Here is a 57,671-nt window from a genome sequence, read left to right on the forward strand (position 1 = left end):
CACCTCCCTGCGGCGGACGGCCGCCTGGGGCGGGGAGCGCCCCGAACCGCTACATGCTCCTCACCTCCCTGCGGCGGACGGCCGCCTGGGGCGGGGAGCGCCCCGAACCGCTACATGCTCCTCACCTCCCTGCGGCGGACGGCCGCCTGGGGCGGGGAAGCACCCGAGACGCTGCCTGCTTCGGTCGCTCAGCGACCCACGGCCGTCATGCGCCCACCGGCGGCGCGGCAGGTTGGCGGCTGCTGCGGCAGGCGCCCGTCACACGCCCATATCCACGGCAGCTTGCGGCCATCTGTCGCGCGTCCGCGCTCCAGACGGCCGTCAGGCAACGGGTAATGGGCGCGGGTGGCGCGGTCTGCTGCGCTCCCCGCCCCAGACGGCCGCCAGCCGCCGAGAAGGAGGAGCACGTAGCGATCGGCCGCGCCCACCAGCCCCAGGCGGCCGTCCGCCGCAGGGAAGTGAGAAGCGCATAGCGGTTTGGGGCGCCTATCAGCCCCAGGCGGCCGCCGGTCGCCGAGACGCGAGAAGCGCGTAGCGATCTGGGGCGCTCACCAGCCCTAGACGGGCGTCGGTCGCCGCAAAGAGAGGAGCGCGTAGCGATCTGGGGCGTTTGCGGGGGCTGGATGGGCTTCTCGTCAACATTTTCGGAAGGTTGGGCGCCCGTCGCCCCCGCGGGGCTCGGATACGGGCTTGGGGAGCTGCCTTTGGTGCCCGCGCGCCCGGCGGGGGCCGGGACCTGGCGGTCCCGACGTATGAGGGTGCTGCTCGGGCGGAGCCGGGGGTCGGCTGCTCTGGCGAGGGCCGCTTCTGCCTCTTGTGCCCCCTGGCCATCCTTCGGGGGCTTCCCGGCAGCTCTTTGGCGTTCCGGGGTGGGTCGGTCTGTCAGGGGTGGAGCGTAGCGACATCGCGAAGCGACGCGACGAAGGAGCGCCCTTGACGGGCCGGCCCGCACCGGAAGGACAATGGGCTGCCGGGAAGCCCCCGGATGCCGCCCCGACCCCGGGTGCGGGCATTCTGCCTCCTCCGCTCCTGGCCAGCCTCCTCCGGCCACCGCCCCGCCGCGCTCCCGCCACCACAGCCCCGCCGCATCGGCCACCACAGCCCCGCCGCGCTCCCGCCGCCGAAGTCCCATCCAGCCGCTCGGCACCCAGCCCGGGGGGCCCCGCCGCCCGTGCGTCCGGCTCACCTGCGGACCGAGTCCGTCAGCCACCGTGCCCCACCCTGCCCACCTGTTACCCCTGCCACCCCGCCAGCATCTTCATGTGCTCCGTGTCCGGCATCGGCTGCTGTGGCGCCTGCAGGCCCGGGAGGAGCCAGGGGTGGAACGGGGCCAGGACCGCGAGGGCCAGGAAGGCGGCGCCGACCGCGAGGGAGAACACCGGGCCGAGCCGCCACAGCTTCTCCACGAAGATGACCACGGACAGGGCCGCCATGGCCAGGACGTTCATCACGCCCAGCGGGATCAGGACGATCATCAGACCCCAGCAGCAGCCGACGCAGTACAGGCCGTGGTGGATCCCCACCCGCAGGTCGCGGGCCCAGGGGCGGAAGCCCGCGTACCGGACGAGGTGGGCCATGGGGCTGCGGCAGTGCCGCAGGCAGACGTCCTTCAGCGGGCCGAGCTGCTGGAGCCCGGCCAGCAGGAACGCACCCGCGCCGATCCAGCGCCCCGCGTCGGGGTGCTCCTGCACCGCGGAGCCGGTCAGGGCGAGGATGCCGTACGTGAGCAGCCCGAACGCCGTCCAGGCGACCAGGTAGCCGCCGGCGAACTCCGTCAGCCGTGCCGCGCGGGCCGCGCCGGCCGATCTGCGGCCGATGGACCGCGCCCAGGTCACCGCGACCGGTGCGACGGACGGGAACATCATGGCGATCATCATGATCACCCAGAGGAGGAGGAACAGCGGCAGGCCCAGGCCCATGGTGCCCGGCTCGACGCCCATGCCCCGGGCCTGGCCCAGCACCACGACCCAGGCGAGCAGGGCCAGCACCGCCATCAGGGACCAGGCGAGGGCGAGCTCCCGCGCCGGCAGGAGGTTCGCCGGTCTCAGCGGTGGTGTGAGGGCCCTGCGGTCGAGGCGACGCACACGTTCAGGACAGCACAGGGCCGGGCTCCCCGCGCGGCACCCGCCCCCGCACCGCCCCGCACCGCCCCGCACCGCCCCGGCCCGACACCGCCCCGCACCGCCCCGCCGCGGTGTCGTACGCGGCCGCTCGTGCGGCCCCGCCTTGCGGTGGAGGGGGAGAATGGGATGGAGGACGGTCTTCACGGTCACGAGGAGGCGGCGAGATGTCCGCGGAAACGGTGACGATTCCGAAGTGGCACGCGGTGGGTGACTGGTTCGACACGTGCCGCTGCCAGGTGCCCTGTCCGTGCACGTTCGCGCAGCCGCCCACGTACGGCGCCTGCGACGGCGTCCTGGCCTGGCACATCCGTGAGGGGCGGTACGGTGACGTGCCCCTGGACGGGCTCAACGTGCTGATGCTCGCTTCCTTCGTCGGCAATGTGTGGGCCGAGCACTCCGACGCCTTCGCGGCGGTCTTCTTCGACGAGCGCGCCGACGACGGCCAGCGTCAGGCACTCCAGATGATCTTCAGTGGTCAGGCCGGCGGGTGGCCCGCCCAGCTCGGGGAGACGCTCGGCGCGGAGATGCGGGGCATGGACTTCGCCCCCGTCGAGATGGAGGTCTCCGCGGACCTCAGTTCCTGGTCGGCGTCCGTCCCCGGCCTGGTCGAGGCCCGCGGCGAAGCGCTCACCGGGCCCACCACCCCCGAGGGGGCGCGGGTCCAGTCGACGAACATGCCGGGCTGCGAGACCGGGCCGGGGCAGGTCGTGACCTGGGGCCGGGCGACGGCCAACCGGGCCGGCGCCTTCGGCTTCGAGTGGAGCCGGCCCGGGCAGTCCAGCAAGTACATCCCGTTCGACTGGGCCGGACCCGACGAGGTGTGACCGCAGCAGCAGGAGCTCAGCCGCCGGCAAGGGCGGCGTACGTCACCGACGTGAGCTTCTCCGAGGCGGTCCACAAGCGCCGGGCCGAGTCGTCGTCCAGGGTCCACTTCGCCCGCCAGGAGCGGGCCGGCGCCCCGCGCCAGCCGAGCCGCGGCCCGATGAACTCGTCGGGCCGGACTCCGGGCGCGGTGGCCGCGTACAGCGTCGGGAGGGCGCCTGCTGCTGCGGGCTGGGCGATGACGGCGTTGCCCAGTTCCATCAGGCGGGCCATCAGCTGGGCCATCGGCCGGGCCATGAGCCGTGCACCCTCCCCGCCCCCGCTCCCGCTCCCGCCCCCGCTCCCGCTCCCGCTCCCGAGCCGTGTGGCGCCCGTGTGGAGGTTGGTGGCGGCGTAGCCGGGGTGGGCGCTCGCCGCGACGATGGTGGAGCCCGCGGCCGCCAGCCGCCGGGCCAGTTCGTGCGTGAAGAGCAGGTTGGCGGTCTTGGAGCGGCCGTAGGCGGTCCAGCGCCGGTAGTCGCGCTCGCTGCCCAGGTCGTCGTGGTCGATGTCGCCGAGCACGTGGAAGCCGCTGGACACGGTCACGATCCGGGCGCCGGGCGCCGCGTCGAGCAGCCGCGGCAGGAGCAGGCCGGTCAGGGCGAAGTGGCCGAGGTGGTTGACGCCGAACTGGGTCTCGAACCCGTCCGCGGTCCGCCCGAACGGCAGGGCCATCACGCCCGCGTTGTTCACCAGCAGGTCCAGGGCGGGGCGGCGGCGCGCGTAGCCGTCCGCGAACTCCCGTACGGAGTCCAGGTCGGCCAGGTCCAGCGGGACGAACTCCACCTCGGCGCCGGGGACTTCGGAGCGCAGCCGGATCGCGGCGGCGTGGCCGCGCGCCGCGCTGCGGCAGGCGAGGACGACCTCCGCCCCCGCCCGTGCGAGCTCGCGGGCGGCGGCGTAGCCGATCCCGCTGTTGGCGCCGGTGACGACGGCGGTGCGGCCGCTCTGGTCGGGGATGTTGCGGGCGTTCCAGGCGCTCAAGCCGGGCATGTCAGCTCCCTCGCTCTCCTCACGGCGGTGAGTTACCGAGGGTAGACCGGCCGCTGCCCGGGGGTGGACCCGGGGGCGGGCATGCCGGCCAGTAGGCTGCGGGTCCGTCCCCTGACCGGCGGGTCCGACTCCGCCGGCGGTCCGCCCGTCCCCTACGCCCCGAGGTACCGCGCAGTGAGCCCCGCACCGTCGCCCCCCATGCCCGTGTCGGTCGTCGGCCTCGGCGCCGACGGCTGGGCCGGGCTCACCGCCGCCGCGCGCTCCGCCCTGGTCTCGGCGGAGGTGCTGATCGGCGGGCCCCGGCAGCTGGACCTGCTGCCCGCCGCGGACTGCCGGGGTGAGCGCGTGGCCTGGCCGAGTCCGCTGCGGCCGGCGGTGCCGAAGCTGATGGCGGAGCACGCCGGGCGCCGGATCGCCGTGCTGGCGAGCGGCGACCCCATGTTCTACGGGATCGGGCGCGCCCTGTCGCAGGAGCTGGGGCCCGGGGGGCTGCTGGTCCACCCGCACCCGTCGTCGGTGTCGTACGCCTGCGCCCGGCTGGGCTGGCCGGTGGAGGAGACCGAGGTGGTGACGGTGGTCGGCCGCCCGGTGGCGCGGCTCGCGGCGGCCCTGTACGAGGGGCGGCGGGTGCTCGTGCTCAGTGCGGGAGCGGCGACCCCGAACGAGATCGCCGCTCTCCTTTGCGAGCAGGGCTTCGGCCCGAGCCGGATGCGGGTGCTGGAGCAGCTCGGCTCCGAGCGCGAGGACGCGTACGAGGGCCGGGCGGACACGTGGGACCACCCGCCCGGCGACCCGCTGAACGTGGTGGCCGTCGACTGCCGCCGGGACCCGGGGTCGGCCCGCCCGCGGCTCGGCGCGACGCCGGGGCTGCCGGACACCGCGTACGAGCACGACGGCCAGCTGACCAAGCGGCACGTCCGGGCTGCGACCCTGTGCGCCCTGGCTCCGGCCCCCGGCGAGCTGCTGTGGGACATCGGCGGCGGTTCGGGCTCCATCGGCATCGAGTGGATGCGGACGCACCCTTCCTGCCGGGCGGTGGCGGTGGAGCGCGTCCCGGATCGGGCGGCCCGCATCACGCGCAACGCGGCCGCGCTCGGCGTGCCGGGCCTGAAGGTGGTCACGGGTGCCGCCCCGGCGGCGCTGGCCGGACTCCCGGCCCCCGACGCGGTGTTCATCGGCGGCGGGCTGACCGCGCCCGGCCTGCTGGACGCGGTCTGGGAGGCCCTGGCGCCCGGCGGCCGGCTGGTGGTCAACACGGTCACCCTCGAATCGGAGGCGGTCCTGACCGAGCGGTACCGGCGGCACGGCGGCGACCTGGTGAAACTGGCCGTCGCGCACGCGGTGCCGGTCGGCGGCTTCACGGGCTGGCGGCAGGCGATGCCGGTCACCCAGTGGTCCGTCACCAAGCCTCGCGAAACCCGCTGACGACGCAGCCCACCCACGCAAACGACAAGGATCAAACATGACCGTGTACTTCATCGGTGCGGGCCCCGGTGCCGCCGACCTGATCACGGTGCGGGGTGCCCGGACGCTGGCCGCCGCCCCGGTCTGCCTGTACGCGGGCAGCCTCGTCCCGCGCGAGCTGCTGGCGGAGTGCCCGCCCGGCGCCCGCCTGGTCGACACCTCGCAGCTGAACCTCGACGAGATCGTCGCCGAGTACGTACGGGCCCACGAGGCGGGCCAGGACGTGGCGCGGCTCCACTCGGGTGACCCGTCGATCTTCAGCGCGGTCGCGGAGCAGATGCGGCGACTCGACGCGGCGGGCATCCCGTACGAGGTGGTGCCCGGCGTGCCCGCGTTCGCCGCGGCCGCGGCCTCGCTGAAGCGGGAGTTGACCGTCCCCACCGTCGGCCAGACCGTGATCCTGACCCGGATCGCCCAGCAGGCCACCCCGATGCCGCCCGGCGAGGACCTGGCCACCCTGGGCCGCAGCGGCGCGCTGCTGGTGCTGCACCTGGCCACCCGCTACGTGGACCGGGTCGTCGACGAACTGCTGCCGCACTACGGGGCCGACTGCCCGGTGGCGGTGGTAGCGATGGCGAGCCGCCCCGACGAGCTGGTCCTGCGGGGGACGCTCGCCGACATCGCCGGCCAGGTGAAGGAGGCGGGCCTGGTCCGCACGGCGGTCATCGTCGTGGGCCGCACGCTGGGCGCCGAACAGTTCCGCGACAGCCACCTGTACTCCCCCGAACGCGACCGGCATGTCTGCTGAGGGGCCGCACGTCCTCATCCTGGGCGGCACCACGGAGGCCCGCCGTCTAGCAGAGGCGCTGGCAGCCGAACCCGCCCCGCCCGTGCGCCCGTTCCGGGTGACCACCTCGCTGGCCGGACGGGTCTCCGCGCCCGTCCTCCCACCCGGCGGGATCCGCATCGGCGGTTTCGGGGGCCCGGAGGGCCTCGCGGCCTGGATCTCCGCCCACCGGGTCACCCACCTGGTGGACGCCACCCACCCGTTCGCCGAACGGATGAGCTTCAACGCGGCCCGCGCGGCGGCCCTGTCCGAGGTCCCCCTGCTGGCGCTGCGCCGCCCCGGCTGGACCCCGGCCCCCGGCGACGACTGGACCTTCGCGGCGGACCTCGACGAGGCGGCGGCCCTCCTCCCCGGGCTCGGAGCCGACCGGGTCTTCCTCACCACGGGCCGGACGGGCCTGCACACCTTCGCGTACCTGGCCGAACCATGGTTCCTGGTGCGCTCGGTGGACCCGCCGGCCGGCCCGGTACCGCCCCGCCTCGAAGTCCTCCTGGCCCGCGGCCCGTTCACCCTGGACGACGAACGAGAACTCCTGTCCCGGCACCGGATCGACCTCCTGGTCACCAAGGACAGCGGCGGCTCGGCCACCGCTCCCAAACTGACCGCGGCCCGCGAGGCCGGCGTCCCGGTCCTCGTCGTCCGCCGCCCCCCGATCCCCGAGGGCGTCCCGGAGGCCGGCACCGCGACGGTCGCGGCCGCCTGGCTGTACGAGCACGCCACGCGCTGTACGAGCACGCCATGACCCACCGACCCCCGCCAGCCGCCGATCAATGAGCAGCACGTAGCGATCCGACGCGCCGACCGCGGCTCACCACACACGGCCGCTCATCCGATCGGATCCGGAGGCACAGGCAACGGGGCACGGGACCACAGGCCGCCGCATCCAAGATGCCGCACCCCTGACACGAACCTCCCGGCCCGTTCCCCGGGGGCTTCCCGGCGGCTCTTTGGCATTCCGGGGTGGGTCGGCCGGTCAAGGGTGGCCGGAGGCCATCGCGCAGCGACGCGACGACGAAGGAGGAGCGCCCTTGACGGGCCGGCCCGCACCGGAAGGACAATGGGCGGCCGGGAAACCCCCGGACCCCCCACCGACCCCGCCCGAGCGGGACACGCCCGTACGGCGCGGGCCCGGGCAGAGCCCGGGCCCACCCACCCCTCAGGAGTAACGGCGTGGGGTCCACGTCACGGACGACCCGTCCGGGCGCTGCGTGACCTGCGTCTGCGAGGAACCGATCAGCAGGATCGTGCGCATGTCGACCTCGGACGGCTCCAGCGTCCCCAGCGTCACGATGCGCACGGACTGCTCCGGCCCGCCCACGTCCCGCGCGACGACCACCGGTGTCTGCGCGGAGCGCAGCTCCAGCAGCAGGTCGCGCGCCTTGGCGACCTGCCAGGTCCGGCTGCGCGAGCCCGGGTTGTACAGGGCGAGGACCAGGTCGGCGGCGGCAGCAGCGCGCAGCCGCTCCTCGATCACGTCCCACGGCTTGAGCCGGTCGGACAGCGAAACGGTGGCGTAGTCGTGGCCGAGCGGCGCCCCGGCCGCGGCGGCCGCCGCGTTGGCGGCGGTCACGCCCGGCAGGACCCGTACGGGGACGTCCTCGTACTCGGGCTGCGCGGCGACCTCCAGGACGGCGGTGGCCATGGCGAAGACGCCCGGGTCGCCGCCGGAGACCACGGCGACCCGCTTGCCGCGGCGGGCCAGGTCGAGGGCGAACTCGGCGCGCTCCGACTCGACCTTGTTGTCGGAGCCGTGCCGGACCTGTCCCGGCCGGGCGGGGACGCGGTCCAGGTAGGTGGTGTAGCCGATGAGGACCTCGGCGTCGGACAGCGCCCGGCGCGTCTCGGGGGTGAGCCACAGCGGCCCGGCCGGCCCGGTGCCGACGACGGCGACCTCGCCGGGCCCGGACGGCACGCTGCCGGGGTTGCCGACCCGGCTGGGTACGACGGCGACGGCGAAGTAGGGAACCGTGTCGGGATCGGTGTCCGCGAGGACGCCGGTCCGCTCCCCTTCCATGGTGGCGCGCTCGACGTAGCGGGCCTCGGCGAGACGGCCGCTGCCCTCCATGGCGCGGCGCACGGCCGGGAAGGTGCGGCCGAGCTTCATGACGACCGCGGAGTCGGTGGCGGCGAGGCGCGCGGTGAGCTCCTCCTCGGGCAGGGTGCCGGGGAGGATGGTGAGCACCTCCTCGCCCTCCACGAGGGGGGTGCCCAGGCGGGCGGCGGCGGCGCTGACCGAGGTGACGCCGGGGATGACCTCGGCCTCGTACCGGTCGGCGAGCCGCTTGTGCATGTGCATGTACGAGCCGTAGAACAGCGGGTCGCCCTCGGCGAGGACGGCGACGGTCCGGCCGGCGTCCAGGTGGGCGGCCAGGCGGGCGGCGGAGGCCTCGTAGAACTCCTCCATCGCGCCCTGGTAGCCGCCGGGGTGGTCGGTGGTCTCGGTGGTGACCGGGTAGACCAGCGGCTCCTCGATGTGGTCGGCGCGCAGGTGGCGGGCGGCGATGGAACGGGCGATGGAGCGGCCGTGGCGGGCGCTGTGGTACGCGACGACGTCGGCCTCGCCGATGACCTCGACGGCGCGCAGGGTCATGAGGGACGGGTCGCCGGGCCCGAGCCCCACCCCGTACAGACGGCCCTTGGCGCTGCTGGTACCAGCACTCGTGCTGTTGGTGGTCATTCTTCCTCGCTCGCGATCGCGTTGAGGGCGGCGGCCGCGATGGCGCTGCCGCCGCGGCGGCCGCGGACGACGAGGTGGTCGAGGCCCGAGGGGTGGGCTGCCAGGGCGTCCTTGGACTCGGCGGCGCCGATGAAGCCGACGGGCACGCCGATGACGGCGGCGGGGCGCGGCGCGCCCTCCTCGATCATTTCGAGCAGTCGGAAGAGGGCGGTCGGCGCGTTGCCGACGGCGATCACGGAGCCCTCCAACAGGCCGCGGTCGCGCCACACTTCGAGGGCGGCGGCGCTGCGGGTGGTGCCCATGCGCTGGGCGAGGGCGGGGACGGCCGGGTCGGAGAGGGTGCAGATCACCTCGTTGTCGGCGGGCAGGCGCTTGCGGGTGACACCGCTGGCGACCATCTGTACGTCGCAGAGGATGGGCGCCCCGGCGTGCAGGGCGGCGCGGGCGCGCAGGACGACGTCCGGGGTGTAGCCGAGGTCCCGGGGCAGGTCGGTCATTCCGCAGGCGTGAATCATGCGTACCGCGACCTGCGCGACGGAGGCGGGCAGCCCGGAGAGGTCCGCCTCTGCGCGGATCGTGGCAAAGGACTGGCGGTAGATCTCCGCGCCGTCCTTCTCGTACTCGAACACTGTGTACTCGCTCATTTCTTCGCTGCGTCGTCGTGGGAGGTGGTGCGGCGTGCGGACGCGAGGGCCGCGGCCAGCTGGTCGGAAGTCTTGAGGCCGCCGCCGTGGTGCGGGGGGCTGCCGGCGGGGGCGGAGAGGGCGTAGCCGTCGGGGGTGGCGACGAGGTCGACCCACGCGGTGCCGCGGGGGTGGCCGCAGCGGCGTTCGCAGCCGGACCAGTGCACGGGCAGCGGTCCGGTCGCGCGGGCCGCGACGGCCCGGGCGTCGGCGCGGACGTCGGCCAGGGACTTGGCGCAACCGGGCCGCCCGGTGCAGGCGGTGACGGAACGCCAGGGGTCGTCGGGTGCGGTGACGAGCCCGGCGTCGGCGAGGGCCGCCAGCGCCTCGGCGGCCCGGTCGGCCGCCAGACCGGGGACGACGATCCCCCGCCAGGGCGTGAGCCGCATCCGGCCGGTGAGCCGGGCCAGCAGCCGCCACTGGGCGGTGGTCAACCGGCCGAGCGGCGCGAGCACGCTGAGCGCGGCGGCCCCGCCGGGCCCGACGACGACCCCGGGCTCGGGCCCGGGCCCGTCCGTGAAAGCAACGCCGGCGGCGGGCAGGGGCACGGGCAGGGGCACGGGCACGGGCACGGGCACGGGCACGGGCACAACGGTGGCCGGAACGCCGACGGCCGCCAACCGAGCAGCCAACCCGGCCGCGCTCAGGGCGTGTTCGGGGGGCAGTTCGACGGCCCGCCAGGCACGGGTACCAGCCGCGCGGGCCGCATCGAGGAAGTACCGGGCGGCGACCACCGCGGCGCGCGGCGCATCGGCCGCGGCCACGAGCACCGCCGGCACCGCAACGCCCGCGGAACCGCGGGCCGTTCCGGATCCGACGCCGCCCCCGGGGCCGCCCGCCGCACCGACGCCGGACACCGGACCGGCGGACGCCGAACCGGACGACACCAAACCGGCAGACGCCGAACCGGCAGCCACCGAACCGCCGGACGCCGGACCGGCAGCCACTGCGCCCTGGGCAGCCGGGTCGGCGATCTGCGCGGTGGGCGTGGCGGCGACGAACACGTGGGCGTGTTCGTCGCCGCGGGCGATGACGGTGACGTCCGCGTCCAGCGACGCCACGTCACCGCGGCCGTCGTCGAGGGCGAACAGGAAGCGGCCGGACAGGGCGGCCGCGGCCGGGTCGGCGCACAGCAGTCGGTCCAGCTCGCCCACCCACGGGGCCACGTCCGGCAGCACCGGCAGCTCCAGGCCGGTCAGCGGTGAGGCGACGATGTTGCGGACCCGCTCGTGGGTGGGCGCGGGCAGCAGCCCGGCGCGGTCCAGCACCCCGGCCAGTTCGCCACCGCAGCTCGCACCGAGCCCGCGGAGCTGGGCGTTGCCGCGCGAGGTGAGGTCGATGTGCCCGTCGCCGAGCCGGTCGGCGGCGTCGGCGAGCAGCAGCGCCGCGTCCTCGCCGAGCATCCCGCCGGGGATCCGCACCCGGGCCAGGTACCCGTCGTCGGCCGCGTGGAGGCGCAGTGCGCCGGGGCAGGCGTCACCGCGCTCCCGTATGACGGGTTCGTCCCGTGCGGCGGGGGCGGAGGGGGGTGTGGGCATGGCGGCGAGCATACCCACGAATCCCGGCCCCCGACCTGTGGCCGTCACCACCTCCGACCTGCGGCCACCGGCAACCCGCAACCGGCAACCGGCACGGGTTCCGCGGGGCGGAGGCCGAACGGGCACGTGGTGGGAGCGAGGTCGCGGGGGCCGGGGGGCGGGGGGCGGGACGGGGCACGGCGGTCGTGGCGCGGGAGCACCGACGGGGCGGGCGTGGCCGGCCGGGCCGGGGCGTGCAGCCATCGCACGGCAGAAGTGCGCTCCCACCGCTCCCACCGCACCCCCAGCGCACCCCGTCGCCCCAGCGCACCCCGTCGCCCGCCGCACACCCCCATCGCACCCCCGCATGCCCCCCACACACCCACCCCCGCCCACCCCGCCCCCCACACCGCGAAGGCCCCCCGCGGGCCCGTCCCCACCCCTCCCCGCCCCTCCCCACCAGCGGTGTCCCGGCTCCGCGGCCCCGGCCGTCGCGGGCGGTGGGTGCGTGGTGACCCCCACTCCCGGCCAGGGGAAACGGCACCTAAGATGACCTTCGGCGTGCCATTCGGCCCGCTCATCGCCGAGGACGGCGACATGGGAGGAAGCCCGGTGCGATTCCGGCGCGGTCCCGCCACTGTGAACCCGGCAGAGCAGCCGCCGATCCGGGTGAGTCAGGAACTCCCGCCGTCCTCACTGCCCGGGGCGCGGAAACCCCGAGGAAGGCCTGCCGCCGCATGATCCTGCTGCTGTCGACGTCCGACACCGATCTGCTCAGCGCCCGAGCGGCCGCGGACGGCCCGGTGCCGTACCGGTTCGCGAACCCCTCCCGCCTTCCCCTCGACGACCTCTCCGGCCTCCTCGACGGCGTCGAGCTGGTCGTCGTACGCCTGCTCGGCGGCCTGCGGGCCTGGCAGGACGGCCTCGACCTGCTGCTGGCGTCCGAGCAGACCCGCCCCGTCGTCGTCCTGACCGGCGAACAGGCCCCGGACGCGCAGCTGATGGAGGCGTCGACGGTGCCGATCGGCATCGCTGCCGAGGCGCACGCCTACCTCGCGCACGGCGGCCCGGCCAACCTGGAGCAGCTGGCCCGCTTCCTGTCCGACACCGTCCTGCTCACCGGCCACGGCTTCGAGCCGCCGGCCGCCGCGCCCACCTGGGGCGCCCTGGAGCGCCCGAAGCCGTCGGCCCCCGGCACGCCCGCGCCGACGGCCGCACCCGCACCCACCTCCAGCCCCACCCCCACGCCCACCCCCGTCCCCCGCATCGCGGTGCTCTACTACCGTGCCCACCAGATGAGCGGCAACACGGGCTTCGTGCACACCCTGTGCGACGCGATCGAGGCGGCGGGGGGCTCCCCGATGCCGCTGTACGTGTCCTCCCTGCGCACCCCGGAGCCGGAGCTGCTGGCCACCCTGGAGGGGGCCGACGCGGTGATCACCACCGTGCTCGCGGCCGGCGGCACCCGCCCGGCGACCGCCTCCGCCGGCGGCGACGACGAGTCCTGGGACGCGGGCGCGCTCGCCGGCCTGGGCGTGCCGGTCCTGCAGGCGCTGTGCCTGACGGGTTCGCGCAGTGCGTGGGAGGAGAACGACGAGGGCCTGTCTCCGCTCGACGCCGCGACGCAGGTCGCCGTGCCCGAGTTCGACGGCCGTCTGATCACCGTCCCGTTCTCCTTCAAGGAGTTCGACGAGGACGGCCTGCCCGCGTACGTGGCGGACGCCGAGCGGGCCGCCCGGGTCGCGGGGATCGCCGTGCGCCACGCCCGGTTGCGGCACATCGCCCGCGCCGACAAGAAGATCGCGCTGGTCCTCTCCGCCTACCCGACGAAGCACTCGCGGATCGGCAACGCGGTCGGCCTCGACACCCCGGCCAGTGCGATGGTGCTGCTGCGCGCCCTCCTCGACGCCGGCTACGACTTCGGCCCGGCCGAGGAGATCCCCGGTCTGGTCTCCGGTGACGGCGACGAGATGATCCGCGCCCTGATCGAGGCCGGCGGCCACGACCAGGACTGGCTGACCGAGGAGCAGCTGGCCCGCAACCCGGTCCGCATTCCGGCCGCCGACTACCGGCGCTGGTTCGCGGAGCTGCCGGCGGAGCTGCGCGAGCAGGTCGAGGAGCACTGGGGTCCGGCGCCGGGCGAGATGTTCGTGGACCGCTCGCAGAACCCGGACGGTGACATCGTCCTGGCGGCGCTGCGCCGCGGGAACCTGCTGATCCTGATCCAGCCGCCGCGCGGGTTCGGCGAGAACCCGATCGCGATCTACCACGACCCGGACCTGCCGCCGTCGCACCACTACCTGGCCGCGTACCGGTGGATCCAGGCCGGCGCCGAGGACGGCGGTTTCGGCGCCGACGCGATGATCCACCTGGGCAAGCACGGCAACTTGGAGTGGCTGCCGGGCAAGAACGCCGGCCTGTCGGCGGCGTGCGCGCCCGACGCGGCGCTGGGCGACCTGCCGCTGGTCTACCCGTTCCTCGTCAACGACCCGGGCGAGGGCACGCAGGCCAAGCGCCGCGTGCACGCCACCCTGGTCGACCACCTGGTGCCGCCGATGGCGCGCGCGGAGTCGTACGGCGACATCGCGCGCCTGGAGCAGCACCTGGACGAGTACGCGCAGATCAGCTCGATGGACCCGGCGAAGCTGCCGGCGATCCGCGCGCAGATCTGGACGCTGATCCAGGCGGCGAAGCTCGACCACGACCTGGGTCTGGAGGAGCGTCCGGACGACGACGGCTTCGACGACTTCCTGCTGCACGTCGACGGCTGGCTGTGCGAGGTGAAGGACGCCCAGATCCGTGACGGTCTGCACGTGCTGGGCGGTGCCCCGGACGGCGAGGCCCGCGTCAACCTGGTCCTGGCGATCCTGCGGGCCCGCCAGATCTGGGGCGGTACGACCGCTCTGCCCGGCCTGCGCGAGGCGCTCGGCCTGGACGAGTCCGCGGCGACCCGTACGTCCGCCGACGAGGCGGAGGAGACGGCGCGGGCGCTGGTGCAGGCGATGGAGGACACAGGCTGGGACCCGGCCGCGGTGGCCGAGGTCGCGGCGGGCCGTTCGGCGGACGTGGCGGCCGTACTGGACTTCGCGGCCCGCGAGGTGGTGCCGCGGCTGGCCGGCACGACGGACGAGATCGCGCACGTGGTGGCGGCCCTCGACGGCCGCTTCGTGCCGGCGGGCCCCTCGGGCTCCCCGCTGCGCGGCCTGGTCAACGTCCTGCCGACGGGCCGGAACTTCTACTCGGTCGACCCGAAGGCCGTCCCGTCCCGCCTGGCGTGGGAGACGGGCCAGGCCCTCGCCGAGTCGCTCCTCACCCGCTACCGCACGGACAACGGCGAGTGGCCGGCCTCCGTCGGCCTCTCGCTGTGGGGTACGAGCGCGATGCGCACGGCGGGCGACGACGTGGCGGAGGCCCTCGCCCTGCTCGGCGTCCGCCCGGTGTGGGACGAGGCCTCGCGCCGTGTCACCGGCCTGGAGCCGATCCCGCTCGACGAGCTGGGCCGCCCCCGGATCGACGTCACCCTGCGCATCTCGGGCTTCTTCCGGGACGCCTTCCCGCACGTCATCGGCCTCCTGGACGATGCGGTACGGCTGGCGGCGGGGCTGGACGAGCCCGCGGACCGGAACTTCGTCCGGGCCCACGCCCAGGCGGACCTCGCCGTCCACGGCGACGAGCGGCGCGCGACCACCCGTATCTTCGGCTCGCGGCCGGGCACGTACGGGGCGGGCATCCTCCAGCTGATCGACTCCCGCGACTGGCGTACGGACGCCGACCTCGCGGAGGTCTACACGGTGTGGGGCGGCTACGCGTACGGCCGGGGCCTGGAGGGCCGGCCGGCGCGCGAGGAGATGGAGACCGCGTACAAGCGGATCACGGTGGCCGCGAAGAACACGGACACCCGCGAGCACGACATCGCCGACTCGGACGACTACTTCCAGTACCACGGCGGCATGGTGGCGACGGTCCGCGCGCTGCGCGGCACGGCGCCGGAGGCGTACATCGGCGACTCGACCCGCCCGGAGACGGTGCGCACCCGCACCCTGGTGGAGGAGACGAGCCGGGTCTTCCGCGCCCGCGTGGTCAACCCGAAGTGGATCGAGGCGATGCGCCGCCACGGCTACAAGGGCGCCTTCGAACTGGCGGCGACGGTGGACTACCTGTTCGGGTACGACGCGACGACGGGCGTGGTCGCGGACTGGATGTACGACAAGCTCACCGAAACCTACGTCCTGGACCCGACCAACCGCGCCTTCCTGGAGGAGGCGAACCCCTGGGCCCTGCACGGCATCGCGGAACGCCTCCTGGAGGCGGAGTCCCGCGGCATGTGGGAGAAGCCGGACCCGCAGGTCCTGGAGGCCCTGCGCCAGGTCTACCTGGACACGGAGGGCAACCTGGAGGCGGACGCGGAGTAACCCTGCGAGTCCGAGGCTGAGTAACCTGCCCCGGTACGCACGACGGCGCCCGGCCCACCGTTCGGTGGGCCGGGCGCCGTTTTCCATCGCCTTGCGGGGTGGTCGGTCGAGCGGGCCGAACATCAGGCTCCCTCAACCGGCCGACGTCAGGACTGGCAGTACATAGCTATGTAGACCTGCCCGTCCCAATCCGCCGATTTCCGGATGTAGGCCTTGTAGTCCACGAGGCACTGGCCATTCCAGTCTCTCGCTTTCATACCCCCCTTGTAGTCCGGACCGTTCGCCAGGGTCCAGCCGTCGCCCTGCTCCTGTGTCAGCTCTGCGAGCGTCTCAGGCGGTACGTCGGTGAACGTGGCCGGATCCATGTCCAGGCTCTTCAGATAGGAGTCGGCGTCCTTCGGGTCGCTCCGGAAAGACAATTGTGCCGAGGAGCCGTCCTTGTCCGACCCTTCGCAGAACTGCACGTTGTCACTGTGGGGAATTTTGGGCAACGAGTACTTCTTCAGGATCGAGGGCGAGATCGGGGTGGAGGTGCAACGTGAATCCGCAGTCGGCTCGGAAGCGAAGAACGAACATCCGGCCAACACCATCATGCCCGCGGCCGCGATCACCATCGCGCCAAACACCCTGCCGCACTTCATTGTCACATCATCTTCCATTGAGTGGAACTCTTCCCCACCATCGCGTATTCCCGCGCCACGCCGTACTCGTGCATCTCGGCGAACGGCTTGAGCGAAATCCCCTTGGCCGTCTTCCCCTTGTCGAAGTTCCAGTCCTTGTACAGCTCCACGGTGTATTCCGCCGTCACCGTTCGATGGCTCCCGGTTCCGGACACCTCCATCTTTCCGACGATCCGCATCTGAGCGTGGCCGATTCCTACAGCACCGTCTGAACCGGAGAACTGTGTTCCGATCCATTGGCTGTCGAGCGAGAACGAGCAGGACTCGCTGCTAGCACAGCTCGAGCGTGCCTCGGTGGCCCATCCTTGGACCACGTTGTCCACACCGGTCGAAGCCTTGTCCACACCCTTTCCGGAGCTGAAACCTGAATCTGTATTCAGGAGGTCATCCACGTCCACGTTCTTGTCTTCGCCATCCCCTGTGACGTAATGGGTCCACAGGTCACACGTCAGATCAAGTCGCGAGGCACAAGCGACGGACGTCAGCGCATCATACTCAGCCACCTTGGCAGCGAGCTCCAGGTTGTACGCCTCATACCAGTGCCATTTCGACCCGAACGCCGCGTTCTCGGAGGGCGTCTTCGGGTTGGACCGCCCCTTCGAGGACAGGCGTCCGCCATCACGTCCGCTGCCGCGCTTGCAGCAGTGGTCCCGCCGCTGTACGTAGTCCGGGGCGAGGGTTCCGCCGACGGATTCCACAATGGTCTCGTAGCGGTTGCCGTAGTCGTACGGGTCGTTGCCGTTGTGGCACTTGTACATGCCGCTGGCACACTCCTCGAGAGCCAGGCCCGTGGGGTCCCAGAACGTGAAGGGGTTCTGGTTCGCGTAGGTGTAGCCGTGGAGCTGCTGCGAGTCCTTGAGGTCCATGATCGGGTCGACCGACATGAAGCGGCCGGTGAAGGGATCGTATTCGCGGGCGCCGATGTGAGTGAGGCCCGTGTCAGCGTCCCTCGTCCCTCCCACGAAGCCCTTGTCGCCGGCCCATCCGCTCGGCTGGACGCCGCGGGCATCGCCGAACAGACCGGTCTTGCGACGCGTCACGGCCTGGGTGGCATCCGCGATGACCTGGATCGTTCCGGTGCCGTGGTGATCCGCCACGGCGAAGGTGAGCTTGCCGCCCTGACGCATGGCCACATCACCGTAGTAACGGGTTCCGGTGACCTTTCCGGCCTTGTCCAGACGGAGTTCGTTGCCGGCCGGCAGGTAGAGCGTGCTCCCCTTGGTGTCCTTGCGGAGCATGCGCTGGCCCGCCGTGTCGTACAGGAAAGCGTCGCTGGAGGCTCCCTGGGTGAGCGTCTTCAGGTGCCCTTCCGCGTCCCAATCCAGGTACTGGGTTTCACCGGCTCCGCTCTTGCGGGTCTTGACGTTGCCGCTCTCGTCGTAGGTGAAGGTCTCGTCGTGCGGGTCGGTCCCCGTCTGCGTGACCTTGGGCAGGTCATGCTTGCCCGTGGTCGGCGCCGTGTACGTGCGAACGGTGTCGGCCGTCGGACCGGAGGCCGTCTTGTGCTTGGTCTCGGTCTTGCGGTTGCCGACCGCGTCGTAGGTGTACGTCGTCCAGTACGGGTCCTCACCGCCGATGACCGTCGTCGAGGGACCGGCGGCGCAGGTCTCGCCCTTGTTGGTCCAGGCCTCGGTGATGCGGCGCAGCGCGTCCAGGTTGACGCACTGGGTGTCGGTGGTACGGGCAGCATCCTGGCCGTACGCCGTCGCGATGGAGGTGAGGTTGCCGGCAGGGTCGCTGGTGTACTTGGTGTCCTCGATCCGCTGGGGCGCGAGATCCCGGTCGGTGTAGGCACGGCTGACGGCGCCCGTGTGCTCGTCGTACTCGGTCGAGCGGTAGAGCCGCTGGCCGAGTGCTCCGAGTTCCTGGCGGGTGCTACGGCCGTAGTGGTCGTAGGTCATCGCCGTGACGAGGCGGCTGCTGCCCGCGCCCATGGAGTTGAGCAGGCCGGAGACCGACTTGTAAGTGCTGCCGACCGTCTCTGCGGGCAGGTCGCCCATCGCCGGCTGCTTGGTCGTCAGGATCTGGCCCGCGATGTTGTAGGTGTTCGTCCACTGGTAGGTACCGGCCAGCGCCCCCGTGTCCGGTGTGGACGGAATGGTCACCTTGGTGGAGATCGGCTGGTAGAGGTTGTTGTAGGAGAGGGTCTCCGACTCGTACGCCTTGCCGTCGACGTAGCGCGCGGACTTCGTCAGCTGGCCCTTCGCCACCGTGTCGAAGATCTGAGCGGTCAGTACCGTGGTGCCCTGCTTGGTGAACACGGGCCGACCGAGATCGTCGTAGTCCGTGTGCAGGGTGATACCGCGGGCGTCGGTGAGGTCGGTCGCCCTGTCGCCGATGTCGAAGGCGGTCTTGGTGATTCCCTTGTCCGGGTCGTTCGACTCGACCTGACGGCCGCGGACGTCGTAGGTGTACGTCCACTTCGCCTTGGCCGGGTCGGTCACCTGCGCCAGCTGGCCCAGCCTGTTGTAGACGTACAGCGTCGACTGCGAGGCCGTCCTGTCGGCGTTCGTGTACTGCTTCGTTTCCACCGTGCGGCCCTGCGCGTCGACGACCGTCGTCGTCGCTGTTCCGCCCTGGGGCGGGATCACGGTGGTGGTGTCACCGGTGTAGCTGGTGGTGACCCGCTTGGTCTCCGTGCCGAACTTCTTGGAGATCACCGCGGTCGGGCGTCCGGCGCCGTCGAAGACAGTGTCGGTGGAGGCGGGGTAGTTGAGCTCCTGGCCCGTGACCAGATCGGGTGAGGGCGCGCCGTCGGCGTAGTAGGTGCCGGAGTTGCGCCAGGCCAGACCCCGGGTGTCGTAGAACGTCTCGGTGATCAGACGTCCGGACAGGTCGGGAGACTGTGTCTGCGTCTGGCGCTCGCGCAGCAGGCCGTCCTGGATGGAGTGGACGATCGAGTACTTGTAGTCGTGCGTCAGCGTCTTGGACGTGACGACGTTCGGGCCGTCGTTGCGGACGGTGTACTCGAACACGCGGCTCGGCGAGTTCGGGTTGTCGACGGCCGTCCAGTTCGGCAGCCAGACCTTGGTCGTCCGCCCGAGGGCGTCGTATGCCGTGGTCGTCGCCTTGCCGTTCGCATCGGTGACCTTCTTCGGCTGAGAACGTGCCGGGTCGAGCTCCGAGGTGGTGACGTGGCCCAACGGGTTCGTCACGACCATCGAGGTCGGGACCTCACCTGCGGCCGGGGTGTAAGCGGTCGTGGTGACCTTGCCGTACGCGTCGGCCGCGGCCAGTGCCCGGCCGTAGACGTCGTAGCAGGGTTGGTTCTTCGTAGCCCCGCACGTGGAAGGCACGGAGGAGGCCGGGTCGTAGCCGTCGCCCTTGCCGTTGATCTTCTCCGTCTTCGTCACCAGACCCGCGCCGGGAACCGAACCGAGCGATCCGTTGTCGAAGTAGGTGAGCGTGTCGCTGATCACGTCCGCCGGCCGACTGGCAGGGGACCCGCAGGGGACCGCGACGGTCTCGACCCGGCTGTGCTTGTCGAGGATCCAGCTCGTGGTGTTACGGGCGTACGTGGTCGTGGTGCAGGTTTCGTCACCCGTCTTGGCCGTGTCGCCGGCGCTCGACTCCCAATCGACCATGCCGTAGTCGTCGAAGTGACGGGAGATCTCAGTCGTGCGCGTGCCACCGGTGACGGTGGTGCGGGTGGCCTCCTTCTCCATTCCGGTCTGGTAGGAGACGAGGTCGGGCAGGCCCGGCCGGACCCGCTTGGCTCCACCGGCCGAACGCCACGGTGTGTTGGAGGTGGCGCTGATCAACTTGGCCGTGTCATCGCCCTCGTAGGTGGCCGTCTCGCGGACCATGCCGGCGAACTCGGGCCGGTCGGTGACCGCGACGCCCGCGGAGTCCTTGGCCTCCTTGCCGTCCAGGCCACGGAAGTACCGGGTCTCCGACAGCATCGTGGGATCGGCAGCCGCACCCGTTCGGGCCTGGACCAGCCCGTACCCACGGGCAACGGAGTGCACGCGGTCCTCGGCCTTGGTGAACTCGCTGGTGTCCTTGCCCCAGGCCGCCCCACCGAGGTAGGTGTACGAGGTCACCTTGTCCGGGGTCGAGGCCAGGTTGTCGCCCTCGACGACCTTCGTGGCGACGTACGTGTTGAACCAGTCGACCTTGGAGGTCTCACCCTCCCAGGCCCACTTGACCGGGTAGCAGCGAGTCGTGTTCGTCTCGTCCGGCTTCGGCAGGGTCGAAGGGGTGCACTCGGGCTGGGAGTAGGTGACACCGATGGTGCCGCCCGCCTCGGTGTTCACCTGGTACATGCGCAGGCGGATGAACGGGGCGAGACCGTCCCCCGTCGCGTCCACACGGTTGGGCCGCTGCTCACCGGCGAATGTGACCGGAGGGAGCGGGATGTCGGCACCCGTACCGGCCTTTCCGGTCCGAGTGATGGACTTCAGCCACATCGGGGTGGAGATGCCGTCGCCCGCCGGCGGGAAGTTCTGGTCCAGGGTCCAGGAGTCGACGTCCTGGTACACGCCACCCGTGAGGAGCTTGGTGTTGATCCCGGTCAGGCGCTTGCGGGACCAGAACGTCGGTGCGAACTGCTCCTTGCACTCCGTCGCCCCGTCCTTGCAGAACAGGTCGAACGGCGCATCGGGCCAGTTCTTGGAGTTCGCCTCGTCGAACGTACCGCACGCCGTCAGACAGCGCTCGCTGACGTCGAAGGTGACCTGCCCCATCGCCTTGGCCGTGTAGACGCTGTCGGAGCGCAGGCCGTAGTCGATGTGGTCGAGCCAGCCGCCGCGGATGTACGGGGTGACCGTGGCCTTGCCCGTGGTGTCCGACACGTTGCGGCCGTAGTTGTTGGTCTCCGTCTTCCAGTAGTACGCCATCGCGCTGCCGCCGGGAGCGACGACGTAGTCCAGCTGCCAGCGCCAGGCCTGCTGGCACCAGCCACTCGCGAACGAGGAGTTGTAGCAGGGCTCTCCCGCCTGGTTGCCGAAGACCGGGACCGTCCACGCCGAGTTCGTCGTCGGCGTCGACGCGTCCTTCCAGCCCGGCAGACGGTTCAGACCGAAGAAGTACTGCGCACCGTCGGTCGTGGTGATCTTCCAGTGCTCACCGTCGTTGTCGCCGTTGTTGGCACCGGTGAGCTTTTCGACCTTCTCACCCGAGTTGGAGGCCGGGTGCCAGCCCTTGCCCTGCTCGAAGACCAGCTCGGTGTTCTTGCCGCCGAGCGAGAGGGTGGCGTTGTCGTTGAACCAGCACTGGTCACCCACCTTGGTGGTGTTGGTGCCGCCGGTCTTGTCGTCGTTGCACGCCTTGTACTTGCGCTCGATGAAGCCCGGCTCCCAGTTCCAGCCGTCGCCGATCCACGATGCCTGGCTGTTCGAGGCGCTCATCCGCCCGTCGACCGACTGCGAGCTGTAGCTCAGCCCGATCTGCGGAGCCTGACCACCGGGAACAGGTGGGACGTTGATCCCGTACGACCAGCTGAAGCCGCCCGTCGAACCGCCCGACGACCAGGAGCCTGACGGCTGAAGCGAGGTCGCCTTGTAGTCGCCCGTCGGGCCGGCGTCGCCCGCCGTCGCCGCCAGGACCATCGCACCGCCACTTGCGGCGGCAGCTGCCGGGGCAGCCTGCGCGCCCGCCGACTTCGCGCTCACGCCGACCGTCGCGACCTGTGCGGACAGCTTGCCCGCGCGGGTGTCGTTCTTCGTCTGCAGCGGCTTCTGCGTGCGGCACTCCGCGCGATCGGGAGTGGTCAGCGCACAGGCCGGGAGTTCCACCAGGTGCAGGCGGGAGACGTAGTCGCCGCCGTAGGCCCCGCGGAAGGAGTTGTAGTCCACCTCGACCGTCGCCGACGCGGACCGCCCCGAGCCGTCCGAGCGGCCCACCGACAGCAGTACGCCGTCGATACCGGCCTTGCGCGCGGCGTCCTTGGCGGCGACCGAGACCTTCACCTTCGAAGGCGCTTCGGCCGCCTTGCCCGGAGCGGCGTACACCGCGACCGGGAGCCTGCCCGCCTGCTGCGCACCCGAACCGACGGCCGGAGACTGCGCCGCGCCGGAGAGGAAACGCTTCCCCACCGGCCCGGAAGCCGGAGCGAGGTCGACTTCCGCCGAACCAGCAGCCGGCCAGGAGACCTTCGGGGCCTTCCATGGCGTCGCGGCGTCATCGGCCTTCTTCGCCCCGCCCGCGCGGACCGGCTTGACCGGCACCGCCTTCGGTTGCTTCAGCTCCGGCAGTGAAGGCCCCGTTTTGCTGTCCGCTACGGCGACAGCGCCGGGAAGCATGCCCGAGAGGACAGCTGCGGCCAATGCCACAGAAAGCCCTCGCATGCGAAATCTTCTCACACCCCACCCCATGTTTCCATGAAAAATTACCGGCGCAGACTAACAGGGCCAATTCCCCCATCGGACATACCGTCACCTACACGGATTCCAGCCAAGTCGATCCAGGGGATCAACTGGGGCGGCACACCTAAAGCGGGCATAAAGAGTGCAGTTCAGGCGTGCAACACCGCATGAGCGCAGTAGAGTTGCCGCGAATATCCGACTGTTGGAGTGTGCGTGAGAAGAAGAGAGGCCCTCCTCGGTGGACGGGGTGGGCGGGGGATTTCACGGGTCATTTCTTTGGCCCTCATAACCGGAATTGCCGCTACCGGGCTCGCAGTAATACACCCGTCGGAGAGCGCGGTCGCCGCGACCGACCCTGTCGCCGACGGCTCCATGAGCCCGGCCGACTTCGCGCTCGCCAAGGCCAAGGAAACGGGGCAGCCCTACGAGCTGACTTCCGCGCGGACCGAGACCTCGGACACCTGGGCGCTGCCTACGGGCAAGTGGTCCGTCAAGCGCTACGGGACGACGGTGCGGGTGCGGCGGGCCGGCGCGTGGATGGCGACCGATCCGACGCTGGCGTTCGCGACGGACGGCACGGTGGCTCCCAAGGCGTCGGCCGTCAGCATCACCTTCTCGGGCGGTGGCACCGGGCCGCTGCTGACCGGTGTGCGCGATGGCCGCACACTGTCGCTGACCTGGCCGAAGGCGCTGCCCAAGCCGACGCTGGCCGCGAACGTGGCGACGTACGCCAACGTGCTGCCGGACGTGGACCTGCAGCTGAAGGCCGACGTCGAGGGCTTCTCGGAGCTGCTCGTCGTCAAGACGGCCGAGGCGGCCAAGCACCCGGACCTCGCGACCCTGAAGTTCAAGCTCGACACCGTGGGCCTGAACGTCTCGTCCAATGCCACCACCGGCCTGCTGAGTGCCGTCAATCCCGCGGGCCAGACCGTCTTCACCGCGTCCGCGCCGATGATGTGGGACTCCACCACCACCGGAGCCGCCGCTCCCCAGGCCAGGACGGCCGCCCCTGCGGCGGCCGCCGCGGCGGCCGGGGAGCCCGCCGCGCCCGCCGACGCGTTCGTCGCGCCGTCCGGTGCGAAGGACGCTCAGATGCCGACCGCCGTGACGGGCGGCAACCTGGAGATCAAGCCCGACCAGGCCCTCCTGACCAACGCGGCCACCAAATACCCCGTCTTCATCGACCCCTCGGTCGCCTGGGGCGAGCGCCAGAACTGGGCCTGGGCGTACCGGAGCTGGCCGAAGAACTCGTACTGGAACACGAAGCAGGACGTCCGCGTCGGCTACGAGAGCGAGACGAACGGCCTGTCGCGCTCCTTCTTCCAGCTCGACACCGCCAACCTCAAGGGCGCCCAGGTCACCAAGTCCACGTTCCGCATCAAGGAGACGTGGTCCTGGTCCTGCACGCCCACTCCCGTGGAGCTGTGGACCACCGGCCCCATCTCCTCCGCGACCACCTGGAACAGCCAGCCCGGCAAGGGCACCAAGCTGGCGACCGTCTCCGCCGCCAAGGGTCGCCCCGATTGCGGCGCCGGCAACCTGGAGTTCGACGCCACCGCAGCCGCCCGGGAGTCCGCGTCCAAGGGCTGGTCGAGCGTGACGCTGGGCCTGTTCGCGTCCAACGAGAGCGACCAGTACCAGTGGAAGCGCTTCGACCCCAAGACCATCACCTTGGAGACGGAGTACAACAACCCGCCCCGCACCCCGGCCGACCCTGGTACCTCGCCCTGGGTCCCGTGCGTCGAGGGCGGAAAGATCGGCAACGCCACGGTCAGCCTCTATTCGACGATCTCGGACCCCGACGCCGGCAACCTGTCCGCCGAGTACCAGATCTTCAAGGCCGGTCAGAGCACTCCCGTCGCCACCCGGGCGATCCCCGCCAACAACGGCAAGGTCGCGACGTGGGCCGTCCCTGACACCAGCCTGCCCGACGGCGACTACACCTGGAAGGTCCGGGCGACCGATCAGGACAACGCCACCTCCGCCTGGTCGCAGACCTGCAAGTTCTCGGTAGACCGCAGCCGGCCGACCAAGGCGCCGAAGATCAGCTCGACCGTCTTCCCCGACGGCAGGAACGGCTGGCCCGCCACGACCGGCAAGGCCCGTACGCCCGGCACGTTCACCCTCGCCGCCAACGGCGTGAAGGACGTCACCTGGTACGGGTACTACACCGACTGGGATCCGGAGCTCAAGAGCAGCACCGTGACCCCCGGCGCCTCGGTCGACGTCCAGCTCACCCCGCCGGGCGCCGGCCCGCACTACCTCTACGCCTTCAGCCAGGACGCGGCCGGCAACCGCTCCGACACCACGGCGTACCTCTTCTACGCCACCCGCTCGGCCACCAAGGACGCTCCCGGCGACCTCAACGGCGACGGGAACCGCGACATCTGGAGCAACGACTCCTTCGGCAACCTGATGACCTATACCGGCCAGGGCAACGGCAAGTTCACCGCCGCGACCAGGGCGGGCACCAACTTCAACGGCGCCCGCATCGACACGCTCGGCGACTGGGACGGCAACGGGTACAACGACCTCGTGTCGCTCGAACAACCCACCGGGACGACGGAGAAGAAGCTCTTCGTCTACGCGAACGACGGCAAGGGCGGCGCGGACAACCCGATCGAGATGACGGTCGCGTGCCCCAAGAAGGCCCCGAACGCCGGATGCGACTACGGTCCGGACTGGAACGGCGACGACCACTGGTACAACGCCGAGCAGGTCATCGCGCCCGGCGACCTCAACAAGGACGACCTGCCCGATCTCCTGGTCAAGCAGGGCAAGCAGCTGTGGGCCTACTACGGAAGCGTCTCCGGAGCCCTCGACAGCACCGCGGAGCCGGTCCTCGTCGGCAACACCGATTGGGACAAGTACACCGTCATCGCCCCCGGCGACCTCAACGGGGACAAGGTTCCGGACCTCTGGCTCCGGGACAACGCCACCGGCGACGTCCTGCGCACCTACGGCCAGAAGGGCAACGGCGACCTGATCGTCGACCTCGCCACCTGGGGCACCCGGACCCGCACCAAGATCGGCGGCGGCGTGCCCCAAGCCGCCTTCCCGCAGATCGGATCCGTGGGCGATCTCTCCGGTGACGGCGTGAGCGACCTGTGGGCCCGTCAGGCCGACAACACGGTCGTCGGCTGGAACGGGATCGCCTCGGGCGGCACCGTCACGTCGTTCTCCGGCTCCTACCAGATCGACGGCGTCCCCGGAGCGAAGATCCCGGCGGGCACCACGCTGGCCTCCGGCGAGGAGTTCAACTCGGGCAACGCCAAGCTCGTCATGCGGACCGACGGCAACCTGGTCCTGACCACCAAGGACAACAAGCAGATCTGGTCCACGAACACCGGCGGCCACAACGGCGCCGTGGCGCGCATGCAGACGGACGGGAACTTCGTCGTCTACGAAGCAGACGGCAAGACAGCCCTGTGGAGCAGCAGGACCGGCACCCCCTACTCCTACGCCGTGCTGCAGAGCCGCGGCGTGCTCGTGATCTACAACGCCTCCGGCCAGAGCCTGTGGACGAGCGGCTCGCAGAGCCGGCCGGACTACAACAGCGACGGTTTCACCGATGTCCTCGCCCGCGACGCCCAGGGCGACGCGTGGGTCTACAAGGGAACCGGCGGCAGCGGCACCAGCACGCTCGGCGCCCGCTACTTCATCGGCAACGGGTTCTGGCGCGACTACTGGACGAACCTGTACACCGCCGACCTCAACAACGACGGCCGTTCGGACATCGTCGGCCGCACCAAGGAGGGTGATCTCTACCTCTTCCCGGGAACAGGCTCCGAGACCAACGCGTTCTCCGGCCGCTACCTCATCGGGGTCGGCTGGAACGGCTACGACCTCGGCTTCGGTGACGTCAACCTCGACGGCCGCACCGACGTCTTCGCCCGTGACGGCAACGCCGACCTGTGGGTCTACCCCGGCGCGGGTGGAACCGGCACCAGCACCCTCAGTGGACGCCAGTTCATCGGGAACGGCTTCTGGCCCGGGGGGTGGGAGACCTTGCGGTACGCCGACCTCAACGGCGACAGCAAGATCGACATCGTGGGCCGCACCGACCAGGGCGAGGTCTACCTGTTCCCCAACAGCACCGGCGCGGACGGGAAGATCTCCTTCGGTGCCCGGACGTTCGAGGGTAACGGCTGGTGGGTCGGCGGATGGACCCCGTACCCCACCGACCTCAACAGCGACGGCGCCGCGGAGCACGTCGGCGTCCTGGACAACGGTGAGCTCTACGACTTCCTGCCGGGCCAGGGCCGCGTCCTGATCGGCAACGGCTGGAACGGCTATGACGTCGTCCTCTGACGCACGGCTCTGAACACCGAGGGGTGAGGTCCCGTCCGGGGCCTCATCCCTCCCGTCGTCCGCCTCCCGCGTACGGCGGGAGGCGGACACCTCACCACCGCCCGGCGCGCGCGGTGCGGAACGGTTCACGTGTCACCTGAAGCGGTGAACTCTTCCTCGTATCGGCGGCGGGTGGGGTAAAGCCCTGCTGATCTCGTGCGGGGGCCGCAGGCAAGGGAGCCCCCGTGCCCTCGGACCGAAAGGCCTGACCCGCCGTGACGCAGCCGTTCCGACTGCCGGAGTTCTACGTCCCCTATCCGGCCCGACTGAACCCGCACCTGGAGGCGGCGAGAGCCCACACCGCGCAGTGGGCCCGCGGCTTCGGGATGCTGGAGGGGTCGGGCGTCTGGACGCAGGAGGACCTCGACGCGCACGACTACGCGCTGCTGTGCTCCTACACCCATCCCGACTGCGGCAGTGACGCGCTGGAGCTGGTCACCGACTGGTACGTGTGGGTGTTCTTCTTCGACGACCACTTCCTGGAGGTGTACAAGCGCACCCAGGACCGGGAGGGCGCCCGGGCGTACCTCGACGGGCTGGCGGCGTTCATGCCGATGGACCTCGCGGACGGGTTCCCCGAGCCGGCGAACCCGGTCGAGGCGGGCTTGAGGGACCTGTGGACGCGGACCGTGCCCGTGATGTCGATGGACTGGAGGGAACGGTTCTCCGAGTCCACGCGGAACCTCCTCGACGAGTCGATGTGGGAGCTCCACAACATCAACATGGGCCGGGTGGCCAACCCGCTGGAGTACGTGGAGATGCGCCGCAAGGTCGGCGGTGCGCCCTGGTCGGCCGGTCTGGTCGAGTACGTGGCCGCCGAGGTACCGGCCCGGGTCGCACACGCCCGCCCGCTCCAGGTGCTGCGCGACGCGTTCGCCGACGCGGTCCACATCCGCAACGACCTTTTCTCCTACCAGCGCGAGGTGGAGCAGGAGGGCGAACTCTCCAACGCCGTGCTGGTGTTGGAGACCTTCCTGGGCTGCTCCACCCAGGAGGCCGCCGACCTGTCGAACGACCTGCTGACCTCCCGGCTCCAGCAGTTCGAGTACACGGCGCTCGCCGAGGTGCCCGCCCTCGCCGTACAGCACGGCCTGGGCCCGGACGAGGCGGCCGCCGTGATGGCGTACGCGAAGGGGCTGCAGGACTGGCAGTCCGGTGGCCACGAGTGGCACCTGGTCTCCAGCCGGTACATGAACGAGGGGGCGCGGGGGGCCGGGCCGGTCGCCCTGCCGTTCGTGCCCGGCGGTCCGGGCACCGCCGCCCTCGACTGGCGTTCGGTCCTCACCCCGCGCTCGGAGGGGCTGCGGCGGCGCAGCTTCACGCACGTGCCGTACCGGAAGGTGGGGCCGCCGCTGCTGCCCGACCTCGGCATGCCGTTCCCGCTGTCCCTCAGCCCGCACCTCGACCTGGCCCGCCGCGAACTGGTCGACTGGTGCCGGGACGTGGGCCTGCTGGGGTCGCAGCCCGGCGACCCCGGCTCGGACCTGTGGACCGAGGACGAGCTGGTGGGCATGGACCTCGCCCTGTTCTGCGCGGGCATGGACCCCGGTGCCACGGCCGGCGCGCTGTGCCTGGGCGCACTGTGGGTGGCCTGGGGCACGTACGCGGACGACTACTACCCCAGGGTCTTCGGCCGGGCGAAGTCGCCCGCCGCGGCGAGGGCGGCGACGGACCGGCTGATCGCCCTGATGCCGCTCGGTGGGGAGGGGGCCGGGGCCGGGGTGGAGCCGGCCACCGTGATGGAGCGGAGCCTGAAGGACCTGTGGGACCGGACGGCCGCCTCGATGGGCGGGGCGGACCTGGAGGAGTTCCGCGGCCTCGTCGCCGGGACGCTGGACAGCTGGGTGTGGGAGATCGGCAACACGGCCGTGAACCGGATCCCCGACCCGGTCGACTACGCGGAGATGCGCCGCCTCACCTTCGGCAGTCAGCTGACGATGTTCCTGGCCAGGGCCGGACGCGGGGACGGCGGGGTGCCGCCCGCGGTCCGGCGGGACGGGGCGGTGCGCTCGCTGGAGAGCGCCGCCGCCGACGTCGGGTGCCTCGTCAACGACCTCTTCTCGTACCAGCGGGACGTCGAGTTCGAGGGCGGGGTGCACAACCACGTCCTCGTCACCCAGAACTTCTTCGACATCGACTACCCGCAGGCGTTCCGGATCGTCTCCGACCTGCTCGTCCAGCGCATCCGCGAGTTCGAGCACATCCGCGACCACCAGCTCCCGGTGCTGTACGCGGACCACGGCCTCGACCGGACGGCGCGCGCCTGGCTGGACGCGTACGTACGGGGGCTGGAGGACTGGATGGCGTCCAACCTCCACTGGCACCGCAGCACCCGCCGTTTCGGGGAGGAGGACCTGCGCCGCGCCCCGGCCGGGGTTCCGGCGGCCCCGGGGCACGCCTCGTTCGGTCTGCCGGCGTTCGGGGTGTCGGCGGCCGCCGTGGGGCGGCGGCCCGCCTGACCCGCCGCCACCGGCTGGGCGGTCACCTCGCGGGGCCCGTCCAGCCGGCCGGGACGTGGCCGATCCGTACGCGCTGCGGGTGGTCGCCGACGGGGACGGACACCCGCTTCGCGCCGGTGGCGAAGTCGATGGCGGTGACCCGGTCGGAGCCGCTCTCGGAGATCACACAGCCGGTGCCGTCGCCGTCGACGGTGGCCCAGTACGGCTTGTCGGCGGGGACCAGCGGGCCCTCGGCGAGGGTGGCCCTGTCCACGACGGTGGCGTAGTCGTCCATGGTGCCGGCGATGCACAGCTTGGCGCCGTCGGGGCTCATCGACATGCCGTGGTGGCGGGAGTCGTTGACCCAGGTGGTGCGGTCGCCGCTGGTGGCGGGGTTCTGCGGGAGGGACTTGACGCGGGTGATGCGGTCGGCGGCGACGTCGTACTCGACGAACCCGTTGAAGAACGACACCTGGAAGTAGAGCGTGGACTCGTCGGGGCTCATCGACATGGGCCGCACGGCGTCGGAGAGGTCCTTGCGGCCGGCGGCGTCCAGCCGCTCCCGCATGTCGATGGTGCGGACCGTGCGGAAGGTCTGCGCATCGGCCACCGTGATCTTGCGGTCGCCCTTCGTCCAGTCCAGCCAGGGGGCGTCCAGGGCGGAGGTCACGTCGCCGATGGAGCTGTTCCACAGGAAGCGGCCGTCGCGGGTGAAGGCGTTCTCGTGCGGCTTGTCGCCGGTGGTGAAGGAGCCGACCTGGCGGCCGGTCGCGATGTCGAGGACGTGCACGGTGTTCGCCGTGGACGCGGAGACGGCGACGCGGGTGCCGTCGGGCGAGACGGCCATGTGGTCGGAGCGGTACCCGGCCACCGGGAAGCGCCAGTTGACCCGGCCGGTGCGCAGGTCGAGGGAGACGACGTCGGCGAAGCTGGGGCGGGAGACGACCACGGCGGAGCCGTCCGGGGTGGTGTACATGTCGTCGACGAACTGGTCGTGGCCCTCGCCGGCGGTGTGCCGGATCCCGAGGAAGAAGCCCAGCTTGATCGGGTTGAGGTAGATCTCCCGGAGGCGTTCCTCCTTGTCGGGGACGACGTTGATGCGGCCGATGCGCTCCAGGTTGCCGACGGAGGCGAGGACGTCGGCGGTGCCCTCCCAGTTGTTCCCCACGAACAGCACCTCGCGCAGCCCCGCGGAGGCGGCGGGGGCCGGGGGCGCCGCTTCGGGTGCGGACGCCGAGGCCGCCGGCGTCGCGGTGCCGGCCGCGAGGGCGGCCGCGGCCAGCGCGCCCACGGCGAGGAGGGTGCGGCGCACGGGCGTGCGGGCGGGCCGGTCGGTCCGGGACATTCGCTCAACTCCGTTGCAGGCAGGCGCTGTTACCGGCGGGTAAAATAGGGGCTGCAGCGAAAGGGCGCAACCCCCGTGGCTGCGCCCTTTTCCTCATGCCCTCATGGCGTCGCGCCTTCGGCCCTCACGCCCTCACGCCCTCATGGCCTCATGGCCTCATGGCCTCATGCCTGCGGGTCATCGACCCGCGGTGGCCGTCCCTGCGGATCCGGGGCCGCCCCTTCAAGCCACCGAGCCGATCCTGCCGACCACCGTGTTCGAGGTGTCGGGGTGGATCGGGATGTGTCCGCCGGTCAGGGCCGCCCCGGAGCCGCCGCGGCGGTTGGCGACGATCTCGGCGGCGATGGACAGCGCGGTCTCCTCCGGGGAGCGGGCGCCGAGGTCCAGGCCGATCGGGGAGCGCAGGCGGGCGAGTTCGAGCTCGGTCACGCCGACCTCGCGCAGCCGCCGGTTGCGGTCCTCGTGGGTGCGGCGCGAGCCCATCGCGCCGACGTAGGCGACGGGCAGCCGTAGGGCCAGCTGCAGCAGCGGGACGTCGAACTTGGCGTCGTGCGTGAGCACGCACAGCACGGTCCGGCCGTCGACCTCGGTGCTCTCCAGGTATCTGTGCGGCCAGTCCACGACGATCTCGTCCGCCTGGGGGAAACGCTTCTTCGTCGCGAACACGGGGCGCGCGTCGCACAGCGTCACGTGGTAGCCGAGGAACTTGCCGATCCGCACCAGGGCGGAGGCGAAGTCGATGGCGCCGAAGACGATCATCCGCGGCGGCGGGACGCTGGACTCGACCAGGACCTTCAGCGGTTCCCCGCAGAGCCGGCCGTCGGCGCCGATCTCCAGCACGCCGGTCCTGCCGGCGTCGAGCATGGCGCGCGCCTCCTCCGCGACCGTGCGGTCGAGTTCGGGGTGGCCGCCGAGGCCGCCCTCGAATCCGCCGTCGCCGCGGACCAGTACGGCGCGGCCCTTGAGTTCGTCCGGGCCCTCGGCGATCCGGGCGACGGCCGCGGCCTCGCCGCGGGAGGCCGCGGCGAGGGCGGCGGCGAACACCTCGCGGCCCGGGGAGCCGACGGGCACCGGGGTGACGAGGATGTCGATGATGCCGCCGCAGGTCAGGCCGACGGCGAAGGCGTCGTCGTCGCTGTAGCCGAAGCGCTCCTGGACGGTCTCGCCGTCCTCCAGCGCCTGGCGGCACAGCTCGTACACCGCGCCCTCCACGCATCCGCCGGAGACCGAGCCGATGGCCGTGCCCTCGCTGTCGACGGCGAGGGCCGCCCCGGGCTGCCGGGGTGCGCTGCCCCCGACCGCCACGACGGTGGCGACGGCGAAGTCGCGTCCCTGCTCGACCCACCGGTTCAGTTCTTCGGCGATGTCCAGCATTGCGGCCTCCTCGGAGGTTCGGGTTCCAGTATCGGATGCGTGGAGGGTCAGTGCTTTTCGGTCAGGGTCAGTGGACCCCGAGCCAGCCCTCGATGGGGTTCAGTGCGTAGAAGACGATGAACACAGCCGTCAGTCCCCACATGAATCCGCCGATCTCGCGGGCCTTGCCCTGGGCGACCTTGATCGCGACGTACGAGATCACACCGGCGGCGACACCGGCCGTGATCGAGTACGTGAAGGGCATCAGCACGACGGTGAGGAAGACCGGGATCGAGGTCGCGGTGTCGGCCCAGTCCACGTGGCGGGCGTTCTGCATCATCATCGCGCCGATGACCACCAGGGCGGCGGCGGCGACCTCACCGGGGACGATCTGCGTGATCGGGGTGAAGAAGATGCAGGCGGCGAAGAAGAGGCCGGTGACCAGGGAGGCGAGGCCCGTGCGGGCACCCTCGCCGACGCCGGTCGCGGACTCGACGAACACGGTCTGGCCGGAGCCGCCGGTGAAGCCGCCGATGGCGCCGCCGGCGCCGTCGATGAACAGGGCCTTGGACAGGCCGGGCATCCGGCCCTTGTCGTCGGCCAGCTTGGCCTCGGTGCCGACACCGATGATGGTGGCCATGGCGTCGAAGAAGCCGGCCAGCACCAGGGTGAAGACGATCATGCCGACGGTCATCGCGCCGACCTCGCCCCAGCCGCCGAACTCGACCTGCCCGAAGAGCGAGAAGTCGGGCATCGAGACGGCCGAACCCTCCAGGACCGGCGGGCCGCTGGCCCAGGCCTTGTCGTCGATGTCGATGACGACGTTCAGGACGGCGGCGAGGACGGTACCGGTGACGATGCCGATCAGGATGGCGCCGGGGACCTTGCGGGCCTGGAGCATGAAGATCAGCAGCAGGGTGACGGCGAAGAGGAGCACGGGCCAGCCGGCGAGCTCGCCGGTCGGGCCGAGGGTCACGGGGCCGCCGCCCGGGGCGGGGTTCTCGTGCACGAAGCCGGACTTCACCAGGCCGATGAGGGCGACGAACAGGCCGATGCCCATCGTGATCGCGTGCTTGAGCGCGAGCGGGATCGCGTTCATGATCATCTCGCGGAGGCCGGTGACGACCAGGAGACAGATCACGACGCCGTACATGACGCACATGCCCATGGCCTGCGGCCAGGTCATCTGCGGGACGACCTGCGAGGCCAGCACGCCCGAGACGGACAGGCCGGCGGCCAGCGCGAGCGGGACCTTGCCGAAGAAGCCCATCAGCAGCGTGGTCACGGCGGCGGCGAACGCCGTGGCCGTGATCAGGGCCTTCTGGCTCAGGGTGTCCCCGGCGACGTCCTTGCCGGAGAGGATCAGCGGGTTGAGCAGGAGGATGTACGCCATGGCCATGAAGGTCGTGATACCGCCACGAACTTCTCTGCCGACGTTCGACCCTCTATGGGTGATGTGAAAGTACCGGTCGAGCCAAGAACGCCCGGCGGGGTTGCGAGAGCCGTCGCCGGCCTCTTCCGCGCTGGTCTTGGGCTCCACAGAGGACTGGGTCATGGTGCCTAACTCCCAAGGTTCACAGGGGCACCCGCTCGAAGTCTTCGGAGGCGGGATTTGGGAAATGCCGTTGGCTGCACGACCCGGGGTGACGGCCCGAGGCGACGCGATTGCAGACTGCGTGTACTGCGGGTACTGCGGGGGTTCTGCGGTACTGGAGACGGTGCCGGGGTGCTGGCGTCGCCTTTTCTTCTCTTCGGGGGTACTGCCGGTGGGGCGGACCGCGAGCGGTGCGGTCCCCGTGTGCCGGACTCCGTGTGCTCCGGGCGGTGCTTCGCCGAAGGTGTGACGTTCCGCTGTCGCACCGCCCGGAAGGTCTGGGGTCCGGGGGCCTCGCGGCCCCCGGAGGACGCCGTCCTACAGGGTGCCGGTGAGGGCTTCCGGACGGATCGGCGTCTTGTTGAGCTCCAGGCCGGTCGCCGCCCGGATCGCCGCGAGGACGGCCGGGGTGGACGACAGCGTCGGGGCCTCGCCGAGACCGCGCAGGCCGTACGGCGCGTTCGGGTCGGCGAGCTCCAGGTAGTCGACCGGGATGCTCGGGGTGTCGAGGATCGTCGGGATCAGGTAGTCCGTGAAGGAGGGGTTGCGCACCTTCGCGGTCTTCGGGTCCACGATGATCTCCTCCATCACCGCGACACCGAGGCCCTGGGTCGTGCCGCCCTGGATCTGGCCGACGACGGAGAGCGGGTTGAGGGCCTTGCCGACGTCCTGGGCGCAGGCCAGCTCGACGACCTTGACCAGGCCGAGCTCCGTGTCCACCTCCACGACCGCGCGGTGGGCGGCGAAGGTGTACTGGACGTGGCCGTCGCCCTGGCCGGTGACCAGGTCGAAGGCGACGGTCGGCCGGTGGCGGAACTCCAGCTCGACGTCGATGGCGTCCTCGCCCTCCAGCAGCTCGGCGATGTCCGCGAGGACCTCGCCGCCGTCGGTGACGACCTTGCCGCCTTCGAGGAGCAGCTCGGCGGTGGCCCACGCCGGGTGGTAGGAGCCGTTCTTCCGCCGGCCGATCTCCAGGACCTTCTCGCGCACGGCCTCGCAGGTGTTCTTCACGGCGCCGCCGGTCATGTACGTCTGCCGGGAGGCGGACGTGGAACCGGCGGAGCCGACCTGCGTGTCGGCCGGGTGGATGGTCACGTGGGTGACGCCGAGCTCGGTACGGGCGATCTGCGCGTGGACGGTGACACCGCCCTGGCCGACCTCCGCCATGGCCGTGTGGACCATCGCGACGGCCTCGCCGTTCACCACCGACAGCACCACGCGGGCGGTGGAGTAGTCGTCGAAGCCCTCGGAGAAGCCGACGTTCTTGATGCCGACCGCGTAGCCGACGCCGCGGACGACGCCCTCGCCGTGGGTGGTGTTCGACAGGCCGCCGGGCAGTGCACGGACGTCCGCGCTCTCGCCGGCCGACTCCCACTGGCGCTCCGGCGGCAGCGGGCGGGCCTTGACCCGGCGCAGCAGCTCGGCGACCGGTGCCGGGGAGTCCACGACCTGGCCGGTGGGCATGATCGTGCCCTGCTCCATGGCGTTGAGCTGGCGGAACTCGACCGGGTCCATGCCGAGCCTGGCCGCGAGCTTGTCCATCTGGGCCTCGTACGCGAAGCAGGCCTGGACGGCGCCGAAGCCGCGCATGGCGCCGCAGGGCGGGTTGTTCGTGTAGAGGGCGATGGCCTCGATGTCCACGTCCTCGACGACGTACGGGCCGACCGAGAGCGAGGAGGCGTTGCCGACGACCGCCGGGGAGGCCGAGGCGTAGGCGCCGCCGTCCAGGACGATCCGGCACTTCAGGTGCGTGAGCTTGCCGTCCTTGGTGGCGCCGTGCTCGTAGTACAGCTTGGCCGGGTGGCGGTGCACGTGGCCGAAGAAGGACTCGAAGCGGTTGTAGACCATCTTGACCGGCTTGTTGGTCGCGAGGGCCAGCAGGCAGGCGTGGATCTGCATCGAGATGTCCTCGCGGCCGCCGAAGGCACCGCCGACGCCGGAGAGCGTCATGCGGACCTTCTCCTCGGGCAGGCCGAGGACGGGGGCGATCTGGCGGAGGTCGGAGTGCAGCCACTGGGTGGCGACGTACAGGTCGACGCCGCCGTCCTCGGAGGGCACGGCGAGGCCGGACTCCGGGCCGAGGAAGGCCTGGTCCTGCATGCCGAAGGTGTACTCGCCCTCGACGATCACGTCGGCCCGCTTGCGGGCCTCCTCCACGTCGCCGCGGACGATCGGCTGGCGGTGCACGACGTTCGGGTGCGGGACGTGGCCGGCGTGGTGGTCGTCGCGGCCCGGGTGGAGCAGCGGGGCGTCGGGGGCGAGGGCGGAGGCCTCGTCCGTGACGACCGGCAGCTCCCGAAAGTCGATCTTGATCTTGGCGGCGGCGCGGCGGGCCGTCTCCGGGTGGTCGGCGGCCACGAGGGCGACGGGCTCGCCGTGGTGGCGTACGCGGCCGTTGGCGAGGACCGGGGTGTCCTGGATCTCCAGGCCGTAGTTCTTCATCGCGGCCGGCAGGTCCGCGTAGGTGAGGACCGAGTAGACGCCGGGCATGGCCAGCGCCTCGGAGATGTCGATGCTCGCGATCTCGGCGTGGGCGACGGGGCTGCGCAGGGTCTGGCCCCACAGCATGTCCTCGTGCCACATGTCCGAGGAGTACGCGAACTCGCCGGTGACCTTCAGGGTGCCGTCCGGGCGGAGCGTGGACTCGCCGATGCCGCCCTGGTTGTGCTTCTGGGAGACGTTGGTCGGCGTACCGGACGGCGCGGTGCGGGTGTTGGCCATGGTCAGACCGCCTCTCCCTGGCGGGCGGCCGCCAGGCGGACCGCGTCGAGGATCTTCTCGTAGCCCGTGCAGCGGCAGAGGTTGCCGGAGAGGGCCTCACGGATGTCCTGGTCGGACGGGTCGGCGTTGCTCTCCAGCAGCGCGTCGGCCTGGACCAGCAGGCCCGGGGTGCAGAAGCCGCACTGGACGGCGCCGGCGTCGATGAACGCCTGCTGGATCGGGGAGAGCTCGACGCCCTCGCCGGTCTGCGAGTCGGTGCCCTTGGCGGTCCACTGCCGGGCCTCGTCGGTGGAGACGCCCTGGGCGCCGCCGCCGCACGCACCGGTGCCGCAGGAGTGGCCGTGCTCCTCGCGCTGCCTGGCGAAGTCGGCGAGGCCCTCGACGGTCACGACGTCGCGGCCCTCGACCTGGCCGGCGGCGACGAGGCAGGAACAGACCGGCACGCCGTCGAGGCGCACCGTGCAGGAACCGCACTCGCCCTGCTCGCAGGCGTTCTTGGAGCCGGGCAGGCCCAGGCGCTCGCGCAGGACGTACAGGAGGGACTCGCCCTCCCAGACGTCGTCAGCCTGCTGCGGACGGCCGTTGACGGTGAAATTGACGCGCATGGTTACGCAGCCCCTTCGAGCGAGCGGCCGTTGGTGCCGCGGTACTGCTCCCACGTCCAGACCAGCTGGCGGCGAGCCATGATGCCGACCGCGTGACGGCGGTACTTCGCCGTGCCGCGGACGTCGTCGATCGGGTTGCACGCGCCGGAGGCGAGCTCACCGAACTGCTTGGCGATCGACGGGGTGATGACCTTGCCGGACTCCCAGAACCCGCCTTCTTCGAGCGCTGCGTTGAGGAACTCCTCTGCGGCCCGGGCCCGGATCGGGGTCGGCGCGGCCGAGCCGATGCCGGTGCGGACCGTACGGGTCCGCGGGTGCAGGGCCAGGCCGAACGCGCACACCGCGATGACCATGGCGTTGCGCGTGCCGACCTTGGAGTACTGCTGCGGGCCGGTGGCGTTCTTGACGTGGATCGTCTTGATGAGCTCGTCCGCGGCGAGCGCGTTGCGCTTGACGCCGGTGTAGAACTCGTCGATCGGGATCATGCGGGTGCCGCGTACGGACTCGACCTCGACCTCGGCGCCCGCGGCGAGCAGGGCCGGGTGGGAGTCGCCGGCGGGCGAGGCGCAACCGAGGTTGCCGCCGACACCGCCGCGGTTGCGAATCTGCGGGGACGCGACCGTGTGCGAGGCGAGCGCGAGACCCGGCAGCGTTTCCCGCAGGTTCTCCATGATCTGGGTGTAGGGGACGGAGGCGCCCAGCCTGGTGACCTCCTCGCCGACCTCCCACTCCCGCAGCAGCTCGATGCGGCCCAGGTCGAGGAGGTACTCCGGACGGCGGTGGTCGAAATTGATCTCGACCATGATGTCGGTGCCACCCGCAATCGGCACAGCTGTCGGGTACTCGGCCTTCGCGGCGAGCGCCTCCTCCCAGCTGGCGGGGCGAAGGAAGTCCATGCGCGGCTCTCTTCTTGTAATCGGGTCGTTCACTTCAAGCCAGGAGGCGGACGGGCCCTCGACTGGTCGTTCACGTGGTGTTAACGCGGTGTGGAGCCAGTACACAAGCCGGGTGTCCCTCGGGTGCAGTCACCGAAACCATGAAGGAGTTGGCTGGCGGCCTCCCTCGTCTTGTAGATTCGTATGAAAGGCAGGATGCAACGACCTGCCCGATTTCCAACGGCAACATTCGAGACAGATCGGCGGCGACACCATGCGGCTGCGCGCACTGCTGGAAACCGAGGCGCTGGGGCTGCGGCTGCTGGGCGGCGAGGACGAACTCGACCGGACGGTCCGCGGCGTCATGACGACCGACCTGAGGGATCCCAGCCGATACCTCACCGGGGGCGAACTCGTCCTCACCGGGCTGGCCTGGCGAAGAAATTCGGCCGACTCCGAGCCGTTCGTACGAATCCTCGCGAGCGCGGGCGTCGCCGGGCTCGCCGCCGGCGAAGCCGAGCTGGGCGACATCCCGGACGATCTCGTGTCGGCCTGCGCACACCACCGCCTGCCGCTGTTCGCCGTGAACGAGGACGTTGCATTCGCCACGATCACCGAATACGTCGTACGGCAGGTCTCCGGGGAGCGCGCCGGCGACCTCGCGGCCGTCGTCGACCGCCACCGCCGTCTGATGACCTCGGGCCCCGCGGGCGGCGGGCCGGACGTGGTGCTCGATCTGCTCACCACCGACCTCGATCTGCGCGCCTGGGTGCTGTCCCCCACGGGCCGGCAGATCGCCGGAGCGGGAGAACCCCTGGCGCCGGGCATCTGTGCGGCTCTGGCCGGCGAGCACCTCGCGGCGGTCCGCACCGGGCGCAGGGGCCCGCACCGGATCTCCATCCAGGGTATTACCTACTCGCTGTTCCCGATCAGGAGCGGGGGGCGCGGCCCGGCCGGCCCCGGCGGGCCCGGCAGCCGCGACGTGCGCGAGAGCGTGCTGTCGGACTGGCTGCTGGCGGTCGAGGCGGACGCGGGCGAGTGGCCCGCCGAGCGGCTGGACCTGCTGCAGGGCGTCACCCAGCTGATCGCCGTCGAGCGGGACCGGCGCGACGCGGCCCGCACGGTGCGCCGCCGGCTGGCGCAGGAGGTGCTGGAGCTGGTCCAGACGGGTGCCGCGCCCGCCGAGATCGCGGCCCGCCTGCGGGTGGCGGCCCCCGTGCTGCTGCCGGGGCTGGGCGCCGCCCCGCACTGGCAGGTCGTCGTGGCCCGGGTGGACTGGGACGGCGGGGACATCCCCGGCGGCCCGGTGGCCCAGTCGCTGCTGGAGGAGATCCTCGTCGACCCGTCCGCCTCGGGCCCGGAGCCCTCGGACCGGATCGCCGTCGCGCACACCGGGGACGAGGCCATCGCGCTGGTGCCGCTGCCCTCCCGCCCCGGGGAACCGGGCGAGGACAAGGGCCCGGACGCCGCCCTGCACGCCGACGAGCTGCTGGCCGCCGTACGCGAACCGCTGCAGGCGGGGCTGGACGGCGACGGCCGGCTCACCCTGGGCGTCAGCGCGGCCGTGCACTCCGCCGAGGGGCTGCGCGGGGCGCTGGAGGAGGCGCGGCACGCCCGCCGGGTGGCCGCGGCGCGCCCCGGCCGGGTCTGCGCGGCGGGCCACCACGAGCTGGCCTCGCACGTCCTGCTGCTGCCCTTCGTGCCGGACGACGTGCGGCGGGCGTTCACCGCGCGGCTGCTGGACCCGCTGCGCGACTACGACCGCCGGCACCGGGCCGAGCTCATCCCGACGCTGGAGGCGTTCCTCGACTGCGACGGGTCGTGGACGCGGTGCGCCTCGCGACTGCACCTGCACGTCAACACGCTGCGCTACCGGGTCGGGCGAATCGAGCAGTTGACGTCGCGTGACCTGTCGCGGCTGGAGGACAAGCTCGACTTCTTCCTGGCCCTGCGCATGAGCTGAGCATTCCGCCGCACGGGCGGGAGGGGCGTGTTCCGGAAAGTGCTGACGCGGCGTCCGGACTTTGTGAAAGAGTTCACCCGACCCCTTGGCCGAACCCGCCGATCCGTGCTCTCATTTCGCCCCAGGGCTCGAAGACGTGCTTGCTGCTTGTTGCTTTGGGGAGGGCAATGTGGCGGACACCGCCATGTCCGGTGCCGGAACCACCGGGGGGGACGACCCCCTCCAGCGGGCGATATGGCGGCTGCGTTCGCGCGGCTGCTGGACCGATGCGGCGGCCCTGCTGGCCCCGCATGTCGACGACGACGCCGGCGCCGCCGTGCAGCGCACCGCGCTGCTGATCGAGCGGTGCCTGTTCACCGGGCAGGGCTGGGCCGAGGCGGAGGACGCGCTGCGCGTCGCCGAGGCGGTGGCCGCGAACGACGACGAGCGGGGCGCGGCAGCCTGCGAGCGGGGGCACCTGGCGTACGCGGCCACGGTCCTCGGCGTCCGCGACCGTGCGGACGAGGCACGGGCGGCGCTGGGCCGTGCCGCCGCCCTGCTGTCGCCGGACTCCCGCACCCGACCGCTGCTGGACCTGCGGCGGGGGCTGGTCGCGGAGCACCTGGCGGACGCCCCGCAGTCGGCGCGGCCGGCGTACCGGCGGGCGCACGCCGGGGCCGCGGCGCACGGGGACACCCTGCTGCTGTCGTTCACGTGGCGGCACCTGGCGGCGCTGGCCCTGCGGGACGGGGAGGTCGCGGAGGCCCGCAAGGGCTTCGCGGAGTCGCTCCGCATCCGCGAGGAACTCGGGTTCCTGGTCGGAACCGCCCCGGCCCTGGCGGCACTCGCGGAGGCCGAGCCGGAGCCGGAGGCCAGCCGGCTCCGGGCCGAGGCCCGCCGCCTGTTCCGCCTCCTGGGCGGCATCCCGACCTGGCTCGCCGACCAACTCCACCCGACCCCAGCCACCTGACCCCGCCTCGGGCCCGGCCCGCACCCCGCGCCTCGAACGCCGGCGGGGCTGGGCCGCCGAACCCGGCCCCCAGCCCGGGCTCTGCCCGAACCCGCGCCGCAAACGCCGGCGAGGCTGCATGGCCGACCCGCAAGCCTCACAGGACCCCACCCCAGCCGAGGCAATCCGGCCCCGCCGGGACGATCCAGCCTCGCCGGCGATTGAGGCGCGGGGGCCCGGGGGCCCGGGGGCCGGCCCCCGGCAACGGTGGCGCACGGACGCGCGAGCGAGGGGCGGCGTCAGGCGGCGGCCGAGCCGGCGAAGTGTTCCCGGACCAGGGACTCGACCACCGGCAGGTTGCCCGCGATCAACGCCTCCAGCAGCGCCGAGTGCTCCGCCGCGTCCGCGACCAGGTCCGCCCGGCGCACCCGTGCCGCGCCGGGGACCGGCCACTGCGAGCGCCGGTGGAGCTCCTCCGCGACCTGGACCAGCTGGTCGTTGCCGTCCAGGGCCAGCACTTCCCGGTGGAAGGCCCGGTCGGCGTCCGCGTAGCCGGCCAGGTCCCCGGCAGCGGCGGCGGCCGCCGTGGCGGCGGCGGCCGGCTGCAGGGCGGACCAGGTCCCGGCCGGGACCGTACGGGCCAGCCGCAGCATCACCGGCACCTCGATCAGCGCCCGTACCTCGGCCAGCTCGGCGAGCGCCCGCGGGGTCCTCTCCAGGACCCTGAAGCCGCGGTTCGGCAGGCACTCCACGGCCCCTTCGAGGGCGAGCTGCTGCATCGCCTCGCGCACCGGCGTCGCGGAGACGCCGAAGCGTTCCCCGAGTACCGGCCCGGAGTAGATCTCTCCGGGTACCAGTTCGCCGTCGACCAGCGCGGCGCGCAGCGCCTCCAGCACCTGTCCGCGTACGGAGTGGCGCAGTACCTTCTGGGTCGGGATCAGAGCCGACACCCCGACACGGGCCGCTTTGTGCACTCGGTCCTCCTGTGGGTCTCGGCCTGTCGGGAGAATAGTTGAATCCGTCCGGGAAGTGTGGATACAGACGGCCCCGGATCGGCTAAGGTAAGGCTTACCTATGTCGATCACGACCCTCTGATCGGTGATGCCGCATGCCCGCGCCCGCCCTCGCCCCCGTCCTCGCGCCCCCCGCCTCCCCGCTGGCGGACGCGTACGCACGGCTGACGGCGGCGTACGAGGGCCTGCGGGTGGAGGAGCGCGCCGCGCACCAACCCGCCCCCCGCGGCGCGGGGTGGATCGGCGCGGACGAGCTCGCGGCGGGCGGCCCGGCCCTGGACGCGTTCCTGGCCTGGGACAGGGCCCAGGTCCTGACGGACTACGGGCGTGAGGCGCGCCCCGACGTCGTCGCCACCTTCGGCCTGCACCGGTACGCGTGGCGCGCGTGCCTGTTGACCACCGTTCCGTGGTTCCTCGACCGCCGGGTGCCCCGGTTCGGCCCGGCGGACGTGGCCGTCCACCGACCCCTCGGGCGGATCAGCGTCCGCGCCGAGTCCTTCGCCTGCCTGCCGGACGATCCGGCGGCGGTCCTCCCCGGGGCCCGGGTCGTGTCCGACGGGGAGGCCCTGCGGGCCGAGGTGCGCGCTGCGGTGGCGCAGCACCTCGGACCGGTGCTGGACGGCTTCGGCCCGCGCACCCGGCGCAGGCAGCGCGCCCTGTGGGGCCTGGCGACGGACTCCCTGGTGGCGGGCCTGTGGTATGCGGCGAAGCTCCTCGACGAGGAGCCGCGGGCCATCGCCGAGCTGCAGACCCTGCTGCCCGGTGCGACGGCCCCGTACACCGGGGGCGCCGGATTCCGTACGCTGGCGGGCCCGGACGGCGAGCCGCTGGCGACCCGGGACCGGGTCAGCTGCTGCCTCTTCTACACGATCCGGCCCGAGGAGACCTGCGTGACCTGCCCCCGGACCTGTGACGTGGACCGGGTCACCCGCCTCACGGCCCGCGCCGCCGCCGCGACCGGCTGAGCGCCCGCCGTCCGACGGCATCCACAGGACCCCGGCACCGTCGGATGTCAGTGGTGGCGCGTACGGTCGGCGGATGATCGACCCCAGGCCCCCGCTGTCCTCGCTGTACGACTTCGCCCCCTGGGATCCGGTGCTGCGACTCCTGCTCGCCGGCCACCCGGAGATCCGTCCCGACGGGTCCGCCCGCGTGGCGGGACGCATCGGCCGGCACGGCTGGAGCCTGTGGCTGCCGGGAGGGATGTCCGCGCAGAGGCCGGCGGCGGTGGAGCACGTCCAGCGGGCGCTCGCGCGCGGCGGTGTCGAGGAGGTCGCGTTCTCGGCGGAGATCACGCCGACCGGGCGGACCGCCCTCCGCCTGGTCTGGCCCTGCCCGGCCGTGGAAGCCGCCGTCGGCTACCCGGACCTCGGCGTGCTCGTCCTGGTCGACGGCTCCGTGCCCGAGCCCTGGCGCCGCCTCCCCGACCCGGTGCCGGGGGCGGCTCCGGCCCCCTCGGCCGACCTGGAGCTGCTGGAGCGCACGCTCCGCGAGGAGCTCCCGGGCGCCGTCGGAGCGACGGAGGAGGAGATCGCCGCGGCCGAGGCCCGGCTGGGCGTCACCCTCCCGGACGAGCTGAAGGTGTTCTACCGGGTGACCCGGGTGCAGGGGGAGGACAGGAGCGACTTCCACGAGCTGGACCGGGCCTCCGAGGCGGTCGGCTACGAGGTCTGCGCCCTGGACGAGTTGTACGCCGCCCACCCGGCGATCCGTCATTCCCGCTGGGAGTTCGGGGCGACGAAGGGGCTCTGCACCGCGCCCGACGCCGCGGTGCAGGGCCTGGCCGGCTCGCCCGGCTGGATCGTCTTCGGCAGCAACGGCGGCGACGAGATCGCCGTCGACCTGACTCCCGGCCCGGGCGGGTACCTCGGGCAGGTCGTCCTGGTCGACCACGAGCAGAGCCTCGGCGCCGAACTCGTCGCCGACTCCTTCACCGACCTGGTCCTGGGCCGCGACAGGGAGCGGCCCCGGGCCCGCCACGAGGATCTTCCGGTCGTGGCCGAGGTCGGCGGCGCCGGCCTGCCGACCGTCCGGGCGGCAGCCCATCCCGCCCTCGAAGTCCTGACCGTCGGCGCCGGGGACGGCGCCCCGTTCGGCCTCGCCCCCGTCACCGGGCTGCCCCGTCTGCGTACTCTCACCGCCGCCCCCGGCACGCTCGCCGACCCCCTGGAGATCGCGGGGCTCACCGGGCTGGAGTTCCTGGCACTCGGCCCGCAGGAATGGCGCACCCTCCTGGACGCCGGCGCCGTACCGCGCACCCTGTCGGCCGCCGCCGTCAGGGAAGAGGGGCAGGACCGGCGGACCGTGGTGGCCGTCGCCAACGAGCTGCTCGCCCTCTGGGACCGGCCCCGGATCGACGAGACCGTCCTCGAAGGAGCCCTCCTCCCCGAGGCGTAGCCGCCGGTCCCCGTCAAGCGGCTCGCGCGCCAACCCACCCGTCCGACTGACGCTAATCGAACACAACTCCCGCCATACGGGCGGGAGTTCGAGCGACAACACCCTATCCGGCGGGCCGCGCACCCCGATGGCGTCCACTTGCCCCGAAACCCGCATGCCGAGCCGATCTCCTGCGCCACCATGGCCCCGGTAGGCCGCAAGTCGATGCAAAGGCGAGGGACATCCGCATGAGACTGACCGACATATCGCTGGACTGGCTGCTGCCCGGCAGCCTGTTGATCCTGGGCGTACTTGCGGCAGTTGCGGTACTGGCCCGGGGCAAGCGGGAGAGCGAGAAGGCGGCGAACGAGGACTCCTGGGAGCGCAGCGAGGAACGGCGGCGACGCAAGGAAGCCGTCTACGGAACCGCCTCCTACGTCCTGTTGTTCTGCTGTGCGGCGGTGGCCGCCGCCCTCTCCTTCCACGGGCTGGTCGGCTTCGGCCGGCAGAACCTGAACCTCTCCGGGGGCTGGGAGTACCTGGTCCCCTTCGGCCTCGACGGCGCCGCGATGTTCTGCTCGGTGCTCGCCGTGCGCGAGGCGAGCCACGGTGACGCCGCCCTCGGCTCCCGCATGCTGGTCTGGCTGTTCGCGGGCGCGGCGGCCTGGTTCAACTGGGTGCACGCGCCGCGCGGCATCGGCCACGACGGGGCGCCCCACTTCTTCGCCGGCATGTCGCTCTCGGCCGCCGTCCTCTTCGACCGGGCCCTCAAGCAGACCCGCCGGGCCGCCCTGCGCGAGCAGGGCCTGATCCCGCGACCGCTGCCGCAGATCCGCATGGTCCGCTGGCTGCGGGCACCGCGCGAGACGTTCGGCGCATGGTCACTGATGCTGCTGGAGGGCGTCCGCACCCTGGACGAGGCCGTCGAGGAAGTGCGCGAGGACAAGCGGGAGAAGGAACTGGACCGCCACCGCAGGCGGGACCAGAACCGGCTGAACCGGGCCCGGCTGAAGGCGTTGGGCCGACAGAACCGGACGTTCGTGTTCGGGCGCTCGCGCGGGCGCCAGGTGGACATGGCGGGGCTGGCCTCCGCGACGGGCTCCGCGCCGGTCGGCGCGGAGCCGGCCATAGCGGATCCGGGACAGCTGCCCTCCCCGCGCCGACACCTCTCCCTGCAGGCCGTGACCGGGTCGGACCTCGGTGACGTGTCCGGCCCGCGCACGGTCGACCTGACCGCCGAGGACGACACCCAGACGATCCCGCGGCTCGACTCCCTGGAACGCAAACTCAAGGACCTGGAACAGCAGTTCGGCTGACGGTCCTGCCATACCACCGGTCCCGCCCGCCCGTCGCCGGGCGCGGGGCCGGTCACCCGAAGGGCCCGCCTGGTCAAGGCGGGCCCTTCGACGTTCGAACCGTTCACGTCGCGCAAGGCGTGCCAGTCGTGCAGGTGGCTCAGGTCGTTCAGGCCTCGGCGACGCCGTGCAGTTCGAACCACACCACCTTCCCCGCCGCCGACGCGCCCGCCGGGTCCACGCCCCAGGCGTCGGCGAGCGCCTGCACCAGCACGAGCCCCCGCCCGTGCGTACCGTCGTCGGCGGCCGGTACGTACGGGCGCGGGGGCCGGCCCGCGGCGTGGTCGCGGACCTCCACCCGGAGCCGGCCCGCACAGAGGCGGGCGGACACCTCGGCGCCCTGGTCGGTGTGGACGAGGGCGTTGGTGACGATCTCGGTGGCCAGGAGTTCGGCCGCCTCGGCGGTGTCGGCCCGGCAGCGGTGCCGCATCAGCTCCCTGAGGGCCCTGCGGACCTCGCCGACGGCTCTGAGATCGGCACGGCGCACACTGCGCCGCAGCTCCATGGCCGCCTCCTTGCCCTCTGCCGGCTCCGCGGCGGACGGCTCCCGTTGGAGGGGCCGCCCTCTGCGCCGCTGCTTCCCGGTCTTCGCCTCCACCCGCACGGCGATGCCCCTCCCCCGTATCCCTGGATCTCGAACAGGTCTACGGAATGCATGCCCGCGGGGGTTTTCCGCACTCCTGCGGGCTCCCGTCCTCATCACGTCGCAGCGCGGGGATCCGGCCATCCCGATCTTCCGGCCGCTCCGCCGCCGACCATCGACGCCCCGTCGGAAGGTCCGAATCCGGCCACCGTCGCGGGGCCGGTCCCCGGTGGAACGTACGGTGGCCCGGGGCCGGTCACCCCGCCCACGAGGACGGGGCCGCTCCGGAACCGGTCCGGCCCCGGTCCGGGGTCCCGTCCGGAAAACGGCCGGAAAGCGGCATTCCCCATGCGCCCGTTCCGCGTGGCGCGTCACCGAACAGGACTACTTTGACGGTCGGGCCGTACTGCAGGAGGGCGAGGAAATCTCCCCTCGGTTCCGCGCGGCCGGGTCACCGGGACGCGAATGCGCTTTACGACTCCCAGACCGCCGCGGCCGTGCGGTCGTCGGCGTACCCCTTGACGCGCAGCTGCGTGTCGGCCAGGAACGCGGCCAGGCCGGGCGGTTCCCCGTCGGACCAGCGGGCCGCGAGCTCGGCGGGCAGCAGCTCCTCCTCACGCATCGGCTCGGCCAGGCCGCCGGAGCAGAGCAGCAGGGTGTCGCCGGGACGGGCGACGGCCGCACGGAACCGGAAGCCGGGCCCCGGGTCGAGCCCGAGGTCTGGGCCGGGGTCGGGGTCGGGGTCGGGGTCACCGTCGGGCCGGGCGGCCGGCGCGGGTGCGGGCGGCGGCTCGGCGGTCTCCAGGTCCTGCCACACACCGGAGCGGAGCCGGAACAGCCCGCCGGCGCCGGCGCCGAAGCAGACGCGGGTGCGGCATTCGGGGTCGATGGGCAGGAGCAGGGCGCGCATCCCGGCGGTGTACGCGTCCTCCGGGTGGCCGAGTTCGGCGGCCCGGGCCCGCAGCCGCCCGTAGCCGCGGTCGGTGAGCCGCTGGAGCCCGGAGCGGAGGGCGTCGCGGCGTCCGGAGCGGATGTCGTCGGCCAGCCGCGACTGGCTGCGGCCGACGGCGGCGCCGATCCACTGGCACAGTTCCGCGGCGGCGTCGGCGGCCGCCGGGGCGGCACGGTCGCCGCCGGCGAGGACCACCAGGACGAGGGCGTCGTCACCGGTGCCGAAGCGGGCGGTGAGCAGGACGTCCCGGCGGGCCTCGCCGCGGTAGCGGGCGGAGTCCCCGCGGACCGAGGCGGCGCGCAGGGTGCAGATCCCGTGGCGGGCGCCTTCGAGGACGGTGTCCGGGACGAGGGCGTCGAGCGCGGCGGGGTCGGCGAGGGGCAGTGCGCCGGGCTCGGGGGCGTACGTGGGCGCCCGGTCCCCGAGGTGGCGCACCTCGGGCCGCCCGGACGGCGGCGGAGCCTGCGGGGCGGGTGGCACGGGCGGGGCGACCGGGGCGGGCTGGGCGACCGGGGCGGGCTGGGCAACGGGGGCGGGCGGGGCGGGTGCCCGCGCGGGTTCCGGTGCGGGCTGCGGGGGCGCGGGCGGCGGCGGGGGCGTGCCCTCCTCGGCCAGGACGGGCGGCACGGTCACGTCCCCCAGCCCGTACCCGGTCGTCCCGCCCTCGCGCGGATCCCGCGGCCGGGGCAGCCCCGGCCCGGCCCACGGCGCCGCACCGTACCCCCCGACCCCCACCGGCCCGTCCGGCTCCGGCACTCCGGCCCCGGGCGCGGTGGCGTCCGCGGGCGCCACCGGCTGCACGTCCCTCGGGGCGTACGGGGCCGCCCCCGGACCGGCCGCCGCGTCCCGGCGGGCGTCCGGGCTGACCGGCTGGCGCGGCACGACACCGTCCGCCCGGGACGGCACGTCCTGCGGGGCCGGCGCGTCAGGCGGCCCGGGCTGCGGCGGTACTCCGGGCGGCGCCGCGACCGGTGCGGGCGGGGGCAGCGGGGCGGTCACGGAGGCCGCCGAGTCGTAGCGGCTTTCGAGGGTGTCCCCCGGGTCGGGGGCCGGGCCCGCGTCGGGGTCCTCGTACAGCCTCTGCCACCAGTCGTCCGTGCCCTGCTGACTCATGCCGCTATTCTCGGCCCCCCGCTGCCGCAGAAAACGCGGAATACACGAAATGGGGTCCCTTCCGTTTCTTTCGCGCAGCTCGCCGAATTCCGCACACCCGTACGATCACCCGGTCGGACGCCCGCCCGGCCTGACGCGGGCCCCGCTCCCGCTCGCGAAATCGGGTGCATCCGCCCCTCCCGGAGATATCCGGGCAACCGTCGCACAAGTTGCGTTCGACCTAAGGGTGTTGGTGCTGCGGCCGGGCATACGGCGATGATGTCCGCGGCGGGTTTGCGCCGTGGCCGCTTCCCGCCAGGGGCGGTGTGCCGCGAGGTGGGGGTGGACGGATTTGCTGACGGCGATAGGGCTCGACGAGGGCCAGGAGGCGGCGTACCGCGCGCTGGTGGCGCTGGGGGCGTCGGAGGTGCCGGACCTCGCGCACCGGCTGGCGCTGCCGGTGCCGCAGACCGAGCGGGCGCTGCGCCATCTGGAACGGCACGGCCTGGCCGCGCAGTCCTCGGCCCGGCCGGGCCGCTGGGTGGCGGCCCCGCCGGGGGTGGCGCTGGCGGCGCTGCTGGCGCGGCAGCGCAGCGAGCTGGAGCAGGCGGAGCTGTCGGCGGCGCTGCTCGCGCAGGAGTACCGGGGGGAAGCGGCCGAGTCGACGGTGCACGACCTGCTGGAGGTGGTGACGGGCGCGAGCGCGGTGGCGCACCGGTTCCGGCAGCTCCAGCTGGGGGCGGCGCAGGAGGTGTGCGCGCTGGTCACGGGCCGGCCGCACGCGGTGACGGCGGCCGACAACGAGGAGGAGGAGCGGGCCGCCGCCGCGCGGGGGGTGGTGTTCCGCGTGGTGGTCGACCAGGACGTGCTGGGCGGGCCGACGGGGATCCGGGAGGCGTCGACGGCGCTGGCGCGAGGGGAGCAGGTACGGGTCACGGACCGGGTCCCGACGAAGCTGGTGATCGCGGACCGGTCCCTGGCGATGGTCCCGCTGACGGCGCGCGGGGCGGAGCCGACGGCGCTGGTGGTGCACGCGTCGGGGCTGCTCGACTCGCTGACCGGCCTGTTCGAGGCGGTGTGGCGGGAGGCGGTGCCGCTGCGGCTCGGCACGACGGGGGCGGCGGAGGAGTCGGGCGGCGTGCCGGACGCCACGGACCTGGAGATCCTGACGCTGCTGCTGGCCGGGCTGACCGACGCGAGCGTGGCCAAGCACCTGGAGCTGGGGTTGCGGACGGTGCAGCGGCGGGTCAAGGGGCTGATGGAGCTGGCCGGGGTGACGACCCGGCTCCAGCTCGGCTGGCACGCACGGGAGCGGGGCTGGGTGGCCCGGTAGCCCCTGGTCGGGCACGCTGAGCATGTGGATCTGCCACAGCTGCTCCTGGTGGGGCTGGTGCTGCTGCTCGGGGTGGCCGGGGTGCTGGTCCCCGGTGTTCCCGGAACCTTGCTCGTCTGGGCCGGGGTGATGTGGTGGGCGCTGCGGGAGCGGTCGGCGGCGGCGTGGTCGCTGCTGGTCTCGGCGACGGCCCTGCTGCTGGTGGTGCAGGTGGTCAAGTGGCAACTGCCGCCGCGCCGGCTCCAGGGGGTCGGGGCGTCCCGCCGGATGGCGGTGTACGCGGGGGTGGGCGCGCTGCTCGGCTTCGTGCTGCTGCCGGTGGTGGGCGCGGTCCCGGGCTTCGTCGGCGGCATCTACCTGTGCGAGCGGATGCGGTGGGGCACGCACGGCGAGGCGTGGGCGTCGGTGCGGGCGGTGATGCGGGCAGTGGGGACGAGCGTGCTGGTGGAGCTGCTGGCCTGTCTGATGGTGGTGGGGGCGTGGGTGGGGATGGTGCTGTCGGGCTGACGCTCCCGTACCCCCGGCCGGCCGAAGGGCCGGACGGGGGTACGAGGGACGGGGTACGGGCGTCCGGAAGCGCGGCCGACGCGCCGCGCGCCGGGCCGGGACCGAGGACCTAGTTCCCGTACGGGTCCCGTACCGGCCTGCGGTCCGATGCGGCGCCGACCGGGATGCGGGACCGTGTGCGTATGAGGGAGTTCGAGGGTTTCAGCGAGGCGGAGCTGACGTACCTCCGGTCGCAGCCGCTGGGCCGGCTGGCGACGGTGGACGCGAAGGGCCAGCCGCAGGCCAATCCGGTCGGGTTCTTCCCCCAGGAGGACGGCACGATCCTGGTCGGCGGCCTCGCCATGGGGACGACGAAGAAGTGGCGGAACCTGCAGGGGAACCCGCGGCTGGCGCTGGTCGTCGACGACCTGGTGAGCACCCGGCCGTGGCGGGTCCGCGGCATCGAGATCCGTGGCCGCGCCACGCTGGAGGTCGGACCGCACGCCCTGGGCGCCCACTTCAGCCCGGAGGTCATCCGGATCCACCCGGACCGGGTCCTCGCCTGGGGCCTCGACGGCCCGTGAGACACGGGCCGGGCGGGACGGACGAGCCGGACGGGGTGGGGCGGCGGCAGAGGGGGGGGGGGGGGGGGGAAGAAACCCCCCCCCCCCCCCCCCCCCCCCCCCCCCCCCCCCCCCCCCCCCCCCCCCGGCCCGCCCGCACCCGGGCCGCGTCGGACCGGGCGCGGCCGGCTGCCGGTCAGGCGTTCCGGCCCCGCTTGGCCGCGTAGTTGGCGCGGCCCTCGGCCGCCTTGCTGCGCCAGTCGCGGCGGATCTCGGCGCGCAGCCGTGCGTCCGTCTTGGCCACGATCCGCTGGTTCTCCCGGACCAGCTTGCGGTAGCTCTCCAGGCGGCGCAGCGGCAGCTCCCCGGCGTCGAGGGCCGCCTGCACCGCGCAGCCCGGCTCCGCCTCGTGGGCGCAGTCGTGGAAGCGGCAGTCGGCGGCGTACTCCTCGATCTCGGAGAAGACCTGTCCGACGCCGGTCCCGGCGTCCCACAGGCCCACGCCGCGCAGCCCCGGCGTGTCGATCAGCACGCCCCCGCCCGGCAGGGCGAGCAGGTTGCGGGTGGTGGTGGTGTGGCGGCCCTTGCCGTCCACGTCGCGGGTGGCCTGGACCTCCATGACGTCGGCCCCGAGCAGGGCGTTGGCCAGGGTGGACTTGCCTGCGCCGGAGATGCCGAGCAGCACGCTCGTACCGTCGGCGACGATCGCCGCGAGGACGTCCGTGCCCTCCCCGGTGTGGGAGGAGACGGTGAGGACCTGGACGCCGGGCGCCGCGGTCTCCACGTCCTGGACCAGGTAGGCCAGCGCGGTCGGGTCGGGTACGAGGTCGGCCTTGGTCAGGACGACGAGCGGCTGCGCGCCCGACTCCCAGGCCAGGGCCAGGAACCGCTCGATGCGGCCGAGGTCGAGTTCGACGGCGAGGGAGACCGCGATGATCGCGTGGTCGACGTTGGCGGCGAGGATCTGCCCCTCGGAGCGCTGCGAGGAGGTGGAGCGGACGAACGCGGTGCGGCGCGGCAGGTAGGCCTTGACGTACCGCGGGTTCCCGGCCGGCTCCACCGCGGCCCAGTCGCCGGTGCAGATGACGCGCAGCGGGTCGTGCGGGGTGACGAAGGCGGTGTCCGCGCGGACGGTGCCTTCGGCGGTCGCGAGGTCGCACTGGCCGCGGTCGACCCGGACGACGCGGCCGGGCAGCAGGCCCTGGGCGGCGTACGGGGCGAACTCGGCCTCCCAGGCCGCGTCCCAGCCGAGGGTGGTCAGCGCGGAGGAGTCCGAGGGTCCCGAGGCGATCGGGGAAACGGCAGCAGCCGGAGAAGAAGCAGAAGCGGAAGCAAAGGAGGAGAGCGTCAAGGGGAACCCTTCACAGGGTGGCCCCGGCCTCGCATGCGCCTGTGGCGCGCGAAAGAGGGTGTGAGGTCAGCCGGAGGCCACGGGAGTGGCATTGATGGTCTTCTGAGTGCGGACAGCACTCTGCGCAGTGACAGTCATCAATGGACTCACCTCCCGCTCGGGTAACGCTCGATCGACCCCGCACCGTTCGGCGAGGACGGATCCACCGTAGCAAGTGCGCGCGCGGCGGCACCAATTGTTTTTCCGCCGCGGTTCACCGGCCGGGTCAGTGCTTGCGCAGGCGGGCCGTGTAGTCCTCCGGGGGAAGGAAGTTCGACCAGCGTTCGGGGAACTCGGAGGGGGTGCCGGCGTCCCCGTCGCCGTCCTCGTCGTCCTCGTCCTCGGACTCTCCTTCGGCCAGTGCCCGCCAGGCGGCGGCCCGCGCGACGAGTTGGGCGGCCTCCGCCTCGCGGGCCCGCTCGTTGGCCTCGCGGGCGGCGGCGGTCGCCACGGACGGCCACACCCGGTCGATGGCGGCGTTCACGGCGGCGCCGACGAGGACCGCGAAGGCGGAGACGCCGATCCACAGGAGCACGGCGACGGGGGCGGCCAGCGATCCGTAGATGGTGGGGCCCTCGACCGTGTTGATGAGGTAGAGCCGCAGCAGGAACGAGCCGAGCACCCACATGGCGAGCGCGACGAGCGCACCGGGGACGTCCTCGATCCACGGCGAGCGCACGGGCACGGACACGTGGTAGAGGGTGGTGAGGAAGACGATGGACAGCAGGGTGACGGTGGGCCAGTACAGCACGGCGATCACTTCCGTGCTCCAGGGCAGCAACCGCACGACGGCGTCCGGTCCGGCCACCATCAGCGGCAGCACGACCGCGCCGATCATCAGGGCGATCACGTACAGCAGGAAGGCCAGCAGCCGGGTCTTGACGATGCCGCGGTGGCCGTCGAGCCCGTACATGACGGTGATGGTGTCGATGAAGACGTTGACGGCGCGCGACCCGGACCACAGGGCGAAGGCGAAGCCGAGGGAGATGATGTCGGGGCGGCCGCGCGAGGTCACGTCGTCCAGCATCGGTCTCGCGATCTCCTGGACGCCCCGGTCGGAGAGGACCGTGCCGACGGCGCGGAGGATGTTCTCCTCGATGGAGGCCACGAAGGTGCCGCCGGTCCAGCCGTCGACGTAGCCGAGGACGCCGAGGAGGCCGAGGAAGAGCGGCGGGAGGGACAGCAGCGTGAAGAACGCCGCCTCCGCGGCCAGCCCCAGGATCCGGTACTCGATGCACGAGTTCACGGTGTCCTTGAGGAGCAGCCACGCCATCCTGCGCTTGGAGACGTTGCGGTAGAGGGCTCGGGCCCGGTGGAGTCGCCCGGGGACCCGCCCGGGAGTTTCTTCTGCTGGCTGCACGTCCTTACGGTATCCGCATGGCAGCCACCACCCACACCGTGACGAATCAGGCTCCTCCCCTGGTGGGACACGACGTCTACGCCGGCGACCGGGTCCTCACCGAGAACGTGGAGCGTCATCTGGGCGACGCACCGCCCGGACTGCTCGCCGACGTGCGCGGGGAGCTCTCGGAGCTGGGGCGGGCCGCGGGGTCCGCGGAGGTCCGGGAATGGGCCCGGCAGGCCGACGAGGACCCGCCGCGGCTGCGCACCCACGACCCGGACGGGAACCGGATCGACGAGGTGGAGTTCCACCCGGCCTGGCACCGGCTGCTGGGGCACGCGGTGGGCGCCGGGCTCACCGACGCCCGGACCCGGCCGGCCGGGCACCTGCGGCGGGCGGCCGGGTTCCTCGTGTGGACGCAGGCCGAGGCGGGGCACGGCTGCCCGGTGTCGATGACGCACGCGGCGGTGCCGGCGCTGCGGGCGGAGCCGGAACTGGCCGCCGAATGGGAGCCGCGGCTGACCTCGCACGTGTACGAGCAGGGGCTCCGGCCGGCCGCGCGGAAGGCGGGCGCGCTCCTCGGCCTGGCGATGACGGAGCAGCAGGCCGGCAGTGACGTCCGGGCGATCACGACGGCGGCGCGGCCGCTGGGCGGAGGGTCCGGCGCGTACGAGCTGACCGGGCACAAGGCGTTCTGCTCGGCGCCGATGTCGGACGGGTTCCTGGTGCTGGCGCGGGCGGCGGCCGGGGCGGGGCGGGGCGGCCTGACCTGCTTCCTGGTACCGCGGGTGCTGCCGGACGGGACGCGCAACGCCTTCGCGGTCCGGCGGCTGGAGGACAAGCTCGGCAACCGGTCGAACGCGTCGGCGGAGGTCGAGTTCGACGGGGCGTGGGCGCGCCGGGTCGGTGAGGAGGGGCGCGGGGTGCGGACCGTCATGGGGACGGTGGCGGCGGCCCGGCTGGACTGCGTGCTCGGGTCGGCGGCGTTGATGCGGCAGGCGCTGACCCGGGCCGTCCACCATGCGGAGCACCGCTCTGTTTTCGGAGCGCCGCTCGTCGAGCAGCCGCTGATGCGCAACGTCCTCGCCGACCTGGCCCTGGAGTCGGAGGCGGCGACCACCCTCGCCCTGCGGCTGGCCGCCGCCTGCGACGCGGACACCGACCGGGAGCGGGCCTTCCTGCGCATCGCGGTACCCGTCGCGAAGTACTGGGTGACCAAGCGCTGCACGCCGATGGTGGCGGAGGCCCTGGAGTGCCTGGGCGGCAGCGGCTACCTGGAGGGGTCCGGGCTGCCGCGGCTGCTGCGCGAGTCCCCGCTGAACTCGATCTGGGCGGGCTCGGGCAACGTCCAGGCCCTGGACGTGCTGCGGGTGCTGCGGCGCGAGCCGCAGGCGCTGGACGCCTTCCTGCGGGAGATCGGGCAGGCCAGCGGCGCCGACCACCGGCTGGACGCGGCGGTCCGGGGGCTGCTGACGGAGCTGGCGGACCTGACGGGCATCGAGGCCCGGGCGCGGCGGGTGGCGGAGCGCATGGCGCTGGTGCTGCAGGCGTCGCTGCTGGTGCGGTGGGCCCCGCCGGAAGTGGCGGACGCGTTCTGCGCGGGACGGCTGGGCGGGGACCGGGGCGGGGCCTTCGGCACGCTGCCGCACACCCTGGACCTGGGGGCGCTGGTGGAACGGGCGCGGATCACGGGATAGGCGGGTCCCCAAACCACGCCGCCGCCGGGATCCGGACCCGTTGACCGGACCAGGGTGGCGCCGCGCCGACTCGGCACCACCGCTGGCCCGAAAGCCCCGAGGAGGAGCTGTCACGCCGCTCACGGCGTGCGGACAGTTTCGGTCGGGTGACCGGGACTTGGCGAGAGTTGCATACCGTTGCAACCCTCTGAGACGGAACCGTCCGCCGGGTGTGCGAGGGGAAGCGCGCGCCCGGGCCGACCCGGGCGGGTTCCCTCGTACGTCCTGTTCCGCACGGGGAGGTTCCGGTGGCCGACACCGCAGGAAGCACGGTCGATGTGGCGCGCATCTCGGCCATGGAGCCGCGGGAGGCGACGCGGCTGCTCAAGGGGGTGCGGGCGGCCGCGCTGGCCGGGGAGCGCCCGCCGGCGCTGCCGCGCCCGGAGATCGCGGAGTCCTGGCGCCGGATGCTGGAGCGCGGGGTGCACCCGGACCGGGACCACCGCTCGCGGCTGCTGTCGGCGTCCGAGACGGAGGAGCGGCGGCAGGGGTCGCCGCTGCGGGAGATACTGCCGGTGCTGCGCGAGGGGCTGTTGCCGGCGCTGGACACGACCCTGCACATCATGGTCGTCGCCGACGCGGACGGGCGGCTGCTGTGGCGGGAGGGGGCCGCGCCGATCCTGCGGGCGGCGGACCGGCTCGGCTTCGGGGTGGGCGCCGACTGGGACGAGGCGGTGGTCGGCACCAACGGGGTGGGCACCGCCCTGGTGGCGCGGCGGCCCGTCCAGGTGTTCTCGGCGGAGCACTTCGTCTCCAGTCACCACGACTGGACCTGCGCCGGGGCTCCGCTGCACGATCCGCGGGACGGGCGGCTGCTGGGCGTGGTGGACGTGAGCGGCCCGCTGGCCACGATGCACCCGGCCACCCTGGCCTGGGTGAGCTCGGTGGCCCGGCTCGCGGAGCGGGAGCTGCGGGTGCGGCACCTGGAGTCGTTGGAACGGCTGCGGGCGGTGGCGGCGCCGCTGCTGGCCCGGCTGCACCCGGCGCGGGCGGCGGTGGTGGACCCGCACGGCTGGACGGCGGCGGTGACCGGTTTCGCCCCGCCCGAGCGGATCCCGCTGCCGAAGGGGTTCGGGCCGGGCCGGGGGTGGCTGCCGCAGCTCGGGCAGTGCGCGGTGGAGCCGCTGCCGGGCGGCTGGCTGCTGCGGGTCGCGGAGGCGCCGCCGGTCGGGGCGGCGGCGGGCCGGGTGGTGCTGGACCTGAGCCGGCCCCGGGTGTGGACGGCGACGGTGTACGGGGCCGCCGGGAGCTGGTCGCTGGAGCTGAGCCCGCGCCACGCCGAGCTGCTGTTCCTGCTGGCGCAGAGCCCGCGGGGGCGGACGGCGGCCGAGCTGTCGGAGGAGCTGTTCGGGGACCCGACGCGGACGGTGACGGTCCGGGCGGAGCTGTCGCGGGTGCGGCGGCACCTGGCGGGGGTGCTGGCCCACCGCCCGTACCGGTTCGCGGAGGACGTGGAGGTGGAGCTGGTCCGGCCCGCGGACCCGGCGGGGCTGCTGCCGCACTCCACCGCGCCGGCGGTGGTGAGGGCCCGCCTGGGCCGTTCGGGGTCCGGCGTGGTTCCCTGACGTGCATGAGCACCATCACCCTCACCACCTGGTCCCTGGAGATGACCTCCCCGGAGGACCTCGTTCCGGCCGCTGTTCCGGGATCCGAGATACGTGTCCAGCGGGCGGAGGTCCCCTCGCCCGAGTTCAGCCGTTTCCTCTACGCCTCGGTGGGCGGCGACATCCACTGGACGGACCGGCTGTCGCTGACCCGGGCCCAGTGGGTCGAGTACCTCGACCGGCCCGGGGTGGAGACCTGGGTGGCGTACGACCGCGGGACGCCGGCCGGGTACATCGAACTCGACCCGCAGGACGACGGCGTGGTGGAGATCATGTACTTCGGGCTGCTGCCCGACTTCCGGGGCCGCCGCATCGGCGGGCACCTGCTGTCGGCCGGCACGGCCGCGGCCTGGTCGCTGGCGGAGCGCTGGCCCGGGCGCACGCCCACGCGCCGGGTGTGGGTGCACACCTGCAGCCAGGACGGCCCGACGGCGATGGACAACTACCAGCGGCGCGGCTTCAAGGTCTTCAGGACGGAGACCGAGGAGAAGGAGGACACCCCGACGCCCGGCCCCTGGCCCGGCGCGTAGTTCCGGCGGCGCGCCCCGCCCGCCCCCGCGCCCTATCCCGTGCGCCGTGCACGCCCCCCCCCCCGGGGTCGGAACCACCGGCCCCGGGCGCCCCTCCCGTACGTGACCCCCGTCACGTCGTCTCGCATTTCGGGACTACATCGTCCACATGATGGACAGTAGTGGACTCCTCCAATAGCCCCGTGACACGCTTCGGCCATGAATGGAGCTGGAACAGCCTTGGTGAGTCGGCGGCACGTCGACCTCGGCCGCATGTCCAGCGCCATCTGTCCGGCGAGCTGACAGAACCAGCCATCGCCGCACAGCGCACCGCACAGCGTCGTCGCGGATGCGCCGTCACCCCGCCAGCCCCCTGAAGGCAGACCACCGCCCCTGACCTCCGGCACAACCGGAGCCGCGCGGCGGTCGGCCGTACCTGCTCCGCATCAGCGACGTCACAGGGGCCGCGCCGCCGACTCCCCCTGCCCTTGCTTTTGAGCCGCCGAAGAAGGACGTACCGCCATGGCCGCCACCCCTGCAACACCCGCCGCCGCGCGCCGCAAGCCCGGCCGCCACCGCGGCGAGGGCCAGTGGGCCGTTGGACACCACACTCCCCTCAACGGCAACGAGCAGTTCAAGAAGGACGACGACGGTCTCAATGTG

At 72.8% G+C, this 57,671-nt stretch carries 38 protein-coding genes and 1 riboswitch (1 of these 39 running past the window's edge); of the genes, 20 read left to right on the plus strand and 18 right to left on the minus strand.

Going from position 1 to position 57,671, the window contains the following annotated elements:
- Window positions 1-1,232: 1,232 nt before the first annotated feature.
- On the minus strand, window positions 1,233-2,084 hold the full coding sequence (locus ACZ4VL_RS15575) for a DUF2182 domain-containing protein (RefSeq protein WP_468199905.1): 852 nt from the start codon (window positions 2,082-2,084) through the stop codon (window positions 1,233-1,235).
- Window positions 2,085-2,287: 203 nt separating this feature from the next.
- Here ACZ4VL_RS15575 and ACZ4VL_RS15580 point away from each other — a divergent pair, with 203 nt between their 5' ends.
- Window positions 2,288-2,947, plus strand: a complete 660-nt coding sequence (locus ACZ4VL_RS15580; protein WP_468199907.1) for a DUF1326 domain-containing protein — start codon at window positions 2,288-2,290, stop codon at window positions 2,945-2,947.
- A gap of 16 nt (window positions 2,948-2,963) precedes the next feature.
- On the opposite strand, the gene ACZ4VL_RS15585 is transcribed toward ACZ4VL_RS15580, so the two are convergent.
- The gene (locus tag ACZ4VL_RS15585; RefSeq protein WP_468199909.1) at window positions 2,964-3,977 is read right to left on the minus strand and encodes an oxidoreductase; all 1,014 of its coding nucleotides are present in this window, start codon (window positions 3,975-3,977) and stop codon (window positions 2,964-2,966) included.
- A 198-nt stretch (window positions 3,978-4,175) separates the two neighbouring features.
- Here ACZ4VL_RS15585 and cbiE point away from each other — a divergent pair, with 198 nt between their 5' ends.
- The 3 genes from cbiE to ACZ4VL_RS15600 are packed head-to-tail and all read left to right on the plus strand — an operon-like array spanning window position 4,176 to window position 6,970.
- The gene (gene cbiE, locus ACZ4VL_RS15590) at window positions 4,176-5,402 is read left to right on the plus strand and encodes a precorrin-6y C5,15-methyltransferase (decarboxylating) subunit CbiE (RefSeq protein WP_468199910.1); all 1,227 of its coding nucleotides are present in this window, start codon (window positions 4,176-4,178) and stop codon (window positions 5,400-5,402) included.
- Between the two features lie 37 nt (window positions 5,403-5,439).
- Window positions 5,440-6,189: a precorrin-4 C(11)-methyltransferase gene (gene cobM / locus ACZ4VL_RS15595; RefSeq protein ID WP_468199912.1), complete on the plus strand. Its 750-nt coding sequence runs from the start codon at window positions 5,440-5,442 to the stop codon at window positions 6,187-6,189.
- Window positions 6,179-6,970 carry a cobalt-precorrin-6A reductase gene (locus ACZ4VL_RS15600; RefSeq protein WP_468199914.1) on the plus strand — a complete coding sequence of 264 codons (792 nt, stop codon included), beginning with the start codon at window positions 6,179-6,181 and terminating at the stop codon, window positions 6,968-6,970. Before cobM ends, ACZ4VL_RS15600 begins: the two co-directional genes overlap by 11 nt.
- A gap of 414 nt (window positions 6,971-7,384) precedes the next feature.
- Here the strand turns inward: ACZ4VL_RS15600 and ACZ4VL_RS15605 are convergent, their stop codons facing one another.
- The 3 genes from ACZ4VL_RS15605 to ACZ4VL_RS15615 are packed head-to-tail and all read right to left on the minus strand — an operon-like array spanning window position 7,385 to window position 11,126.
- Window positions 7,385-8,905, minus strand: coding sequence for a precorrin-2 C(20)-methyltransferase (locus ACZ4VL_RS15605; protein WP_468199915.1), 1,521 nt, complete (start codon window positions 8,903-8,905; stop codon window positions 7,385-7,387).
- A complete protein-coding gene (locus ACZ4VL_RS15610; RefSeq protein WP_361089744.1) occupies window positions 8,902-9,549 on the minus strand; it encodes a precorrin-8X methylmutase in 648 nt (215 codons plus the stop codon). Before ACZ4VL_RS15610 ends, ACZ4VL_RS15605 begins: the two co-directional genes overlap by 4 nt.
- Window positions 9,546-11,126, minus strand: a complete 1,581-nt coding sequence (locus ACZ4VL_RS15615) for a hypothetical protein (protein ID WP_468199917.1) — start codon at window positions 11,124-11,126, stop codon at window positions 9,546-9,548. The genes ACZ4VL_RS15610 and ACZ4VL_RS15615 overlap by 4 nt, the downstream gene beginning before the upstream one ends.
- A gap of 541 nt (window positions 11,127-11,667) precedes the next feature.
- Window positions 11,668-11,805, plus strand: a riboswitch (cobalamin riboswitch).
- 37 nt (window positions 11,806-11,842) lie between these two features.
- Between ACZ4VL_RS15615 and cobN the strand changes: the two genes are divergently transcribed.
- Window positions 11,843-15,517, plus strand: a complete 3,675-nt coding sequence (gene cobN, locus ACZ4VL_RS15620; RefSeq protein WP_468199918.1) for a cobaltochelatase subunit CobN — start codon at window positions 11,843-11,845, stop codon at window positions 15,515-15,517.
- 146 nt (window positions 15,518-15,663) lie between these two features.
- Here the strand turns inward: cobN and ACZ4VL_RS15625 are convergent, their stop codons facing one another.
- On the minus strand, window positions 15,664-16,176 hold the full coding sequence (locus tag ACZ4VL_RS15625) for a hypothetical protein (RefSeq protein WP_468199920.1): 513 nt from the start codon (window positions 16,174-16,176) through the stop codon (window positions 15,664-15,666).
- A complete protein-coding gene (locus tag ACZ4VL_RS15630; protein WP_468199921.1) occupies window positions 16,161-22,364 on the minus strand; it encodes an RHS repeat domain-containing protein in 6,204 nt (2,067 codons plus the stop codon). The genes ACZ4VL_RS15625 and ACZ4VL_RS15630 overlap by 16 nt, the downstream gene beginning before the upstream one ends.
- A 510-nt stretch (window positions 22,365-22,874) precedes the next feature.
- Between ACZ4VL_RS15630 and ACZ4VL_RS15635 the strand changes: the two genes are divergently transcribed.
- A complete protein-coding gene (locus tag ACZ4VL_RS15635) occupies window positions 22,875-26,813 on the plus strand; it encodes an FG-GAP-like repeat-containing protein (RefSeq protein ID WP_468199923.1) in 3,939 nt (1,312 codons plus the stop codon).
- 254 nt (window positions 26,814-27,067) lie between these two features.
- Complete coding sequence (locus tag ACZ4VL_RS15640; protein WP_468199925.1) at window positions 27,068-29,311, plus strand: terpene synthase family protein; 2,244 nt, start codon at window positions 27,068-27,070, stop codon at window positions 29,309-29,311.
- Between the two features lie 22 nt (window positions 29,312-29,333).
- Here ACZ4VL_RS15640 and ACZ4VL_RS15645 read toward each other — a convergent pair whose 3' ends face one another.
- From ACZ4VL_RS15645 to ACZ4VL_RS15670, 6 genes are all read right to left on the minus strand, one after another.
- The gene (locus ACZ4VL_RS15645; protein WP_468199926.1) at window positions 29,334-30,635 is read right to left on the minus strand and encodes a YncE family protein; all 1,302 of its coding nucleotides are present in this window, start codon (window positions 30,633-30,635) and stop codon (window positions 29,334-29,336) included.
- Between the two features lie 222 nt (window positions 30,636-30,857).
- Window positions 30,858-32,009, minus strand: a complete 1,152-nt coding sequence (locus ACZ4VL_RS15650) for an XdhC family protein (protein WP_468199927.1) — start codon at window positions 32,007-32,009, stop codon at window positions 30,858-30,860.
- A 67-nt stretch (window positions 32,010-32,076) separates the two neighbouring features.
- Complete coding sequence (locus ACZ4VL_RS15655; RefSeq protein WP_468199929.1) at window positions 32,077-33,543, minus strand: NCS2 family permease; 1,467 nt, start codon at window positions 33,541-33,543, stop codon at window positions 32,077-32,079.
- Window positions 33,544-33,900: 357 nt separating this feature from the next.
- The gene (gene pucD / locus ACZ4VL_RS15660) at window positions 33,901-36,303 is read right to left on the minus strand and encodes a xanthine dehydrogenase subunit D (protein ID WP_468199930.1); all 2,403 of its coding nucleotides are present in this window, start codon (window positions 36,301-36,303) and stop codon (window positions 33,901-33,903) included.
- Between the two features lie 2 nt (window positions 36,304-36,305).
- Window positions 36,306-36,908 (minus strand): (2Fe-2S)-binding protein, encoded by a 603-nt coding sequence (locus tag ACZ4VL_RS15665; protein ID WP_468199932.1) that lies wholly within the window; start codon window positions 36,906-36,908, stop codon window positions 36,306-36,308.
- A gap of 2 nt (window positions 36,909-36,910) precedes the next feature.
- Window positions 36,911-37,804, minus strand: a complete 894-nt coding sequence (locus tag ACZ4VL_RS15670; protein WP_468199933.1) for an FAD binding domain-containing protein — start codon at window positions 37,802-37,804, stop codon at window positions 36,911-36,913.
- Window positions 37,805-38,057: 253 nt separating this feature from the next.
- On the opposite strand from ACZ4VL_RS15670, the gene ACZ4VL_RS15675 reads away from it, so the two are divergent.
- Both ACZ4VL_RS15675 and ACZ4VL_RS15680 read left to right on the plus strand, forming a co-directional pair.
- Window positions 38,058-39,746 (plus strand): PucR family transcriptional regulator, encoded by a 1,689-nt coding sequence (locus ACZ4VL_RS15675; RefSeq protein WP_468199935.1) that lies wholly within the window; start codon window positions 38,058-38,060, stop codon window positions 39,744-39,746.
- Window positions 39,747-39,915: 169 nt separating this feature from the next.
- Complete coding sequence (locus ACZ4VL_RS15680) at window positions 39,916-40,695, plus strand: hypothetical protein (RefSeq protein WP_468199937.1); 780 nt, start codon at window positions 39,916-39,918, stop codon at window positions 40,693-40,695.
- A gap of 278 nt (window positions 40,696-40,973) precedes the next feature.
- Here ACZ4VL_RS15680 and ACZ4VL_RS15685 read toward each other — a convergent pair whose 3' ends face one another.
- Entirely contained in the window at window positions 40,974-41,648 is a 675-nt protein-coding gene (locus ACZ4VL_RS15685) for a GntR family transcriptional regulator (RefSeq protein WP_385849234.1), read from the minus strand.
- 134 nt (window positions 41,649-41,782) lie between these two features.
- Here ACZ4VL_RS15685 and ACZ4VL_RS15690 point away from each other — a divergent pair, with 134 nt between their 5' ends.
- The 3 genes from ACZ4VL_RS15690 to ACZ4VL_RS15700 all read left to right on the plus strand — a co-directional run bounded on the left by ACZ4VL_RS15690 (window position 41,783) and on the right by ACZ4VL_RS15700 (window position 45,379).
- Window positions 41,783-42,652 carry a (2Fe-2S)-binding protein gene (locus ACZ4VL_RS15690; RefSeq protein WP_468199939.1) on the plus strand — a complete coding sequence of 290 codons (870 nt, stop codon included), beginning with the start codon at window positions 41,783-41,785 and terminating at the stop codon, window positions 42,650-42,652.
- 73 nt (window positions 42,653-42,725) lie between these two features.
- A complete protein-coding gene (locus ACZ4VL_RS15695) occupies window positions 42,726-44,084 on the plus strand; it encodes an SMI1/KNR4 family protein (protein ID WP_468199940.1) in 1,359 nt (452 codons plus the stop codon).
- A gap of 227 nt (window positions 44,085-44,311) precedes the next feature.
- The gene (locus ACZ4VL_RS15700; protein ID WP_468199942.1) at window positions 44,312-45,379 is read left to right on the plus strand and encodes a DUF2637 domain-containing protein; all 1,068 of its coding nucleotides are present in this window, start codon (window positions 44,312-44,314) and stop codon (window positions 45,377-45,379) included.
- 148 nt (window positions 45,380-45,527) lie between these two features.
- Here the strand turns inward: ACZ4VL_RS15700 and ACZ4VL_RS15705 are convergent, their stop codons facing one another.
- On the minus strand, window positions 45,528-45,923 hold the full coding sequence (locus ACZ4VL_RS15705; RefSeq protein ID WP_468199943.1) for an ATP-binding protein: 396 nt from the start codon (window positions 45,921-45,923) through the stop codon (window positions 45,528-45,530).
- 550 nt (window positions 45,924-46,473) lie between these two features.
- Entirely contained in the window at window positions 46,474-48,066 is a 1,593-nt protein-coding gene (locus tag ACZ4VL_RS15710) for a protein phosphatase 2C domain-containing protein (protein ID WP_468199945.1), read from the minus strand.
- A 331-nt stretch (window positions 48,067-48,397) separates the two neighbouring features.
- Here ACZ4VL_RS15710 and ACZ4VL_RS15715 point away from each other — a divergent pair, with 331 nt between their 5' ends.
- From ACZ4VL_RS15715 to ACZ4VL_RS15725, 3 genes are all read left to right on the plus strand, one after another.
- The gene (locus ACZ4VL_RS15715) at window positions 48,398-49,378 is read left to right on the plus strand and encodes a helix-turn-helix domain-containing protein (protein WP_468199947.1); all 981 of its coding nucleotides are present in this window, start codon (window positions 48,398-48,400) and stop codon (window positions 49,376-49,378) included.
- Window positions 49,379-49,402: 24 nt separating this feature from the next.
- Window positions 49,403-49,885: a DUF456 domain-containing protein gene (locus tag ACZ4VL_RS15720; protein ID WP_468199948.1), complete on the plus strand. Its 483-nt coding sequence runs from the start codon at window positions 49,403-49,405 to the stop codon at window positions 49,883-49,885.
- A gap of 182 nt (window positions 49,886-50,067) precedes the next feature.
- On the plus strand, window positions 50,068-50,448 hold the full coding sequence (locus ACZ4VL_RS15725) for a PPOX class F420-dependent oxidoreductase (protein ID WP_468199949.1): 381 nt from the start codon (window positions 50,068-50,070) through the stop codon (window positions 50,446-50,448).
- A gap of 175 nt (window positions 50,449-50,623) precedes the next feature.
- On the opposite strand, the gene rsgA is transcribed toward ACZ4VL_RS15725, so the two are convergent.
- Window positions 50,624-51,778, minus strand: a complete 1,155-nt coding sequence (gene rsgA / locus ACZ4VL_RS15730) for a ribosome small subunit-dependent GTPase A (RefSeq protein ID WP_468199950.1) — start codon at window positions 51,776-51,778, stop codon at window positions 50,624-50,626.
- A 265-nt stretch (window positions 51,779-52,043) separates the two neighbouring features.
- Window positions 52,044-53,177 carry a YihY/virulence factor BrkB family protein gene (locus ACZ4VL_RS15735; RefSeq protein ID WP_468199952.1) on the minus strand — a complete coding sequence of 378 codons (1,134 nt, stop codon included), beginning with the start codon at window positions 53,175-53,177 and terminating at the stop codon, window positions 52,044-52,046.
- 17 nt (window positions 53,178-53,194) lie between these two features.
- Here ACZ4VL_RS15735 and ACZ4VL_RS15740 point away from each other — a divergent pair, with 17 nt between their 5' ends.
- The 5 genes from ACZ4VL_RS15740 to ACZ4VL_RS15760 form a co-directional block, all read left to right on the plus strand.
- Window positions 53,195-54,856: an acyl-CoA dehydrogenase family protein gene (locus ACZ4VL_RS15740; protein ID WP_468199953.1), complete on the plus strand. Its 1,662-nt coding sequence runs from the start codon at window positions 53,195-53,197 to the stop codon at window positions 54,854-54,856.
- 335 nt (window positions 54,857-55,191) lie between these two features.
- Entirely contained in the window at window positions 55,192-56,460 is a 1,269-nt protein-coding gene (locus ACZ4VL_RS15745) for a GAF domain-containing protein (protein WP_468199981.1), read from the plus strand.
- Window positions 56,461-56,465: 5 nt separating this feature from the next.
- The gene (locus tag ACZ4VL_RS15750) at window positions 56,466-57,029 is read left to right on the plus strand and encodes a GNAT family N-acetyltransferase (RefSeq protein WP_468199955.1); all 564 of its coding nucleotides are present in this window, start codon (window positions 56,466-56,468) and stop codon (window positions 57,027-57,029) included.
- Between the two features lie 198 nt (window positions 57,030-57,227).
- Entirely contained in the window at window positions 57,228-57,311 is an 84-nt protein-coding gene (locus tag ACZ4VL_RS15755) for a putative leader peptide (protein WP_312845914.1), read from the plus strand.
- A gap of 219 nt (window positions 57,312-57,530) precedes the next feature.
- Window positions 57,531-57,671, plus strand: the 5' portion of a protein-coding gene (locus tag ACZ4VL_RS15760) for a nitrite/sulfite reductase (RefSeq protein WP_468199956.1). The gene runs 1,551 nt beyond the window's last position; only the first 141 of its 1,692 coding nucleotides appear in the window; it begins with the start codon at window positions 57,531-57,533; the stop codon falls past the right edge of the window.

The sequence above is a fragment of the Streptomyces sp. NPDC029014 genome (assembly GCF_055564695.1).

What these genes read in the sequence shown, in the direction of transcription:
- pucD (WP_468199930.1), bottom strand. Translation starts at nt 36,303, where the DNA reads ATGGCCAACACCCGCACCGCGCCGTCCGGTACGCCGACCAACGTCTCC.
- cobM (WP_468199912.1), top strand. Translation starts at nt 5,440, where the DNA reads ATGACCGTGTACTTCATCGGTGCGGGCCCCGGTGCCGCCGACCTGATC.
- ACZ4VL_RS15750 (WP_468199955.1), top strand. Translation starts at nt 56,466, where the DNA reads ATGAGCACCATCACCCTCACCACCTGGTCCCTGGAGATGACCTCCCCG.
- ACZ4VL_RS15650 (WP_468199927.1), bottom strand. Translation starts at nt 32,009, where the DNA reads ATGCTGGACATCGCCGAAGAACTGAACCGGTGGGTCGAGCAGGGACGC.
- ACZ4VL_RS15645 (WP_468199926.1), bottom strand. Translation starts at nt 30,635, where the DNA reads ATGTCCCGGACCGACCGGCCCGCCCGCACGCCCGTGCGCCGCACCCTC.
- ACZ4VL_RS15700 (WP_468199942.1), top strand. Translation starts at nt 44,312, where the DNA reads ATGAGACTGACCGACATATCGCTGGACTGGCTGCTGCCCGGCAGCCTG.
- ACZ4VL_RS15705 (WP_468199943.1), bottom strand. Translation starts at nt 45,923, where the DNA reads ATGGAGCTGCGGCGCAGTGTGCGCCGTGCCGATCTCAGAGCCGTCGGC.
- ACZ4VL_RS15580 (WP_468199907.1), top strand. Translation starts at nt 2,288, where the DNA reads ATGTCCGCGGAAACGGTGACGATTCCGAAGTGGCACGCGGTGGGTGAC.
- cobN (WP_468199918.1), top strand. Translation starts at nt 11,843, where the DNA reads ATGATCCTGCTGCTGTCGACGTCCGACACCGATCTGCTCAGCGCCCGA.
- ACZ4VL_RS15745 (WP_468199981.1), top strand. Translation starts at nt 55,192, where the DNA reads ATGGAGCCGCGGGAGGCGACGCGGCTGCTCAAGGGGGTGCGGGCGGCC.
- ACZ4VL_RS15655 (WP_468199929.1), bottom strand. Translation starts at nt 33,543, where the DNA reads ATGACCCAGTCCTCTGTGGAGCCCAAGACCAGCGCGGAAGAGGCCGGC.
- ACZ4VL_RS15670 (WP_468199933.1), bottom strand. Translation starts at nt 37,804, where the DNA reads ATGGACTTCCTTCGCCCCGCCAGCTGGGAGGAGGCGCTCGCCGCGAAG.
- ACZ4VL_RS15605 (WP_468199915.1), bottom strand. Translation starts at nt 8,905, where the DNA reads ATGACCACCAACAGCACGAGTGCTGGTACCAGCAGCGCCAAGGGCCGT.
- ACZ4VL_RS15710 (WP_468199945.1), bottom strand. Translation starts at nt 48,066, where the DNA reads ATGAGTCAGCAGGGCACGGACGACTGGTGGCAGAGGCTGTACGAGGAC.
- ACZ4VL_RS15675 (WP_468199935.1), top strand. Translation starts at nt 38,058, where the DNA reads ATGCGGCTGCGCGCACTGCTGGAAACCGAGGCGCTGGGGCTGCGGCTG.
- ACZ4VL_RS15625 (WP_468199920.1), bottom strand. Translation starts at nt 16,176, where the DNA reads ATGGAAGATGATGTGACAATGAAGTGCGGCAGGGTGTTTGGCGCGATG.
- ACZ4VL_RS15690 (WP_468199939.1), top strand. Translation starts at nt 41,783, where the DNA reads ATGCCCGCGCCCGCCCTCGCCCCCGTCCTCGCGCCCCCCGCCTCCCCG.
- ACZ4VL_RS15610 (WP_361089744.1), bottom strand. Translation starts at nt 9,549, where the DNA reads ATGAGCGAGTACACAGTGTTCGAGTACGAGAAGGACGGCGCGGAGATC.
- ACZ4VL_RS15695 (WP_468199940.1), top strand. Translation starts at nt 42,726, where the DNA reads ATGATCGACCCCAGGCCCCCGCTGTCCTCGCTGTACGACTTCGCCCCC.
- ACZ4VL_RS15755 (WP_312845914.1), top strand. Translation starts at nt 57,228, where the DNA reads ATGAATGGAGCTGGAACAGCCTTGGTGAGTCGGCGGCACGTCGACCTC.
- ACZ4VL_RS15615 (WP_468199917.1), bottom strand. Translation starts at nt 11,126, where the DNA reads ATGCCCACACCCCCCTCCGCCCCCGCCGCACGGGACGAACCCGTCATA.
- ACZ4VL_RS15600 (WP_468199914.1), top strand. Translation starts at nt 6,179, where the DNA reads ATGTCTGCTGAGGGGCCGCACGTCCTCATCCTGGGCGGCACCACGGAG.
- ACZ4VL_RS15585 (WP_468199909.1), bottom strand. Translation starts at nt 3,977, where the DNA reads ATGCCCGGCTTGAGCGCCTGGAACGCCCGCAACATCCCCGACCAGAGC.
- ACZ4VL_RS15635 (WP_468199923.1), top strand. Translation starts at nt 22,875, where the DNA reads ATGAGCCCGGCCGACTTCGCGCTCGCCAAGGCCAAGGAAACGGGGCAG.
- cbiE (WP_468199910.1), top strand. Translation starts at nt 4,176, where the DNA reads ATGCCCGTGTCGGTCGTCGGCCTCGGCGCCGACGGCTGGGCCGGGCTC.
- ACZ4VL_RS15740 (WP_468199953.1), top strand. Translation starts at nt 53,195, where the DNA reads ATGGCAGCCACCACCCACACCGTGACGAATCAGGCTCCTCCCCTGGTG.
- ACZ4VL_RS15665 (WP_468199932.1), bottom strand. Translation starts at nt 36,908, where the DNA reads ATGCGCGTCAATTTCACCGTCAACGGCCGTCCGCAGCAGGCTGACGAC.
- ACZ4VL_RS15725 (WP_468199949.1), top strand. Translation starts at nt 50,068, where the DNA reads ATGAGGGAGTTCGAGGGTTTCAGCGAGGCGGAGCTGACGTACCTCCGG.